The organism is Geobacillus sp. CAMR5420 (genome assembly GCF_000691465.1).
In the GTDB taxonomy this organism is placed as follows: Bacteria; Bacillota; Bacilli; order Bacillales; family Anoxybacillaceae; genus Geobacillus; species Geobacillus thermoleovorans.
The window spans coordinates 1-57,671 of sequence record NZ_JHUS01000022.1 but is presented as its reverse complement, the minus strand read 5'-3'; the positions used below and the strand labels follow the sequence as shown (position 1 = coordinate 57,671).

The following is a 57,671-nucleotide window of genomic DNA, read 5'->3' as shown; positions in this document are numbered from 1 at the left end:
TGCGCTTGTCTATACATTCGCTTCTCGTATTACATACACTTTTACCAATCGACAATGGATGCTAGGAGGAACTGATCTTGGCTTCGAAACGATCTCGCTTGTTGTTTGACATTTTAAGCCGTTACGACCTGACTGGAACTGAAGTCGATATCATGAAGGAACTGAAAGAAAAAAAAGTATGGCTTGTGCAAAACAAAAAAACGAGGGAACGGTACGTGCTGAAACGGCTGAGCGAAGACAAAACGAATTTTCCGATTTTGCTTCATTCCAAGCTGTACCAAGAAGGATTTCATGTCCCAAAAATCTTCCAAATGAAAACAGACCAATATTACATCCACCGAAAAGGCCATTACTACTATTTGATGGACTACATCGTCCCAAGCGGAACGAAGCCCTCTTTCCAACAACGGATCGAAGGGCTCGCCCGCTTTCATGCTCACAGTCTGTTTGCCGATTGGATCGGCCCCTGCCCTTCATCGTTTCCGGAGCCAAAAGACGTGCTGAGCGCACATCGGCAAAAAGCAGCACAGTTAGAGGAGCAGGCAAAGGCCATCGATCATGGTGACACTCTTTCTCATATAATGGAACAGATGGCCCGGATCGCGAATCAAAGTTATGCATGGCTTGAAAAAAGCAATCTAGCTGATTTTTGCCGCACAGCGAAAGAACGAAAGGCCATTTGCCATGGGGATTACAACAGCAACAACCTTTTATTGGCGGAAAACCGCGAAATTATGATGATTGACTTTGACCGTGCCTACTACGGCCTCCCGCTTGATGATTTTCGCTTTTTGCTTATTTCTTTGACGAAAAACCCGAAAAACGATGCGGTAAAACGAACGAAGCTGCTATTTGACCTTTATTTCTCCGTTTGTTCCCTGTATGCTCCATACAAAAGTGTCTATTTAGCTGATGCCATGTTTCCGCACGTGTTTTACAGCGAAACGGTCGGCCAAGAAAAGCAAAAGCGGGCGGTAAACAGCCCAGCGTCCTTGAACTTGCTCACCCGCCTCGCCGAACAGGAAACAAAAAAATTCGCATTCTTGTCCGATTTTTTCAAAAGCGAGGGATAGAGAAAAATGAAACAAACGATCGCCCACTTTCTTCATGAAAAAATGAAAATCAATCAACGTTTTATTTACAACCAAATGGTTCATTTAAAAAAATACCGCCCGATCATGATCGGGTCATTCGCCGATGACGGCAGCCATCCGTTTCCTCTCATCAACTATTATCACCTCAACGACATCGACGATTTCGGCCGCTTCGCCAAAGAACAAAATATTGTCGCCATTCACGCTCACCATGGAAAGCATGCCGTCGAAATTCTTCCGCTTTGCATCGCCCATCGCATTCCGCTTGTCGTCAGCATCCGCGGCCGCGATGGATCGGCGAAATATCAAAGCTTGCGGCGCAATCAAAAACGGTACAATTTGCTCAAACAGCACGGGGCGCTCTTTCTTCCTGTCTGCCGCTATCTTGCCAATGAACTGACCACACTAGGCTTTCCGCCGGAAAAAATCCAAGTTCTCTACGGCGGCATCGAGCTCGATTTATTTCCGTACCGAGAGCGGACGATTCCTGAGAACGGAGACATCATCATTCTCTCAATCGGCCGGCTCGTCGAGAAAAAAGGCTTTTTAACGCTCGTGCGCGCCTTTTGGCGCGTGCATGCGGTTCATCCGCGCTGCCGCCTCCGCATCATCGGCAGCGGCAAAGAGGAAGAAAACATCCGCCGGCTTGTCAGCGAGCTGAAGCTCGATCCGTTTGTCGACCTGCTGGGTGCCATGGATGCCACTTCAATCGCCCGCGAAATGGAACGCGCCCATCTATTTTGCCTGGCGAGCGAGACCGCTTCTGATGGAGACATCGAAGGCATCCCCAACGTGTTGAAAGAGGCGATGGCAAGCGGACTGCCGGTCGTCTCAACGAATCACGCCGGCATCCCCGAATTGATCGAACACAAACGCACCGGCTATCTCGCACCAGAAAGAGACGACCTCGAGCTGGCGAACGGCATTCGCTTTTTTCTGGAGCATCCGGAACGAATTCCATCCTTCACGAAAAAAGCGCGCAAAGTGATTGAACAGCGGTTTGATATCACGAAACAAATCAAGGTGCAGGAGCGGTTGTATGATGAGTTCATCAAAAGGGGCTGACCCAAAAGGCTGTCTGCCTTCAGGATAGACACAAAATATAGTGCGAAAGAAGCGGTCAGTACGTATATATAGAGACGAAAGAGGGTGTCCCGATCCTTTTGGGACACCCCCTTTGTTGCTTAATTCTTCCCCTTTCCAAACAGTAGAAAGGTTGTCCGCCGAAAATAGACCGCACCATTTCCAGCGTTTTAGGCGCTTGCCATGTAGCAAACCACGCTTGTCTGTTAATACGCTATAAAAGCCGGAGATTTCACGAAGGAGGCCTATTAGGATGAACATTTGCATCATTGGCGCTGGCTACGTCGGACTAACCACCGCTGCCGTCCTTGCTGAACTTGGGCATGAAGTGCATTGCATTGATCATGATGAACGGAAAATCCGCCTGCTCAATAACGGGGAAGTTCCGTTTTATGAGCCAGGGCTCGAAGAATTGATTGCCAAAAATGATCATTATTTGACGTTCAGCGGCCGCTGGGATGATATCAAACGGGCGGCCGTCGTTGTCATTTGTGTCGGCACCCCGCCGCGGCCCGACGGCGGCACCGACTTACGCTATATCGAAGCGGTGCTCGACCGCTTGGCAACGACGATCAAATCGTACAAAACGATCGTCACGAAAAGCACCGTCCCTCCGGGGACGAATGAATGGATGCGTGCCGAGCTCATCCGCAAAGGAGTGAAACCGCAGTTGTTCCGCATCGTATCCAACCCAGAGTTTTTGCGGGAAGGGTCGGCTGTCTACGATATGTTTCACCCAGACAAAATCGTCGTCGGACTCGAACCGGATGATGACCAATCGCTTGCCGTCATGCAGGCGGTGTATGCCGGCATCAATGCCCCTTACCTCACAACGAGCCTGACCGGCGCGGAACTGATCAAATACGCCGCCAACGCGTTTTTGGCGACCAAAATTTCCTTTATTAACGAAATGGCGCGCATCTGTGACGCGTTTGCCGTCGATGTCAATGACATCGCCCGCGGGATCGGCCTCGACCCGCGCATCGGCCCACACTTTTTGCGGGCCGGCCTCGGCTATGGTGGCTCCTGTTTTCCAAAGGACGTCAAAGCGCTCGAACATGCGGCGCGCTCGCGCCAAGTGGAGCCGCATTTGCTGAAGGCAGTGCAGACCGTCAACGCCACCCAGCTTGACGTTTGCTTCCAAAAACTCAATGAGCAACTTGCCCCATTGACGGACAAAAAGATCGCCGTGCTTGGCATCTCCTTCAAGCCGAATACAGACGATACGCGTTTTTCCCCCGCTGAAGCGCTCATCCGCCGATTGAGTGAAAACGGCTGTACGGTTGCCGCCTACGACCCGAAGGCAACGCTCTCGGAGCCGCTCGCCCGTGTCACACAAGTCCAGTCGGTGCACGAAGCGATCCAAGGGGCGGATGGCTTGGTCATCGCCACCGATTGGGACGAATTCCGCACGCTTGACTGGGGGCAAGTGAAAGCGGCGATGAATGGGACGCTCGTGTTTGACGGTCGAAACTGTTTGGATCGCCATGCAGTCGAACAAAGCGGTTTGCGCTACATGGGGGTGGGGCGCCCGTGAACATTCTCGTCACCGGTGCGGCTGGATTTATCGGCTCCCATTTATGCGAGAAACTGCTCGAAAACGACGAGCATCATGTGATTGGCGTCGACGGCTTTCTCGGACCGACGCCGGCGCCGCTAAAAGCGAAGAACATTGCCCATTTGCAGTCTCATCCACGGTTTACCTTTCTTGAGCTGGATTTGTTGACAGCCGATTTGCCGTCCTTGCTGCAAAACGTCGAAGCGGTCTACCACTTAGCCGGCATGCCCGGCGTGCGAACGAGCTGGGGGACGGAGTTTGCCGCCTATGCTGCACACAACATTTCCGCTACCCAGCGGTTGCTTGAGGCATGCAAAGACCGGCCGCTCAAACGGTTCATCTACGCTTCGACCTCATCCGTCTACGGCGAGCGGAGCGGCCCGTTGTCGGAAACGCTTGAACCGGCCCCGCTCTCCCCATATGGCATTACGAAGCTCACCGGCGAACATTTATGCCGCGTCTATTTTCGCGAGTTCGCCGTACCGATCGTCATTTTGCGCTATTTCACCGTCTACGGCCCGCGCCAGCGCCCGGACATGTCGTTTCACCGCTTCATCCGCCAGCTGCTCGCTGGACAACCGCTCATTGTGTTCGGCGACGGAACACAATCGCGCGATTTCACCTATATTTCTGACTGCGTTGATGGAACGATCGCCGCAATCGAGCGGGATGGCGTCATTGGAGAAACGATCAATATCGGCGGAAAAGAACGAACATCGGTCAATGAGGTGATCCGTCTGCTGGAAACGCTGACGAGAAAACAAGCGATCATTCAGTATACCCCCGCCGCCCGCGGAGAGCCGAAACAAACATGGGCCGACTTGACAAAAGCGGAGCGGCTGCTTGGGTACAAGCCGGTTGTAACGCTTGAGGACGGCCTACAAAAAGAGATCGAATACATCCGTTCGCTGTATGAGGGTGAGCATTCGTCAACTACCCCCACTTAACTAACGCTTGAAGTGGGGGCTTGCAACTCCCCAGAAGTGCGAGCGGACTTCGTCCTCCTTCCTTGACTTGGGGTTGCATCAGGGGCAGGTTGACGACTGCCCAACGACGCAGGTCATGCCTGCATCGTTACCGATTCTCTCGGTGTGTCTGTTGGCAGTACTTGGCTTCCACACACAACAGACAGACCTACGCTCGATGTTTTACGGTTGCAACGTTTCCTGCAACCAACTCCATCCATCGAGCAGCAGTTTATTGGAGTGTCTTTATTTAACGGTTTTCTCCATGCCTTTATTCTATCATACACAAAAGAAAGGGGGAACGCGCATTCCTCTCCCACTTACTCCCTTTGGTCGTTGAAGTGGGAGTCTCCTGCGCGAAATAGGATGAAAATCGCCTATGTCTGCACGGAAAAGCTGCCCGCCCCGGCAGTGCGAGGCGGGGCCATTCAAATGATGATCGATGGGATTGCTCCCTTGATCGCCCGACGCCACGAACTGACGATTTTTTCAATCGCTGATCCGCTTTTGCCGCCTGAAGAGACAGACGGAGACATCCACTACATCCGTTTTCCAAAAGCCACGTATGAAACGGATGTGGCACGTGCGTTGGCCGCGCACAAATTCGATGTCGTCCACGTCTTCAATCGTCCTGTTCCGCTCATCGATTACCAAGCGGCGGCTCCGCAAAGCGTCTTTGTGCTAAGCCTGCATAACGACATGTTTTCCCCGCTGAAAATTACAGCAGAACAGGCGAAGCGGGCGCTAGACGCCTGCACCTTGCTGACCGCCGTCAGTGAATACATCAAACGGACGGTGACAAACCGTTACCCAATCGATCCTCAGAAAGTAAAAGTCGTTTATTCTGGAGTCGATGCTTCCCAATACATCCCCGTCTGGACGGAAGAAGGCAGGCGCATCCGCCAAGCGGAACGCGAAGCGTACGGACTCACCGATAAAAAAGTCGTTCTCTTTCTCGGCCGACTCAGCAAAACAAAAGGACCGCATTTGCTGATTCAATGCTTGCCATCCCTTTTGGTCCGCCATCCCGAGGCAGCGCTTGTCATCGTCGGCGGAAAATGGTTCGGCGACACCGGACGAAGCGAATACATCGACTGGCTTCATGAACTCGCGGCGCCGATGGCCGATCGCGTTCTGTTTACGAATTACGTTCCGCACAGTCATATCCCCAAACTGCTCTTAATGGCCGATGTGTTTGTATGCAGCTCGCAATGGCACGAGCCGCTCGCCCGCGTTCATTACGAAGCGATGGCCGCCGGCATTCCGGTCGTGACAACCAACCGCGGCGGCAATGCCGAAATCGTCCGCCACGGCGAAACCGGCTTTGTCATCGATGACTACCAAAACCCGCACGCTTTTTTTGAAGCGATTGATTACATGCTTGTGAACAAACATGAAGCGGAAACCATGGCGAAAAAGGCAAGAAGGCTCGTTGAACAGCAATTTCAATTCCACCATGTGGCCAAGCGGTTTGAAACGGTTTATATCGAAGCATGTTCCTCCCTTTCCCCAAACCAATAAGGGCTGTCTAAAAGAAATTTTTTCGGGACAGCCTTTTTCTTGTTTCTCTGAAACCAACAATGCCACTTCTTTTTCATTGCATCCCTGTGGGGGTGCTTCCTCCGCAGCGAACGCCATCAGCTTCAGGATCATAGAGAAAGATCCTAATAAGTTAATGAGCTTACCCAGTCCAATTTCGTTCTCCATACATATCCTAGTAGCAATCACACATATTTCACTTCGTCCATTCCCAAATACCTGACAGGAGGGATAGCATGAAAGACATCGTTATTGAACCATGGCTCGTCGATGAAACGACCCATGAATTTTTTATCCCTGAGTATATCATCCAGCTGGCAGAGGAAGTGCTGAAAAACTACGATTTATCCGTTCAAAACATGCAAATCGTTACGACAAAACCGGACAAGGGAGGAGCGATTTGGAAGCTCGAAACGAAATCAGGCCCGAAAAGTTTGAAGCTGCTGCACCGGAGGCCGACAAGGAGCCTATTCAGCCTAGGAGCACAAGAATATTTAGTGGAAGTGCGCAAGGCAAGAGTGCCGCCAATTGTAAAAACAAAGGATGGAAAAAGTTATGTCGAGGCAGGAGGAAAACTATGGTTTGTGGCGGAATGGATTGAACCGTTGACGCCAGTTACAAAGGATTTGGAAGGAGCAAGAAAGCTTTGTTATGCCCTTGGTGAATTCCATCGGCTAAGCAAAGGGTATGTCCCCCCAAAACAGGCGGAAATGGCTTCGCGGCTGCACAAATGGCCAAAAAACTATGAAAAAATGATTACGAAAATGAGCTGGTTTCGGAACATTGCCAAATACTACCCTGAAATGCCGGCAAGCCCACCATTATTAGAGGTAGTTGACCGATTTGAAGAACAGGCGCGAAAAGGCATGGAACGATTCCTGCAATCCAGCTATGTTGAATTCGTCAAGCAAGGAACGGCTCATTGGGGGTTGGTTCACCAAGACTACGGTTGGTCCAACGGCCAAATGGGCGCGGACGGAATGTGGATTATTGATCTCGACGGAGTTGCCTTTGACCTTCCGATTCGTGATTTACGAAAACTCATTAGCGGCACAATGGCGGATTTATACAAATGGGATGCAACATGGGTGCGGGAAATGATTCTAGCGTACCACGAAGCAAATCCAATCACACCTGAATTATACGAGCTTTTGATGATTGACTTGGCCATGCCAAACGAATTTTATAAAAATATGAAAGAAGTCGTCTATGAACCGGAAATTTTTCTCAATGAACAAACAGCACAGTTAATTCAAACGATTGTCGAAACCGACCAGTCAAAGTGGCCTGTATTGGCAGAAATCGAAAATGACTGGAAAGGAGTGGGATAAATATGAGGATTTTGATGGTTTGTACAGAAAAACTCCCCGTTCCCCCTGTACTCGGCGGAGCCATTCAAACGTATATTTCCGGCATTCTTCCACATGTAAGCCAATTCCATGATATTACCGTTTTAGGCATCAGCGATTCGTCGCTTCCCGAGCAAGAAACGATCCATGGCGTTCGCTACGTGCGCGTACCGGGAAAAATATTTGAAATATACCGGGAAAACGTTGTTCGTTATGTGGAAGCGAACAAGTTCGATCTCATCCATATCTTTAACCGCCCCCGCCTTGTTCTGCCCATCCGGCAGGCAGCGCCCGACGCCAAAATGACGTTAAGTATGCACAATGATATGTTTCAACCGGAAAAAATCGATCCAGAAGAAGCAACGGCGGCCATCGCAGAAGTGGCCTACATCGTAACCGTGAGCGATTATATTGGCAATGTCATCCGCAGTCTATATCCGCAGGCATCGCCAAAATTGCGCACGATTTATTCTGGAGTAGACAGCGAACGATTTTTGCCGGGAAATCATCCAAAAATGCAGAAAATACGCAACGACATTCGGCGGGCACATGGGTTGGAAAACAAAACGGTCATTTTGTTCGCCGGAAGGCTGTCGCGCAATAAAGGGGTCGATAAACTCATTCTAGCATTGCCGGAGCTGGCAAAAAAATTTAAAAACTTAGCCCTGGTGATTGTCGGGAGCAACTGGTTTAGCGAAAATGACATTACTGATTATGTCGCCTATGTAAGAGCACTGGCGAAACGAATGCCTGTCCCCGTTGTCACGACAGGCTTTGTCCCACCGAATGAAATCCAAAATTGGTTTGCGGCGGCTGATTTGTTTGTATGCACCTCGCAATGGCAGGAACCGTTGGCGCGCGTCCACTACGAGGCCATGGCAGCAGGCCTTCCGATCGTAACGACCGCGAGAGGCGGCAATCCGGAAGTCATTTTCGCCAATGAAAACGGCCTTATCGTAGAAAATCCGGAGGACCCAAGTGATTTTGCCAACAAGATTGCCCAAATATTATCGGATCAATCATTGATGAGAAGAATGGGAGAAAAAGGCCGGCAGCTTGCGATTTCGATCTATCATTGGGAGCGAGTCGCTTCCGAGTTATTGGAAGTTTGGGAGCAGGCGGAGAAAACAGAACAAGCTGTAGTGAGTGAAGAACAAGCAGCCGGCATGACAATAGAACCGCTGAAAGAAGATGCAACAGAACAACTGAACCGGCCAACCCCTAAAGCGGATGCAAAAGAAAAAGTCCACTCGAAAAAGAACGCGGCAGCGTCATCCGACAAAACGAAAAAGGGAAAAACCAAAAAAGAGCGTGCCATATCAATGGAAGACCATCAACAAACAGCCAAACAAAAAGAAGCTGCGGCAGAGCGAACTGAACTCGCGAAAAGCGCCCCAGCTCCTAAACAGCCCCAAACCGGCCGCCACATAAAACCTTTTACCATTGCAAGCGGCAACCAACAAACGCTGGACGCGTCGCCTAAAACGCATTTGAACCGCAAATTGGCTCAAGCGAAACATGACACCAAACATTTTACGATTGCAAGCTCACACTAACACGAATCGAAAATCGCCAACGAAGAAAATGACGGACATCCAAAATAAAAATGAGAATACACTCCCACAGCAAATGAAGGAAACAAACCCTCATCATCCTTTCCTGGCGCCGCAACGCATTCAGGCAAAGATGCGTTTCAACGCAAGGAAATGCGTTACTGCACAAACCCGATCATCGTCACCGCGAGAAGCTGCGCGCGCCCGATGACCGTTTCGTTTCCCTGTTCATCGGCGATCGTCAACTCGGTCGCCGTGCACTTCTTTAATATGCCTTCATAGCTCTTATCCTTCATGACAAATTGGCATTTCAGCGGCGGCAAATGGCCGGGCAGCTCCGCCAAAAAGGCCAGCCGCTCGTCGAGCGCCATCGCTTGGAATTCTTTTTTGGCAAAAAATTCAGTCGGTTCCTCCTCGCCGCCTCGTTCATCGTTGGAATTTCCTTCCTCTTCCTGTTGCGTTCGGCTAGTCCACATAAACGTTTCTTGCATATGCGCCGCCGCCCGCATCGCTTTTGGCTGCACAATGTAAAGCAACGGCTCCGTCTCCACAACGTTTTGTTTCCGCACGTCGATCCCCCTTTTCCATGCTTGCCTTACCTTATATATGTATGCCCGTGATCTCAATAATTGCCCAAGTCAAGCAAAAAACAGCCGCTCCATCAACAGGAACGGCTGCTCGCACGTTTTTAATATCCTAAAATGTGGTATCCCGAGTCGACGTGAATAATTTCCCCGGTGATGCCGCGCGACAAGTCGCTGAACAAAAACAGCGCCGCATCGCCGACTTCTTCTTGGGTCGTCGTCCGGCGGAGCGGAGCGCGTTCTTCGATTTGCTTTAAAATCGAGTTGAAATCGCTCACCCCTTTGGCCGACAGTGTGCGAATCGGTCCAGCGGAAATGGCATTGACGCGGATGCCGTATTTGCCTAAATCGTTCGCCAAATATTTCACGCTCGCATCAAGCGACGCTTTCGCCACACCCATAATGTTGTAGTTTTGCACGACGCGCTCGCCGCCTAAGTACGTGAGGGTGACGATGCTGCCGCCTTCCGTCATCAGCTCTTTCGCCTCGCGCGCAACCGCGGTGAGCGAATATGCGCTGATATTGTGGGCGAGCAAAAAGCCTTCGCGGCTGACGTTCATATATTCCCCGCTCAAGTCTTCTTTATTGGCGTAGGCGATGCAATGAGCGACGCCGTGGATGACGCCGACTTGTTGTTTGATTTGCGCAAAACATTGAACGATGTCTTCATCTTTTGCCACATCGCATGGCAGCAGAAGCGAACGTTCGTCCCCAAGCGTATCCACAAGCGCCCGCACCTCTTTTTCAAACCGCTCTCCGGCATACGTAAACACCAACCGAGCGCCGGCAGCGTGAAGCGAACGAGCGATGCCCCAGGCGATGCTTCGTTTGTTCGCCACCCCCATCACGACATATGTACGTCCTTCCAACGATAAGACCATTCGTTCATCCTCCCAATTATCATTTATTCTTAGCACCAGGTGTTAATTCTATTATAGGCGATGCGGCGGGCGATGTAAATGCACGCTTCCCTTTTGCCTTCCGATTCCTTCATGCTGGCGGCGGTTTTTCCCACTTTGCAAAACCGGCGCGATTCGCTAATATGGTATATGGCACATTTGAATGGAGAGGATCGTTCCATGGATCATGATCGTTTTTCCAAATCGAAGCTGGATTACCATATGCTGTTCCTTTTATTCTTGATGGCGGTCGTCAGCGCCATCGCCATCCATAGCGCAGAACCGATGCTGCCGGAGAAACTGCAAAACGTCAACTTCGCTTCGAAACAGCTGCAATGGTACGCCATCGGCGCTGTCGTGATCGCCTTGACGATGATCATTGACTATGATCGGCTGTTTCAAATCGCTTGGTATTTGTATGGATTCGGGATGTTGCTGTTGCTTGGGCTGGAATTGAACGTCCCAGGATCAGTAACCATTAAGGGGGCGACGAGCTGGTATCATCTACCTGGAGGCAACTTTCAACCATCCGAGCTGATGAAAATTTTTATGATCATCGTCCTAAGTCGCATCATCGTCAACCATCGGGAAAAATATCCCGAACCGACGATCAGCGATGATTTTAAATTGCTTGGCAAAATCGCTTTGACCGTCTTGCCGCCGCTTATTTTGCTCGCCAAGCAGCCGGACATGGGCATGTCGATGGTGTTTATGGCCATCACCGCCACCTTGGTGCTCGTTTCCGGCATCCGCTGGCGCATCATTTTCGGCATTGTCCTTTCCGGTGTAACAATGGTGGCAGTCGTTGTGTTCATTTTCTTTTATTTTCCTGATTTCTTCCATAAGTACATTATTAAAGAAGATTACCAGTTGAACCGGTTTTACGGCTGGCTGGCTCCATATGAATATTCCAACGAACAAGGCTTCCAGCTCATCCGTTCGCTTATGGCCATTGGGTCAGGGGAACTGTATGGGAAAGGATTGGGCAACTTACAAGTCTATTTGCCGGAGGCGCACACAGACTTTGTGTTTGGCGTCATCTCAGAACAGTTCGGATTTGTCGGCTCAAGCATCGTCGTGTCTCTCTTTTTCCTGCTCATTTATCGCATGATCCATATTGCCTTGGAGAGCAACGATTTATATGGCAGCTATTTATGCGCCGGCGTCGCGGGCATGATTACGTTCCAAGTGTTCCAAAACATTGGCATGACGATTGGACTTTTGCCGATCACGGGGTTGCCGCTTCCGTTCATCAGCTATGGAGGAAGCTCGCTGGCGACTTATATGCTGGCGATCGGCCTCGTCTTAAACGTTCATTCGCGAACGCGGAAGTTTATGTTCGCAAGCGATGAATAAAGCCGCTTGCTGTGTCCGCAGGCGGCGTTTTTTGTCGCCATCAAGCTCAACTCCACTTCTTTGTTTCCTGGCCGCGGGCTCCGCCGTTTGGGCGTTGCCCCCGCAAAAGCCGCGATGAGACGGGCAAAACCGCCGCATCTTTTCTTTTCCTGACTGAACGGACATACTGGTAGTACAACCATTATGGCGAGAAAGGAGCACATTCGATGCAAGTGGACATCATCGGCGACATTCATGGCTGCTTCCGTGAATTCGCCGCATTGACGGAAACACTCGGCTACCATTGGGACGAAGGGGTGCCGATTCATCCCGACGGACGAAAGCTCGGCTTCGTCGGCGATTTGACCGACCGCGGTCCTGAATCGCTGAACATGATCGAGATCGTCTGCGCCCTTGTTGAGCGAAATTTGGCTTACTACGTGCCAGGCAACCATTGCAATAAGCTGTACCGCTTTTTTTTAGGACGAAACGTGCAAATCGCCCACGGGCTTGAGACGACCGTCTCCGAGTACCGCACCTTGCCTCCAAGCGAACAGGAGATGATCCGCCGCAAGTTCATCCGCCTGTATGAACAGGCGCCGCTGTATGCGGTGCTCGATGAGGGGCGCCTTGTCATCGCCCACGCCGGCATCCGTCACGACTATATCGGGCGGACGGACAAAAAAGTCAAGACGTTCGTCCTGTACGGGGACATCACCGGCGAAATGAACCAGGACGGGACGCCGGTGCGCCGCGACTGGGCGAAACGGTATCACGGCAGCGCATGGGTTGTATATGGCCACACGCCGGTCGAAAAACCGCGGTTTGTCGGGCGGACGGTCAACATCGACACCGGCTGCGTATTCGGCGGCGCGCTGACCGCCTTGCGCTATCCGGAAATGGAAACGGTCTCCGTTCCTTCCTCGATGCCGTTCGTTCCGGAAAAATTCCGCACGTTCTCCTAATCAGCGCACCGTCTGCGCGTTGCCTCGATGAGGAGCTCCATATCGTCAGGAAGCGGGGCGGAACATGTATACCAGCGCCCGGCAAACGGATGAAAAAACGACAGCTGCCGGCTATGAAGCGCCTGGCGGCCGATCATCTCCCGGCTCCCGCCGTACAGTTCATCGCCGGCGAGCGGGTGGCCGAGATAAGCCAAATGGACGCGGATTTGGTGCGTGCGCCCCGTCTCCAGCCGGAGCGAAACGTATGTATAGCCATAAAGCCGCTCAAGTACACGAAAATGAGTGACAGCCGGCTTCCCGTCTTCCCGCACTTCGCGAGCAATGATGCTGTCGCTTTGGCGGCCGATGGGGGCGTCAATCGTCCCTTCATCCTCGACGATGACGCCATGGCAAATGGCCTCATACGTGCGCACAACGTGCCCTTTTTGCTGCAATGCCGACAACAAATGATGAACGTGGCGGTGCTTGGCGACGAGCACGAGCCCGGACGTGTCGCGGTCAAGCCGGGTGACGATATGGACGGTCGAGTCGAGCTGCTGCTTTCGATAATGGTGAAGCAAGCCATTGGCGAGCGTCCCGCCCGGATGGTGGCGCGACGGAATCGTCGCCAATCCCGCTGGTTTGTTGACAACAAGGACGTAATCGTCTTCATACAGAATGTCAAGCGGCATCGCTTCTGCGTCCATCCAATCGCTTGTCCGCTCCGGCGGAAAGACAACCGACAGCGTCTCGCCGGCGCGCAGCACATGGCGGACGGTGACGGGCCGACCGTCAACCAACAGCGCCCCGCCATGGAATTTAATATCGGTAAGCGCCGTCCGCGAAATGCCGTTCTCTTGCAAAAACTGGCGCAGCAGCTTTCCGTCGTGCTGTTCATCGATGGAAAAGGTCATGGTAAACGGCGGCAATGTTCGTCACCTTTCTGATCAAAAATCTCCGTCTTGCTCATCGTGTTCCATCCACTTTCCTTTGGCGCCGCGAAAACGGAATCGGCATCCGCGCCAAAAGACCATCACCTCGCCGCAAACGGGAAGCGTTGCCTAACCAAGGAGGCGGGCTTTCCCTCAGTCAGCGATAAACGAGTCGCGCACCCGCCGCCAAAACGGAAACGGCCGAAAGCGGGCGAAACGCACCTTTTCATCGGCCACCCGGCATTGAATCGACTTCACTTCTTTATGCAACAGTGACAAATGGTCGATCGTAATTTGAAAATCGACGTGGTTGACCGGCTTGAGTAAACACGTATGGTGCGCCGGCAGCACGAGCGGCGAACCGATTGTCCGAAACACGCGGTTGTTGATCGACGCCATCTCGGTCACTTGAATCGCCTCAAGCGAAGGATGCAAAATCGCGCCACCGAGCGCTTTATTGTAAGCCGTGCTGCCGGTCGGCGTCGAAATGCACAACCCGTCGCCGCGGAACCGCTCAAACAAGTCGCCGCGAATCTCGACATCCATCACGAGCGTCCCGCTGACGCACTTGACTGTGCATTCATTGAGCGCTAAATACTTTGCCTCGCTTCCGCCGTTGAGATAGCGGATCGTCACCTCAAGGAGCGGGTATTCGACCACTTGGTACGGCGTCTTGGCGATGGCGATGACGAGCTTTTCGAGTTCCTCCGGCACCCAGTCCGCGTAAAAGCCGAGATGGCCAGTATGGACTCCGACAAACGCCGTCTTGTCCAACCGATGGCAATAGCGATGGAACGCATACAACAGCGTTCCATCACCGCCAACCGAAATGACGAGATCAGGTTCCTCTTCATCGTAACGCAAGTCAAAGTCAAGCAAATACGTTTTCATTTTTTGCGCCAGAGCGTTTGATATGTCGTCGCCTTTGGACGTGATGGCGAACACGAGCGGCGCGTCCGTCCGTTTCATTGCCCTTCTCCTTTTGCTTCTTGTTTTCGAGAAAAAGCAGCCTGCGCTTCTTGAATTTCAAAGCGGATTTTCGACATCTCCTCATCGAGGCGATAGGCCGCCTCCGCGGCGCGCTGCAACCGAACTTTGATATCTTCGGGGAAACGCCCGCTGTACTTATAGTTCAACGAATGCTCAATCGTCGCCCAAAAGTTCATCGCCAACGTTCGAATTTGAATCTCCGCCAAGATGTTTTTTTCACCGCGGATCGTCTGCACTGGATAGCGGATGACGACATGGTACGAGCGGTAGCCGCTCTCTTTTTTTTGCGTGATGTAATCGCGTTCTTCGACAATCGTAAAATCGTTGCGCTGGCGCAATAGCTCGACGACGGTCTTAATGTCATCGACAAACTGGCACATGATGCGCAGCCCCGCAATATCTTGCATCTCTTCCTCGAGACGGTCGAGCGGGATGTTTTTCTTTTGCGCCTTATCCAAAATGCTGGCAACTGGCTTCACCCGTCCGGTGACAAACTCAATCGGCGAGTGCGCTTCAATCATCTCGAATTGGGCGCGAATACCCCTTAGCTTCACTTTCAGCTCCTCAACCGCCTGCTTATACGGGGCTAAAAACAAATCCCAATGGTTGACCATCGTACCACCTGCCTACATGTTTTCGATCTCCCGCGGCTTACGTCAAGAGAGCGCAACCGCGCCTCTTTCTTGCTGCTCGATGCGAATTCACCGGGCCGCTCCCTGTTCGAACGCGCCGGAAAGGGAAAACCCCCGGCTTATTGCTCAAAAAACACGTCTTGCACCGCCTGTTCAAGCGCCTCGCCATAGTTGGCGTTGCCGCGAATATTTTCAAGCAAATAAGACAGTTCATCGTGAAACTGTTCAAGCTCAAGCGTCCTCTCTCCACATCGAAGCCAGACCGGCTCCTTGGCGTCAAGCGCCGCCTTTAGCTCAGGCCACCACGGCTTCGGAATCATGACATATAGAAAGCGGTCATCGGTTTCCAAAATGTACGCAAACGCCAACGCATCCGAATCGACAAGCATATGGCGTTTCGGCGTTACGCGGGCAAGCGGAACCGGAGCATCATTGACATACAGCCAAAGCCGGCCGCCTTCCCGCTCCGCCCGCTCGACGATCCATTTTTCGTTCATGTTTTCTCTCCTTCCGCATCAACCATCCGCCCTTTATTTTACCATATTCACCCTATACAGGCGAAATAATTGATATTCGCCGGAAAACAGCTGATAATAGAGGGAGACGACTATCCTGTCTGAAGGGGATTCACGATGCATCAAGAAATCGAAATCGAATTAAAAAACTTGTTAACAGCAGCGGAGTTTGCTGCCGTCCGCGCCGCCTTCCGCCTTGATGATGGCGCTTTCTTCCGCCAGGAAAACCATTACTTTGACACCCCGTCATTCGCCCTGAAAGAACGAGCGGCAGCGCTGCGCATCCGGGCGAAAGAGGGACGCCTGACCTTGACGCTGAAACAAATGCGGGCGGACGGGACCATTTTGGAAATCCATGAGCCGCTTTCGCTGTCTGAAGCGGAAGCGTTGCTTGCTGGTATAGCGGCGCCGCGCGGGGCGATCGCCGATTTGCTTGCAGAACTGGGCATCAACCCACACGAGGTGCGCTGCTTTGGCTCCCTTGTCACCGACCGAGCCGAATGGCCGCATGAAGGCGGCACGCTATGCCTTGACCATAACTGTTACTTGCAAAGCGAAGATTACGAACTTGAATATGAAGTGGATCACGTGGAAGCGGGTGAAAAGCGGTTTTTGCGCCTGCTTGAGGCGCTCGGCATCCCGCGCCGCCCGGCGCCAAACAAAATCGCCCGCTTTTACGCCCGCATGAAAGAAATGGAGGAAAGACGATGACCGTTTCGCCATTAAAGCTGCTCATCGAATGGCAGGCGCTCCATGCGTTCTCACCCGGACGCTCCAGCCTGTTGCCATCGCCGGTGCCATCCTTGTTTTCAAGCTTGCTTGCCGAATCTCTCAGCCGCGGTGAGGAATCTTCTGCCGAGGCGCCTCAAGCTGCCCTAAGCGGTCAGCCCCCGGCGCCCGCCGGCCATCGCAGCGCCCCGCTCGAACATGAAGCGGGTGCTGCAACCAACTCATCTTCTTCCATCGATGCTTTCATCGCGGCGGCAGCGGAAAAATACGATGTTGACCCGCAGCTCATCCGCGCCGTCATTCGCCATGAGTCAAATTTCCGTCCCGATGCGAAAAGCCCGGCTGGAGCGCTTGGACTCATGCAGCTCATGCCAAGCACGGCAAAAATGCTCGGCGTCCACAACCCGCTTGATCCGGCGCAAAACATCGACGGCGGCGTAAAATATTTGCGCCAGCTCCTTGACCGGTACAGCGGCAATATCACTCTCGCCTTAGCCGCCTACAACGCCGGGCCCGGGCACGTCGACCGCTATGGGGGCGTGCCCCCATTTGCCGAAACGCGGGCGTATGTCGAACGCGTGTTGAAAAGCTACCGCACATAAACGAGCGGCGCTCGAGTCACTTTGTTTGAGATCCATGCGTGCTGTTGATAAAATAGCAATCAAACGACAACGAATGATTTTCAAACAAAAGGAGCATCCGCGATGGGTGAACAATGGCAAACTCTTTATGAGGCGATCGGCGGAGAGGAGACGGTTGCGAAACTTGTCGAAGCATTTTACCGTCGCGTGGCCGCGCATCCGGACTTGCGGCCCATTTTCCCTGACGATTTGACGGAAACCGCCCGCAAGCAAAAACAGTTTTTAACACAATATTTAGGCGGCCCCCCTCTTTACACGGCAGAGCATGGACACCCCATGCTGAGGGCGCGCCATCTCCGCTTTGAAATCACGCCGAAGCGGGCGGAAGCGTGGCTTGCCTGCATGCGGGCAGCCATGGACGAAATCGGCTTGTCCGGGCCGGCGCGCGAACAGTTTTATCACCGGCTCGTACTCACCGCCCATCATATGGTCAATACCCCAGATCATCTGGACAGAAAGGAGCATACCCTTGAGTGAGAAGTTTGCTGGGAAGACGACATCAACTTGCTACCCTTCCCAGCCGCTAGGCAACACGAACAAACCGCTCGAGCTGTATTTGTTTATCGATCCTTTATGCCCGGAATGCTGGGGGCTTGAACCAGTCATCAAAAAACTGACGATCGAATACGGCCGTTTTTTTACCTTAAGGCACATATTGAGCGGAACATGGGCGACATGGAGCGCGCGCAAAGGAACGAAGCCGGAGGCAATGGCCAAAGCGTGGGAGTGGGCGGCGAACCGCACCGGCATGTCATGCGACGGCAGCGTTTGGCTCGAAAACCCGATTTCGAGCCCGTTCGCCCCATCGCTCGCCATTAAAGCGGCGGAAATGCAAGGAAAGCGGGCTGGCCTTCGCTTTTTGCGCAAGCTGCAAGAACAGCTCTTTCTCGAAAAACAAAATGTCGCCGATTTGTCGGTGCTCGCCGAATGCGCCGTCAAAGCGGGCTTGGATGTCGATGAATTTTTGCGCGACATGCACTCGCCGGGAGCGGCGAAAGCGTTCCAATGCGATTTAAAAATCACCTCGGAAATGGACGTTGACGAAATTCCGACGCTTGTGTTGTTTAATGAAAACATTGAAGACGAAGGCATTAAAATTTCCGGATGCTATCCGTACGACATCTACGTCGAATTGATCGCTGAAATGCTCGGCTTCCATCCTGAACCGTCCTCTCCTCCTCCGCTGGAATCATTTTTAAGCCATTTTAAATTCGTCGCCACAAAGGAAGTTGCCGTTGTGTACAACTGGACGATCCAAGAAGCGGAAACGGAAATGAAAAAGCTGCAGCTAAAGCAAAAAGTGGAGCGGGTGCCCGTCAAACACGGAACATTTTGGCGCTATATCGATGATTCCCGTCCCTAGCAGCAGGGATGGGCGCAAGAAAAAGCCCGGCTGACGCCGGGCTTTTTCTTGTTGCCAAGACAACAAAGGGGATGGGAGAAATTGTTCACGGTCAAACAAAGGGGTATCAGGTTTTGTCTTCCGTTCACGTTTTTATCTTACCAAACGTCCAACTAAATTGGCAACCCGTTTGCTCGTTTGTTCACATTATTGTCATAATTCGCCCTGCGTCATGATCAGGCAGACAAACAGCATATAATCAACTAGGCTCTTCACCAAAAGTTGTACTTGATTTTTTCTGAACATACCCTATTTACGCTTGTGAGGGAAAATCAACAAATCAGTGATTTTTGCACATCTTTGTGCAGGAAACCGTATTGCTTGTCAAATACATGTTGTGGTGAAGAGCCATCAACTAAAGCAAATGGGAAGAGGTGGCCATCGCCATGAAGCAGCGCATCGTCTTATCCCTTTGGGCGGCGGCATCCACTGCCGCCTTTATTCTGAACTTGTTGGGCCTCATGCAGCTCCTTCCGCTTTGGGCGACCATGCCGCTTTTGTTTCTCTCCTTGCTTGGATTGGCAGCGACATGGAACCGCCGCCATCAGTTTCGTGGATTTCCGTCCAAACGAATGCGGCTGTAGCGCCGCATTCGTTTCATTTCTCAAGCAGCCGTTCCATCTCATCAAGCTTCTCCGCAAACACTTGGCACGCTTGGCGGATCGGCTCGGCGCTCGTCATGTCGACGCCGGCTTTTTTCAACACTTCAATCGGGTAATCAGAGCTGCCGGCTTTCAAAAAGTCGATGTACCGTCTCACCGCCGGTTCGCCTTCTTCCAAAATTTGTTTACTGAGTGCAGTCGCCGCGCTGAAGCCGGTTGCGTATTGGTACACGTAGTAGTTGTAATAAAAATGCGGAATGCGCGCCCACTCGAGGCCGATTTCTTTGTCCACGACAATATCATCGCCAAAATACGTTTTATTTAAGTCGTAATAAAGGGCGCTCAACGTTTCGGCCGTCAACGCTTCGCCTTGTTGCGCCTTCAAATGGATCAAATGCTCAAACTCCGCGAACATCGTCTGGCGAAAAACCGTGCCGCGGAACCCCTCAAGATAATGGTTGAGCAAATAGAGCCGCTTTTTCTCATCATCGATCGTTCTCAGCAAGTAGTCGTTCAACAGCGCCTCATTGCACGTCGACGCCACTTCGGCGACGAAAATTGAATAATGCGCATATGGATACGGCTGCGTTTTGCGCGTATAGTAGCTGTGCACCGAATGGCCAAACTCATGCACAAGTGTAAACAAATTGTTCACATTGTCCTGCCAGTTGAGCAAAATGTACGGATGGGTGCCGTACGCTCCCGACGAATAGGCGCCGCTTCGCTTTCCTTTGTTTTCGCGCACATCGACCCAACGGTTGTCAAGACCTTCTTTCACGATCGCCACATATTCCTCGCCAAGCGGCGCGAGCCCTTCAAGCATATATTGCTTCGCTTCCTCGTAGGTCACTTCCATTTTCACTTCTTGCACAAGCGGCGTGTACAAATCGTACATATGCAGCTCATCAAGCCCAAGCACTCGTTTGCGCAGCCGCACGTACCGATGCAACAGCGGCAAATGTTCGTGAATCGCGGCGATTAGATTGTCATAGACGCTCTCCGGAATGTTGTTCGCATCCAACGCCGCTTCTCGCGCCGAACGGTAGCGGCGGATGCGGGCGAAAAAGTTGTCTTTTTTCACCGTGCCGGCAAGCATATTGGCGAACGTATTTTGAAACTTCTCATACGTATGGTATACGGCGTAAAACGCATCGCGGCGGACGCGGCGGTCCGTGCTTTCTAAAAAGCGGATGAACCGGCCGTGCGTGACTTCGACTTCCTCGCGGTTTTCATCGATGATCGTCGGAAACGTCAAATCAGCGTTGTTCAACGCGCTGAACGTGTCGGATGTCGCCTGCATCACCTCGGCTGCCTGCGCCAAGATCGCCTCCTCTTCTGCCGACAGCACGTGCGGGCGCTGGCGCGTAATTTCGTCTAACGCGTGCGCATACAAGCGAAGCGGCTCGTATTGTTCCAAAAACGAGCGCAGCACCGCTTCATCGATCGCCAAAATTTCCGGCACGATAAACGCCATCGCGCTCGATGCTTCGCTGTACAAGCTTTTCGCCCGGGCGTCGAGCCCTTGGTAAAACGAGTTGGTCGTATCTTGATCATAGCGCATATGGGCGTATGTATACAGCTTGCCGAGGCGCATCGATACGTCATCTTGGCATTGCAATGCTTCATACAGCACTTCCGGCGATTCGCCAAGCCGCCCTTTGTATTCGCCAAGCTTTGGAATCATTGCCTTCACTTGTTTGAATTCTTCTTCCCAGGCGTCATCGGTGGGAAAAATGTCCTCAAGCCGCCACGTTTCTTCCACAGGAATCTCGCTTCGCAGCGGCAGCGACTTTTTCGCTTTCTTTTCCTCCACCGTCATCATTCCTCCTTATACAAATAATCGATACACGAATTATTATTCACCATTCCGTTCATCTTTTCCTGTTTTCTGCTCATTTTTTCCACTCTCCCGAACTCAAGTGTTGACCAATAGCAGCTAAGCGCCGACGTTTGGTGAATTTGCTCAAGAAGCGCAGCATCTTGATGAATCATCTGATCGACGGTCGACGGAAACGACAGCGGCTTCACCAAATGAAGCTGGTCGCCCTCTTCGCGGCGGAGATAGCCGAGCAGGCTCAACCAATGCAAATACTCGCCGACGGCCTCACGATACGTATCCCGGCCGACAAGCGGCAGCCGGCGCGGAACGAGGCGGCCGGTGCGGATTTTGTCGTCGAGCCACTGAAATAAAGATACTGCCGTTGCCGGCCGTCCGGTCTTTCCAAGAAGAAACAAAAGGACATACGTTTGCCAAATGAACGGCGCCGTCTCCCATAAATACCCCCGCGGCACTGGCCAGCCTGCTTCGGTCGGAAACAGTGACGGAACGATGCCCGCCTGGTAAAAATCAGCACAAATGCGGCGCACGGTTTGGTTCGGATAAAGCGGAAACGTCCGCCGCCATTGTTTTTTTCGTTCGAGCCATCGCTCCCAAAACTCGGATGGAAGCGGCAGCGGGCAGGGGGCCATCCAATCGGGGAACGAAAACGACGAAAGCGGAATCGAATCGACCGCGGCCAATGTTCGCTGCACCGATAGCGGCAACGGGCGAAAAAGACGGATAAAGCGTTTCGTCTCTGGACTGTAGTACCATATATGTGGAACGACTGAATGTGGAGCGCGATGGGCAAACAACCATTGAAACCGGGAGAGCTGCACTTCCCCCGAATATTTTGGCGAACGCCGCAAATGATGGGCTCCTAACACCCACAACGGGCGGATGCCAAGGAGACGGTAGCCGTCATTGCGTTCGCGAAACAGCGATTCATCGATCGTGGAACATTGGTATTCGAGGGCATAAAGGTGTGGGCCATGGCGGAACAATACGTCAGGACGCTGCTTGATGGCGGGCAAATACGGCTCGAGCTTCGCCTCCATGCCTTGGCGAATGAGCCACGCGAACAAGTCTCGCTTCCCAGTTAAGTGACGCTCCGACTCCGGTTCGTGCTCGACCGGGCAGGCCGCCCCTTTTCGATGGGCGAAATGCGGCAAACGGTAGCGGCCCGACCGGAGCACCACTTCTTGACGGCACGCGGGACAAAAAAACGGTTCCTGTCGTTTCAGGCGCATCAGCCCCTCTCGTTCCCATCTTTCCGCCCCGGCAAGCGAAACCGTCCTGCCATCAGCGGCGAGAGCGACAAACAACATGATCACTTCCTTTCCAGTAAAAAATAGTTGTCCGTGAGCGGGAACAGCTGGAATTGTTCTCTGCTGCCCCCCTTCACCGTTCGGTTCTTCCCTTTTATTCGTTGACCATCGCCGGTTTTCCTGCCCAAAGCCAAACTGCGTCGAAAAAAGTCCGCCGATTCGGCGGACTGGCGTTTACAAGCGGTTGGTTACAACAGAGGCGACAACAGCCGGGAGACCGATTCAGCGATACGCACCCGGAACGGGCGCTGTTGAAACTGTTCGTAGTCGATCATGGAAGCGTGGCGAAAATCTTCCAAAAAGTCGCGGACGAGTTTATGAATGCTGTCGGTATAATACAAAAAGGCGTTCACTTCAAAGTTTAAATGGAAACTGCGCATATCCATGTTCGCCGTGCCGATCGAGGCGAGCTCGCCATCGACGACGATGACTTTGCTGTGCAAAAACCCTTTCTCATACTCGTAAATTTTCACCCCAGCCTCGAGCAGCTCGGGAAAATACGAGCGCGAAGCGTAAAAGACAATTTTTTTATCCGGACGCTTTGGCGCCAGCAGGCGAACATCGATGCCGCTTAACGCCGCCACTTTGAGCGCCGTCAAAATGTCTTCATCCGGCACAAAGTACGGCGAGGCAACCCAAATCGACCGTTTGGCCGACGTAATCATGGCAAAATACAGCTGTTTGATCACTTCCCACTTTTGGTCCGGACCGCCGGCAATGAGCTGCACCCCGCCTTGCCCTTCCTCGACGATGAGCGGCGGCGACAAATAGTCCGGCGTCAACAAGCGTTCTCCCGTCATGTAATACCAATCTTGCAAAAAAATGAGCTGGAGCGTCCGGACGGCTTCACCGCGGATCAATAAGTGCGTATCGCGCCAAAATCCGAAATATTTGTTTTTTCCTAAATACTCATCTCCGATGTTCAGCCCGCCGACAAAGCCGACGCCTCCATCGATGACAATGATCTTTCGGTGATTGCGGAAATTGATTTGGTTGCTTAAAAACGGGAGGCGCACTGGTGAAAACGGGATCATCTCGACTCCAGCCGCGCGCAGCTCCTCGATATAGGCGTTTGACAACTTCCAACTTCCAACGGCGTCGTACAAAAAACGGACGCGCACACCTTGACGCGCTTTTTCCATCAAGACGCGCTTCAACTGTTGGCCGATTTCATCATGACGGACAATATAATATTCTAAATGAATATGGTGTTCCGCTTTTTCCAGTTCAGCAAAAATAGAAGAAAATGTCTCCTCTCCGTTCGTCAACACCGCCGTCTGCGAAGCAAGTGAAACCGGATGCTGGCCGATGCGATAAGCAAGGCGCAAAAGCGGACGCTGATGGGGCGCCATCGGCAGCCGCTCGACGGCAATCGGCGACGGCTCTTGAAACTTGAGCAGCACCGCCTCATCAAAATCGGCTTTCTTTTTATAGCGCCGTTGTTGCCAATAGTTGCGTCCGAACAATAAATAAAACAAAAAGCCGACAATCGGAAAGCTCCCCAGCACCGCCAGCCAAGCGATCGTCTGCGCCGGCTTTCGATTCTCAAGAGAAATGACCAGCGCAATAAAGATGACGGAACAAGACATCAATACGCTGAAAAGACCAAGCAGCTTCCCTTCCCAAAACCCGTTCGTCAATGCCAGCAACGCGCCGACAATGACGACGAGAATCGCCACTCTCGATGTGTTTCGCAACAAAACCCCTCCACCCGGCTCTTCATGATGGCCGTTTTTCTTCCGCTAACGTAGAAAACGCCGATTTCTGGCGGCGAAATCGGCGGAATGGAAACATTATAAGGCTGGAAAATACGTTTTGATCGTTTCGAGTGCATTGTCGCCCATAATTTCAGTCCCGTATTCTTCAAGTCGATAAATCGTCAGCTGGGAATCGCTTCCGTATTCCAACAGAAGGCTGAGCATATTGTCCACTTCCTGCTCGGTGTAGCGCTCGTCAAACTCCACGAACAAGTAATAGCGGCCTTCAAATTGGAACAGGCGATTCGACAACCGAGAGAAGTCAGCGCGATGGGCCAAGGAAATGACATCCTCGATATCCTTGAACGAAAGGATGAATTGAAGGACATCTTGCTCTTCTCTCTCCTCGGCGTCCCCGTTTTGACCAAAGTGGAAATGGTGGCCGAACAGCGATTCCACCTTTTCACCAGCTGACAGCGAAAACTCGCGCCATTTCTCTTCTGGAAGCGGCAGCTCGAGCTTGCTTCCGTCTTTGGACAACTGCGCTTTCGTCACGACGACTTCAAGCCCTTTTTCGAGCGCCTGCACTTGGATCCAAAGCGGGCCATCGAGCGAAAAATCGCTTTCCCCGTGAACTTCATCCATCATTTCCCAAAATAATTCTTCGCTTCGTTCCCGATTGTACCAAATTTCCTCGCGGTCAAAGCCGCGCTCCTCTATATCAACATAGGAAATGTAGAACTTCACCGTATGTTCATTGATGCGTTCGATTTCCATTTCTCAACTCTCCCTTCTAAAACAGAGAAATAAAAAAGGAAGGGATTGTGCCCCTGAAACTATTTAAATCAAAACTTATGATCTTGTACTTTTATTTTATGATAAAAAGCGAAAGAAGGGAAATAAAAAAACGCATTTTTAAAAATTGGTTATGAAACCGGCCATGCCCTACTATAATGATGATGAACACGGACGGAATGAGGGACGCCTATGGTGGATGAATACATCGTTTCCATCTTGCTGATTATCGGCATTGATGTCATTCTTGGCGGGGACAATGCGGTTGTCATTGCGCTGGCAAGCCGCAACTTGCCGGAACAAAAGCGGAATGTGGCCATCATTGTCGGCACCGCGCTGGCGATCGCTGTTCGCATTGTCTTGACGGTGGCCGTCGTTTGGCTGTTGACGATTCCGTTCTTGCAGCTCGCTGGAGGCGTCGTCCTCTTTTGGATCGCCTTGAAACTGATCGGGCAAAAAGACGAAAAACCGACTATGATCAAAGCCGAACCGTCGCTTTGGAAAGCCATCCAGACGATCGTCGCCGCCGATGTCGCCATGGGTCTTGACAACGTCATCGCCATCGCTGGAGCGGCTCAAGGCCATATCGGACTTGTTGTGTTCGGTTTTCTCTGTTCCGTTCCTATCATCATTTTAGGCAGCAAAATCATCCTTTATGCCATGGAACGGTTCCCGATTCTCATTTATGCCGGCGGCGCCCTCTTGGCGTACACCGCTGGAAAGATGATCGCTGCCGAAGAGCGGTTGCGCCCGTTTTACCCCCCGAATGGGGAGGCGCTGTTTCCAATGGCGGCGGCCGTTCTTGCCGTTTTGCTCGGCTTGGCGGCCCACCGCCGGTCGCGCGCCGCATAAAGCAAATGATAAAAAACTTCTACATGGCAGACCATGTAGAAGTTTTTTTATTACCCGTTCACCAGCCGCTGCGCTTCACGAAGCTGATACGCCCGCACTTTGCGCGGCAGAAAGCGGCGGATTTCATCTTCGTTGTAGCCGACTTGAAGCCGCTTTTCATCAATGATGATCGGCCGGCGCAAAATGCCTGGGTTTTTTTGAATGAGTTCGTACAAATCTTGCAGCGGCAGAGCTTCCAAGTTAATGTTCAGCTTCTGGAATACTTTCGAACGGGTGGAAATGATCTCATCCGTCCCCGTTTCCGTCATCCGCAAAATCTCTTTAATCTCCTCGACCGTGAGCGGTTCGGAGAAAATATTGCGCTCGACATAAGGAATATTGTGCTTCTCGAGCCACGCCTTCGCCTTCCGGCATGACGTGCAGCTCGGTGATGTGTATAGCTTGACCACTTCGATCACTCCTTTTGACAAGGAATCCCTTGCTTCCCTCGTCCGTCAGACGACAGACGTGCACCGCTATGCGGGTTTGACGTCTGACAGCATAGCGACACGGCCTGGACGCCAGTCTGGCGATCAGCCGCTTTGCCAATCGTTTGCAAATTGAAATGACTTTAACATGATATATTATACAATACATCGGCCAAGAAAGATATAGTTTTTCGATGATAAATGCAATTTTCTTTCTTTCCTCTTCCAAAGTAAAGGCAAATCCTCTACAATCAAAGTAGAAAAGGAAAAGGGAGGAAGAACCGATGGCCGGCTATTTCATCGACTTTGCCATTGCTTCGGCATTGATCGTCGTCCTCACCGCATTGATGGGAAACATCAGCAACACGATCGGAGAGCGGATGTTCGGCCGAAACAAAAGTGGAAAGCATGTCGAGGCCTCTCGCCGCATCCAACAAGGATGGAAAGTCGTCGGGGGAAAAAAATAACGCGCCAAGACAGGCGCATAGGTGGGCGCCGCCTCTTTCACCGTTCGCATCATGCGGCGATGAAGGAGCGGCGCTCTTTTCTATTCTGCTAGGCATACATCGCCCGATACCGCTTATACTCTTCCTCCGAACAAAGCACAAAATGGCCAGGCGTAATTTCACGGAATTCAAGTTCCTCTCCATCTTTGTAGCCATGTTGCGCCGGGTCGTAAACGATCCGCTTGCGCGTCCGCTCCGTTTCCGGATCCGGAAGCGGAATGGCCGACAAGAGCGCCTTCGTGTATGGGTGGATCGGATTGCGGTACAGCTCTTCCGATTCAGCGAGCTCGACCATTTTCCCGAAATACATGACGCCGATCCGGTCGCTGATGTATTTGACCATCGACAAGTCATGGGCAATAAACAAGTACGTCAACCCTTTTTCACGCTGCAGGCGCTTCAATAAGTTCACGACTTGCGCCTGAATGGAAACGTCAAGCGCCGAAATCGGCTCATCGGCGATGATGAATTCCGGCTCGACGGCAAGCGCCCGGGCGATGCCGATCCGCTGGCGCTGACCGCCGGAAAACTCATGCGGGTAGCGGCTGGCATGCTCGCGGTTCAAGCCAACCGTCTCAAGCAATTCATACACGCGTTGCATCCGTTCTTCTTTCGTTTTCGCCAGCCCATGGATGTCGATGCCCTCAGCGATAATATCCGCGACCGTCATCCGCGGATTCAACGACGCATACGGATCTTGGAAAATCATCTGCATTTTCCGATTTAACTCTTTCAGCTCTTTTTTTGATTTTTTGCCGTGCACATTGACGCCGTTAAACAGCACTTCTCCTTCCGTCGCTTCGTACAGCCGGATGATCGTCCGCCCCGTTGTCGACTTGCCGCAGCCCGACTCGCCGACAAGGCCGAACGTTTCACCTTTATAAATGTCAAAGGTGACGCCGTCGACTGCTTTCACCACCTGACCGCGTCCAGCTGGGAAATACTGTTTCAAATTTTTGACCTCAAGCAGCTTTTGTCTAGCCACGCGGTTTTCCTCCTTTCCGGGCGACGATGTCAGCAAACCGTTTCATCCGTTCACGCACGATAGCCGGCGGTTCCACTTTCGGCGCCATTTCATGCAACAGCCATGTCGCCGCATAGTGCGTATCAGACACTTGGAACATCGGCGGCTCGAGCTCATAGTCAATTTTGAGCGCATACGGATTGCGCGGCGCAAACGCATCGCCTTTTGGCGGATTTAACAAATCCGGCGGCGAACCCGGAATCGAATACAGCTCCGTATCTTTATGATCAAGGCTCGGCATCGAGGCCAGCAATCCCCACGTGTACGGGTGTTTCGGATTGTAAAAAATTTCATCCACCGTGCCGATCTCCACGATTTTCCCGGCATACATCACGGCCACTCGGTCGGCCATGTTGGCGACGACCCCTAAATCATGGGTGATGAAAATAATCGACATGCCGAGCTTTTTCTGAATGTCTTTCATCAACTCCAAAATTTGCGCCTGAATCGTCACATCAAGCGCTGTCGTCGGTTCATCGGCGATCAAAATTTTCGGATTGCACGCCAAGGCGATGGCGATGACAACACGCTGGCGCATCCCGCCGGAAAATTGGTGCGGGTATTGCTTCATGCGCAGCTCGGCGTTTTTAATGCCGACCAGCTGCAATAGTTCAATCGCCCGTTTGCGCGCTTCATCTTTCGACAGCTTTTGATGCTTTAAAATCGCTTCCATAATTTGTTTCCCAATCGTCATCGTCGGATTGAGCGACGTCATCGGATTTTGGAAAATCATTGAAATTTCCGCACCGCGGATCGATTGCATTTCTTTCTCCGACAGCTTGGTCAAGTCTTTTCCTTCAAATAAAATTTCCCCTTGCTTAATCCGGCTCGGCGGTGTCGGCAACAGGCGCATCAACGCCTTGGATGTCACGGATTTCCCAGACCCCGACTCGCCGACGATCGCCAGCGTTTCTCCCTTATACAAGTCGAACGTGACGCCGCGAACCGCCTGCACTTCACCGGCGTGGATGTCAAAGGAAATATGCAAATCGTTCACCTGCAAAATTTTCTTCATCGGTTTCACCCCTTCCGTCGGCTATTTGCGCATTTTCGGGTCGAGCGCATCGCGAATTCCGTCTGCCACCAAGTTGAAGCTTAAAATGAGCAAGCTGATCACAACCGCTGGAATAATCATTAAATGCGGATACGTTTGAATCGATTTATACCCGTCATTGACAAGCGAGCCAAGCGACGCTTCCGGCGGACGGATGCCAAGGCCGATAAAGCTCAAAAACGCCTCAGTGAAGATGGCCGATGGAATCGTGAACATCGTCGTAATAATGATCGGGCCGATGACGTTCGGGATCAAATGTTTGAAAATGAGCCGTGATGTCGGCGCTCCGAGCGTCCTTGCCGCCAACACATATTCCATGTTCTTTAATTTCAACACTTGTCCGCGCACGATCCGCGCCATCGTCGTCCAACCGGTAATGACCATCGCCAACGTGATGGAAATGATTCCAGGCTCAAAAATCAAAATGAACAAAATGACCATAATTAAATACGGAATGCCGTTTAAAATTTCGATGATCCGCTGCATCACATTGTCGACGCGGCCGCCATAGTAGCCGGAAATGCCGCCGTACGCAATCCCGATCAATAAGTCGATCAACGCCGCCAGCAAACCAATGTAAAGTGAGATGCGCGTGCCATACCACGTTCTCACCCACAAGTCGCGTCCTAAGTCATCCGTGCCAAACCAATAGTACTCTTTCACGCCGCGCTGTTTATATACATCAACGCCGTTCGCATCCCGGCCGTCAAACGGAAGCCAATGAACATGCTCGAGCACCGGGATTTTCGGCGGAAGTTTCGCATGCCGCAAGTTTTGATCTTTATACGTCCGGTCGCTCGCCATCGGGGCGATGATCGCCATGAGCGTCAAAATGATAATCATCACGAGCCCCACGATCGCTGCCTTGTTTTCCCGAAGGCGAAGCCAAGCATCCTGCCAAAACGTCAAGCTCGGACGGCTGATTTTTTCCTGCTCACCGACGTTCGGCGGGGCGGGCTGAAACCATTCCGGTGAAAGTTGTTCGTATTGTTGTTTCGCCATCATTTTTTCCCTCCCGCTAAACGAATGCGTGGGTCGACAATCCCATAGAGAATATCAACGATAAAAATGACAAAAATCAATAACGCCGAATAAAACAACGTAGTGCCCATAATGACAGGGTAGTCGTTCAGCTCGATCGAACGGACAAACTGCTCGCCGAGACCGGGAACGGCAAAAATTTTCTCGATGACGAGCGTTCCCGTCATTAAGTTGACCGCCATCGGTCCGAGAATTGTGATAACTGGAATGAGCGAGTTGCGGATCGCATGCTTGATGATGACCCCCGCATTGCTAATCCCTTTCGCCCGAGCCGTCAAAATGTAGTCAGAGCTTAACACTTCAAGCATTTCCGTGCGCATAAAGCGGGCGATGCTGGCGATGACCCCGACAGACAGCGCCAATGTCGGGAGAATCGTATATTTGAAGCCTTCCCAAAAGGCGACCGGAAGCCATTGCAGTTTCACAGCGATAAAATATTGCAAAAACCCCCCTAACACAAACGACGGGATCGAGGCGCCCAACACCGCAATGACCGTAGCTGTGTAATCTTCCCAATGATTATGTCGAATCGCCGCGACAATTCCGAGAATCAACCCAACGATCGTCCCAAAAACAATCGCCTGAAACCCGAGCTGGGCCGACGGGCCGATTCGATCGCTGATGAGCTCTGTCACTGGGCGGTTGTCATATTGGAACGATACCCCCAAGTCTCCTTTCAACAAATTCCCTAAATATTGAATGTATTGAACAGGCACGGGCTTATCCAATCCGTACTCTTTTAAAATAAGCGCCTTCTGTTCCGGCGTTAATTTCTCTTGGTTTTGCAGCGGCGAACCAGGCAACAGCTTCATTAAAAAGAACGTCAACGTCGCAATGATAAATAACGTGATAATCATATAAACGAACCGCTGAAGCGTATACCGCGCCATGACCGCACCTCCTCTGCTTTTCTATAATCTTCGTTGTTTTTCGACATTTTTCGCCTTGGCAGGCAAAAGGAGAGTATATGCCTAGGCATATACTCTCCTCCGCATTTTCAAGAGAACAACGGATTACTCGACATACGCCCATTTCAAGCTGTAGTCGGCGCCGAATGTATGCGTGACGAAGTCTTTGACATACTCGCGTTGCAAATAGGCAGCGCCGCGTTGGTACAGCGGAGCGATCGGCATTCCTTCAAAGACGATTTTTTCTGCTTTCAGCATCGCATCCCAACGAGCTTGTTGATCGTTGGCAAGCGTCGTTTGCGCGTCTTTGATCAGCTTGTCGTACTCAGGATTCGACCAGCCTGTTTCGTTGTGCGGGCTTGTCGACGTCCAAAGCTGCAGGAACGTCATTGGGTCTTGATAGTCCGGACCCCAGCCGGAGAACGACAAATCATATTGCATGTTGCTTTCGAGCTTCAGTTTTTGTGCAAACGGTTGTTGCTTAATGTTGATCGTCAAGCCCGGCAAGTTTTGTTCAAGCTGCGCTTTCACATACTCGCCGATTTTCTTCGCGCTGTCGGTGTCATAGTTCAGCAATTCAAGCGTAAATTTGTCTTTGCCCAGCTCTTTTTTCGCTTGCTCCCACAGTTTTTTCGCTTCATCCGGATTGTAATTGACCAAATCGCCATTCACATCGCGGAAGTCTTTGCCATCCGGACCGGTGACGAAGTCTTTCGGAACGGTGAACTTCGCCGGAATCGAACCGTTGTTCAAGAGCGTATCGACCATCGCTTGCGTGTCGATGGCCATCGCAATCGCTTTGCGGGCGTTGACGTTGTTCAACGGTTCTTTTTTCGTGTTCATGCGCAGCCAGTAGAGCGACGGATCCAATTTCGTATGGAAGTTTTTGTCGTTTTTGTACTTATCCACGAACTCCGCCGTCAAGCCGACGCGGTCCGCTTGTTTTGTTTCATACAAGTTGACGGCTGTCGCCGTGTCTTTCACGACTTTCACATTGACTTTTTCCAGCTTGACGTTGTCTTTGTCCCAGTAGTTCGGGTTTTTCGTATATACCCAACCTTGTTCGTGCTTCCACTCGCTCAACACGAACGGGCCGTTGTACAATGTTGTATTCGCTTCCAATCCATATTTGTCGCCTTGAGCTTTGACAAATTTTTCGTTTTGCGGCATAAACGTGCCAAACGCTGTCAAGCCGACGAAATACGGAACTGGGTTTTTCAGCTCGACTTTAAGGGTGTAGTCATCAAGGGCTTTGACGCCGACTTGGTCAAGCGGCACCTTGCCTGTGTTGGCTTCTTCCGCGTTTTTAATGTCGTACATGATGTACGCATATTCCGATTTCGTCTTCGGATCAAGCACGCGCTTCCAAGCGAATTCGAAATCGTGCGCCGTCACCGGATCGCCGTTGGACCATTTCGCATCTTTGCGAAGCTTGAATGTATACGTTTTGCCGTCTTGGCTCACTTCATAGCTTTCCGCGATCCCTGGCACCGGCTTGTTGTCTTTGCCTAAACGGTACAGACCTTCCATGACGTTGTTCAACACGATAAACGATACTTGGTCGGTGGCGAGCGCCGAATCAAGCGACGGGATCTCTTGGCTTTCAAGCAAGTTCAGCACCTGCTCCTTCTTCTCCGCCGGCTTTTCGCCGCCCTGGCCGCCTTGAGCGTTGTTGTTGTCCTTGCCTCCGCCGCACGCCGCTAAAAACGTCGACAGCGCGAGAAGCAGGACGAGGAAGAAAGAGAATCGCTTCTTCACTAAAAAACCCCCCTTAAAATTTATGTAGCGTATTACAAATCTTCTGAACCATTTGATTTCAGAAGATTGTACTTACATCGCTTATTATATCCTGTGTTAGTATATTTGAAAAGGATTTTTTTATTTTCTTAAATAAAAAAATTTCAAACTACTTACAAACGGGATGAGGATCGGATTGCATTTACACCTGCATTGTAACGACTTTTGCCACAATTGTAAACAAAAAATTTCTGCCTACAGAAAAAAGAAAACGCTTACAATATAATTTTTTTGCCCTTCCTTTCAGCTTCGAAGCAAATCTCTCCTGAACTTCCAGGTTTCTTCTATATTTTTCAATATAATTTTGTTAATAATTTTGACAATCTTCCCGCCCACATGATTTATGATAAAATAAGCAGTGAGAAGGGAAAGGCGGGAACAGACGATATGAAACAAACGGCTGTGCGGACTGGATGGCTCGTCGCCGCGATGCTGGCGGCAAGCGCACTCATCGTAATAGGGCAAGGAGCATGGAGTACGGTGGCCTTTATTAACGTTTCGTTTTTGCTCTCCCTTTTGCCTCTGTCGCTTGGCGGGCTTTTGTTTGTTTATGAACGCGGGTTTTTCAGCGGATTCGCATACGGGTTTCGCCGATTGCGCAGGAATCGAACGAAGGTGGAGCGGTATCTTGAGGAAGCGGCAGCAGAACATGAATCGGATGAGCTGCTCGGTCCGCGGCGTTTCGCCATCACGTATCCGCTTCTCTTTTCTGGTCTGCTTCTGTTTCTGGCGATGATTGCCGCCGGATATGCCGTGCAATAAGGTTGCAACAGCTGAATGTTTTCCGTATAATATAAGGCAAATCTAGGATCAACCGAGCGATGAGAAAGAAGAGTACATATTGGCGATGCCTTCAGAGAGCTTGTGGACGGTGCGAACAAGCGGCTAGCCATATGGAATGGGCTTTCGAGCTTCCCGCCGAACCGGCGACGCAGTAGGCGAGGACGTTTCCCCGCGTTACAGGGGGCCATGCGCTAAGCATGGGCTGAGCGATTGCGCTTGTCGGCGCAATAAGTAGGGTGGCACCGCGGTCCTACCGTCCCTATCAGAGGGCTGGCAGGGCCTTTTTTATTTTTTGCTTGAGGGAGTGAAGATCGATGAAAACCATTTTTTCCGGCATTCAGCCAAGCGGCGTCATCACCCTTGGCAACTACATCGGGGCGCTGCGGCAGTTTGTCGAGCTGCAGCATGAATACAACTGCTATTTTTGCATCGTTGACCAACACGCCATTACCGTTTGGCAAGACCCACGCGAACTGCGGCAAAACATCCGCCGCCTCGCCGCTTTGTATTTAGCAGTCGGCATCGACCCGACGCAAGCGACGTTGTTCATCCAGTCAGAAGTGCCGGCGCACGCTCAAGCCGCTTGGATGCTGCAGTGCATCGTTTATATCGGCGAACTTGAGCGGATGACGCAATTTAAAGAAAAATCGGCCGGCAAAGAGGCGGTCAGCGCCGGGCTGCTCACGTACCCGCCGCTGATGGCCGCTGACATTTTGCTTTATAACACCGACATCGTCCCGGTCGGCGAAGACCAAAAGCAGCATATCGAATTGACGCGGGATCTGGCCGAGCGCTTCAACAAACGGTATGGCGAGCTGTTCACGATCCCTGAGGCGCGCATTCCGAAAGTCGGCGCCCGCATCATGTCGCTTGTCGACCCGACGAAAAAAATGAGCAAATCCGACCCCAACCCGAAAGCGTACATCACACTGCTTGACGATGCGAAAACGATCGAGAAGAAGATCAAAAGCGCGGTCACCGACTCGGAAGGAACGATTCGCTACGACAAAGAAGCGAAGCCAGGCATTTCGAACTTGCTCAATATTTATTCGACGCTATCCGGTCAATCGATCGAGGAGTTGGAGCGGCAATACGAAGGAAAAGGATACGGCGTCTTCAAAGCAGACCTCGCTCAAGTCGTCATCGAAACGCTTCGACCGATTCAAGAGCGGTATCACCATTGGATGGAAAGCGAGGAGCTTGACCGCGTGTTGGATGAAGGGGCGGAAAAAGCAAATCGGGTTGCATCGGAAATGGTGCGCAAAATGGAGCAAGCCATGGGGCTCGGGCGGCGGCGGTAAATAGCCGCATCCAGCGAAGCCATACAAAAACGGGCAGGCGCCTATCGCCTTGGCCCGTTTTTTAATTGACTTTTGGTTCTTGCTCCATTTCCCACAGTTTTTCGAAAAATGGCTGCCCTTTGATCAAGTTTTCGCACAGCTGCTCATGCCGTTCGGACCACCCGTATTTCGTCTCGTTATACAATTGTTCCCACGCTTCATCAAAAGACATTTTTTGAATAGCGGCGTATTTTTCCGGCGCCCATTCCGTATACCAATAGCGCATCTGGGCAGTATTTTTTGTCGAATAAAGCTGGTCAAGCGCCATAAACAACAGCTGTTTCAACTGCCGCTCTTTGCGCGTGAGTCCGCACATCAGTTCCGGAGCCGGCGATAAAATGTGGTATTCTTTTTCATACCTCGGCAGCGGATAGTCCCGTTCCTCCGCTTCGGCCGCCATTTCGTAGACGAGTTGTTCCTGACGCGGAATGAGACGGCTTTTGCGAATCGGGATTTGATAACCGATTGTATCGACAGCCAAAACGCCGGCGCCGTCCGTGACAACGAAACAATAGTCCAGCTGAATGCGTTCATGGTTTTTGCGGACATACGCCTTCTGATGTACATCGTCTAGCAGCGGTTTTGGAAGATCGGACAAGCTGTTTTCAATGTAATGAAACAGGGCCGGGGATACTTTTAACAGCGGCACTTGGTCGAGCAGCTCGATTTGATCGTCCTTGCGCCATTCATGGAAATGGCAGACGTTGTATCCGTTCTCTTCTCCTTCAAACCAGTTGACCCAAATGTCGTGCAGATAAAGCATGCGAGACCCCTCACTTCCAGACGTGTTTGTCCATCAGTATAGGCAGAGGGGGAGAATTTTATTCCATTTCGTCCTCTTTTCCCCTCTAGGGGCTGCGGCTTGGAAACGTCAAGCTCCCCCACATCAAAAGAAGGCCAATAGGGAATAAATAACATTCCACCCTTGTCGAAATATAAGATAAGTATTCGCTAAAACCGCGCTCTGGAGTGATGATGTTCAAATAGGCGATCACCATCATGCCGCCGACGACTGAAAAACCGAAACCGACCAAATAAAAAAACAGGCGGACCACCGGGCTTTCCCTTCCTTCTTGTCCACGTCCTTGTTCTACATATATGTCGGCGCCATGGACAACATGCCTGTTTGCGCCCGATGCCCCTAAGATTCTTGTGATAACCGGACAGCGGCGGTCGCCATGCGGTTTCGAGCTAAGACGCTCCTTGCTGTTTGCCTGAAAAGCCCGCCAACTCCGCGATGTCTTTCGCTTCCATCTTCATCAATTGGGCGAGCGAATAGCCTCTTTCTAGGCAACGACGGATGATGGCATACCCAACGGCATAGCCCCCCATTTTCGGATGCCATCCAAGCCCGTACAAAATGCGGGAAGTATGCGGATGCGAAACGGGCAAATGTTGGTTCGGGACAATATAACGCCGCCAAAACCGTTCCATCTCCCGATCGGTGTAATACTTCGTCCATCCCGCACACTGCTTGACGCCGACTGTCTCGGCGACGGCATGCTCCGCCAATCCTTCCATAACGACTGCATCCAGCAACGTCGCATCTTCGCCTTCGTTCGGCAACTGCTTGAGACGGCATACATGGTTGTATTCATGCGCCACCAACGCGGCGATCTCCTCGTCGCCATGATCCGGCAGCAAGAAGAAAAACAATTTATCAGCAAACGCCACCCCGCCTTTTCCTTGGAATTCGCGCACAAGCTTCCGGTTTTCGTCATCGGCCGGCAGCAAAAATACCGGAACGTCCGGTCCCTTCCATATCCCCCGTTGCCGTTCATACAAACGGCCAAGACGTTCCCAAAGACGGCGCTCTTTCATCTCCGGCAAAAGCCGCTCGGCCTGCCGAGTGCTTCGGTACATGCCATACAGCCGTAAATAGCTGTAAATCTCACGCGCCGGCATCTTGCCAAAAAGCGGCGCCAACCGTGCGCACAACCGGAGCGGATCGCCTTCATCCTCTTCAAGCCATCGATCGGTCGGAAGCAATCCCATCGCTTTTCCCTCCTTTTCTCTTACGTTATGTCGGCAGGGAAAAGACGGTGAAACAAAACAAAAAAGAGAGCCTGACGCTGAACCGAACCCGCCGTTAGTCACGCGTTTTCAGCTCTGCTCAACCAAGGCTCTCCTTTTCATCCATTACACATATTTTTTAAAAATCAATGTCGCATTATGGCCGCCAAATCCAAATGAGTTGCTTAAGACCACACGCACGTCTTGCTTGCGCGCTTCATTCGGCACATAGTCGAGGTCGCATTCCGGATCCGGTGTTTCGTAGTTGATCGTCGGCGGAATGATGCCGTCGCGGATCGCCAGCACGGAGAAAATCGCTTCCACCGCGCCGGTCGCCCCGAGCAAATGCCCAGTCATCGACTTCGTCGAGCTGACGGCGAGCTTATAGGCATGATCGCCGAATACTTCTTTGATCGCCGCCGTCTCATACTTATCATTGTAATCGGTGCTCGTGCCGTGGGCGTTGATGTAATCGATCTCCTCCGGCTTCAGGCCAGCGTCATGAAGCGCTTGGCGCATCGCCCGCACGCCGCCTTCGCCGCCCGGCGCCGGTGCGGTGATATGATACGCATCGGCGGTCGCACCGTAACCGACAATTTCGGCGTAAATCTTCGCGCCGCGGCGCAACGCGTGCTCCAATTCCTCAAGAACAACGATGCCTGCTCCCTCACCCATGACGAAACCGTCGCGGTTTTTGTCAAATGGGCGGCTCGCCGTTTTTGGATCTGGATTGGTTGAAAGAGCCGTACTGGCGCAAAAACCGGCGAACGACATTTTCGTAATCGGCGCTTCCGTCCCGCCGGTGATCATGACATCGGCGTCGCCGCGCTGAATGACTTTAAACGCATCACCGATCGAGTTCGCCCCGGTCGCGCAAGCGGTCACCGTGCACGAATTGATCCCTTTCGCTCCGAGGATGATCGATACTTGCCCAGCGGCCATATCCGGGATCATCATTGGCACGAAAAACGGGCTCACTCGGCGATAACCGCGCTGCTGGAAAATCTCAAACTGCTGTTCAAACGTCTCCATGCCGCCGATGCCAGAACCAATCCAAACACCGACCCGTTCAGCGTTGCTTTCATTAATGTCGAGATTGGCATCTTTGACCGCCATGAGCGCCGCAGCGACGGCGAATTGGGTAAATCGGTCCATCTTCCGCGCCTCGCGGCGGTCGATAAACAGCGACGGATCGAAGTCTTTCACTTCCGCCGCCACTTTCGCCGGAAAGTCGTCCGGATTGACGCGAGTGACAATGTCGATGCCGGACTGGCCGGCGATAATGTTTTTCCACGTCGTTTCTGCGTCATTCCCAAGCGGGGTGACGGCGCCTATGCCTGTCACGACGACTCGTCTTTTTTCCATCGTTTCCGTCTCTCCTTTTATTTCGATAATATACGTGCCGTTAACGGCCCCAGCGCAAAGCGATCGCGCCCCACGTCAGCCCGCCGCCGAATCCGACCATAATGATGAGATCATCGTCATGGATTTTGCCCGCTTCCAACTCTTCTACAAGCGAAATCGGAATGGATGCGGCCGACGTGTTGCCATATCGACGGATGGTTGTCGATATTTTCTCTTCTGGCAGCTCGAGCCGCTGTCTGGCCGCTTCGACGATGCGAATGTTCGCTTGATGCGGAATGAGAAAGTCGACATCGTCTTTCGTGAGCCCGGCTTTTTCAAGCACACGCACGCTTAATTCTCCCATTTGCCGGACGGCGAACTTGAATACTTCACGGCCGTTCATGACGATATATTCGTCTTTGTATAAATGTTTTCCTCCTGTTCCGTCAGCTCCCAACTCGAAAGATAAAATCCCGCGCCCGGGCGACACCGGACCCATGACGACCGCTCCGGCGCCGTCGCCGAACAGCACCGCCGTGTTGCGGTCGGTCCAATCGGTGATTTTCGATAGTTTGTCTGCCCCCACTACTAATATATACTTGTAGGCGCCTGTGTCAATAAATTGGGCGGCCGTGACCATCCCGTACATAAACCCCGCACAGGCAGCGCTGATATCAAGCGCAGCGGCGTTGACGGCGCCAAGCCGCTCTTGCAGCATGCAAGCGACCGACGGAAACGGACGGTCCGGAGTGACGGTGGCAACTAAAATGAGATCAATATCCTTCGCCTCCATGCCAGCGTCTTGAAGCGCCCTTTCTGCGGCAAAATACGCCATATGGGACGTATCGATGTCATCCGGAGCGATGCGGCGCTCCTCGATCCCGGTGCGCGTCCGGATCCATTCATCCGATGTATCCATCATTTTTTCCAAATCAAAGTTGGTCAACACTTTTTCCGGCACATAGCGGCCGACCCCGATAATTCCTGCTCCCATATCATTCATCTCCTCTTTCTTTCCCAAAATGGCAAAAAAACGCTCACGCTGACAACCAAACTTGAATGTACAATCAGTCTACATCACCAATTATTATTACTTGGTACTAATTTTAGCCGAAAGAGCGTGGATGCGCAATAGAAAACGAAAGTTGAACCAGCGCTTTCCGTACCCCTAAGGCATTTGTCCAAACCGCTTTTTCCCTTCTGCCATACAATACAAATACGAGCAACCATCGCATGAAAGGGAGGATCGCCCATGGCCAACGGCGAAGCACAAGAACAACATCGCGAACGGCAAGACCGTTTTTCCCGCCTAATGTTCGGATCTTTTCCTTCTCGCGCAACCGGCGAGCGCGAAGATCAAGGGAGCGGGGCAGAACCGCCTTTACTGCCGAACATCGATTTCATGAAGCTGTTTGAAAACGTCAATACGCTAGCCGACTCATTGCAACAATTAAAACCGCTCGTGAAAAAGATCACCTCGCTCGTCGACTTATTGAAAAAATAGCAGACGCACCGGTCGATGCGTCTGCCCTTGTCGTTTACGGGAGTTCATTGTATTGGCAGAAAAATTGCCCGATTTGTCGAGCCAGTTGGCGCCGTTTCTCCGGCAGCTCGTAAACGACGCGCACCCGGTTGTTTGTCGTTTTCATCCATTGTTCATATTTACGGCTATGCAAGGCGGATGGATACGGGCTCACTCCGGCCAGCTGCCAAATCGTCACCGGAACGTCATGAGGACTGAGAAAGAGGGACGGAACAGCCTCGGGCACCTCCTCTTCTTTCAAGCCATAGGCAGTCGCGATTTCCCTCACCATCCGCCGGTACACGAATGGATGTTCCTGTTCATAGTCAAGCTGGGCGCGAACATCAAGGCAAGGGTTGATCATGGCGACGGCGCGGATTTGACTTGGCATGGCGCCAAGCAGTTGCAAGGCAACGAGCGCGCCCATTCCTTCGGCAACGATATAGATGCGCTGGTTCACAATTTCGCTTTTCAACACCGAGTAAATGAGTTGGCGCGCCAGCCGGACCGCTTTCGGACTTCCCCAATGCCGGCCGTACAAATGGGACGAAAAGACCGTATACCCACGTTCCAACCAATCTTCCAGCCATTGGCGCCGCCCCGGATGCTCGAGCCAAAAACTCGTCTGTTCGTTCACAAAATGGTCGCCGTCGCCCATTAAAAAAAGGGCAAACCCATTTGGGCGCTCCGGCACGTGAACGATGCACCATTGCTCATCGAGTTGAAAAAACCGCCGTTGTCCTGCCATCGTTTCCATTCACCCTTGTTTGGCAATGCATAATGGTACAGTATACGATATGCGCGGCCAAAAAAAACGTCCGGGTATATGCCTACGTGACAAATTGTGATAAGATAAGAAAAGGAATGACGAGAAGATGGGAGGAACAAAGATGCGCTTGTTTTGGACGTTTTTTTGGACGTTTTTGCTCGTGCAAATGGCAACGTACGTCATGGGCTCGATGCAAGGGATCGGCTATGATTTCGCAACCGGCGCCTTGCTCGGCGTGATCGTGACCGTTTTAGTCCTTGTCGTCGCCGCTTTGATTCCGGACGAGCCGGCTGGGGATCACCATCATTGATCATTCGCTTCATAAGACAACGCCTTGGGGTGAAAGTCCCAAGGCGTTGTTTTTTGTCATCTTTAACCGAGAATCCTCCCACTTCAACACCTATATAGGGTAAGTGGAGGAGCATTCCATCCATATTGATCTGGGCTTGTGTTTTCCGCCCATGCTCAAACAATGCGACCAACCCCGGCAGACAAGAAGCACGTCTCTCCGCGTCGTCGGCGCCCCCTTCAGCTCGTTTACGCCGACGGACGAATGGCGATCTGCCCGTTGTCAACATCGACCGTGACGGTGCTGTAATCTTTCACCCGCCCAGCGATCAGCTCTTTCGCAAGCGGCGTTTCGATTTGCTTTTGCATAAACCGTTTGAGCGGGCGGGCGCCGTATACTGGGTCGAAGCCCGCTTCGGCGATGTATTGCTTCGCCGCTTCGGTCAGCACGAGTTCGATATGCCGATCGGCCAAACGGGCCGACAGCTCGCGGGCGAACTTTTCGATGATGCCTTTCACCTCATTCATCGACAATGGCTTAAATAAGACGATATCGTCGATCCGGTTTAAAAATTCTGGGCGGAAATGGGCGCGCAATTGGTCAAACACTTGGCTGCGCGTCTGTTCATCGATGTCGCCGTCTTTGTGTTCCAATAACAGCGGCGAGCCGATGTTCGATGTCATAATGACGACTGTGTTTTTAAAATCGACCGTCCGCCCGTGCGAGTCGGTGAGCCGTCCGTCATCGAGCAGCTGCAGCAGGATGTTGAACACGTCCGGATGAGCTTTTTCGATTTCATCGAACAATAGAACGGAATACGGCTTGCGCCGCACTGCCTCGGTCAGCTGGCCGCCTTCCTCATAGCCGACATAGCCGGGCGGCGCCCCGATCAAACGGGAGACAGCATGTTTTTCCATGTATTCGGACATATCGAGGCGAATGAGCTGCTCCTCGCTGTCAAACAGCGCCTCGGCCAGCGCTTTGGCCAGCTCCGTTTTGCCGACGCCGGTCGGTCCAAGGAACAAAAACGAGCCGATCGGACGGTTCGGGTCTTTCATCCCGGCCCGCGCCCGCAAGATGGCGTCGGCGACGAGCTCCACCGCTTCGTCTTGGCCGATGACTCGCTTATGGAGCCATTCATGAAGCCGCAGCAGCTTTTCCCGCTCCCCTTCGACAAGGCGGGTGAGCGGAATGCCAGTCCAGCGTGACACGATTTCGGCAATCTCTTCTTCCGTCACTTCCTCGCGCAGCAATTTCCCTTCACTTTGCTCACTGATTTCTTGCTCGAGCTGTTTGAGTTGCTTTTCCAACTGCGGAATGCGGCCATGGCGAAGCTCCGCCGCCTTGTTTAAATCATACTCGTTTTCCGCCTCTTCCAGTTCGCGTTTTGCCCGCTCGAGCGCCTCGCGCAAACGGCGGACGCGGTCAAGCGCCTCTTTTTCTTTTTGCCATTGCGCTTTCATGGCGTTCGCCTTTTCACGCAAATCGGCAAGTTCTTTTTGCAATGCCGCAAGCCGCTCGCGGCTCGCTTCATCCGTTTCTTTGCTTAAGGCCGCCTCTTCAATTTCAAGCTGCATGACGCGGCGCATCACTTCGTCCAGCTCCGACGGCATCGATTCCATTTCCGTCCGGATCGTCGCGCACGCTTCATCGACCAAATCGATCGCTTTGTCAGGCAAAAAGCGGTCAGAGATGTAACGGTCGGACAAAACGGCGGCCGCGACGAGCGCGCGATCGTGGATTTTCACTCCATGGTGCACTTCATACCGTTCTTTCAATCCGCGCAAAATCGAAATCGTGTCCTCGACACTCGGCTCTTGGACAAGCACTTGTTGGAAGCGGCGCTCGAGCGCCGGGTCTTTTTCGATGTATTGCCGGTACTCATCAAGCGTCGTCGCCCCGATGCAGCGCAACTCGCCGCGGGCAAGCATCGGCTTGAGCATATTGCCGGCGTCAATCGCCCCTTCCGCTCTGCCGGCGCCGACGATCGTATGCAGCTCGTCAATGAACAATATGATGCGGCCGTCGCTTTTTTTGATTTCGTTTAACACCGCTTTCAGCCGTTCTTCAAATTCACCGCGAAACTTTGCTCCGGCGACGAGCGCGCTCATATCAAGAGCGAAAATCGTTTTGTCTTTCAGCCCTTCCGGGACATCTTTGCGCACGATGCGTTGAGCGAGCCCTTCGACAATAGCGGTCTTCCCGACGCCCGGCTCGCCGATCAACACCGGGTTGTTTTTCGTCTTCCGCGACAAAATGCGGATGATGCGGCGAATTTCACTGTCGCGGCCGATGACCGGGTCGATTTTTCCCGCTTTCGCTTCCGCGACAAGGTCGCGCCCGTATTTTGCCAACGCTTCATAGGTTGCTTCCGGATGTGGACTCGTCACGCGTTGATTCCCCCTTACGTTTCTCACTGCCGCTAATAGTGCTTCCTTCGTCAGTCCAAACGACGCCAGCTGCCGAGCGACCGGCTCGGCGCCATGAGGCAACGCGAGCAGCACATGTTCGACCGATATGTACTCGTCTTGCATTCGCTTCGCTTCGTTTTCCGCCTCCTCAAGCAGCCGCGCTAAGGCGGGCGCAACATACAGCTGCCCGTCCGCCCCATGCACTTCAGGCTTTTGGCGAAGCTGGCTGCGAAGCCAGTCAGCGGCCTTTTCCTTGTCGGCGCCGGAAAGCTCCACGAGCCGCGGCGCCAGGCCGCCTTCTTGTTCGAGCAGCGCAATCAGGAGATGCTCGACATCAAGCTGTTGATGATGTCGTTCTTTGGCGAGCGACTGCGCCGCCATCAGCGCCTCTTGCAGTTTTTCCGTCAAACGGCTTGCGTCCATGCCGTTCCCTCCATTTGACCTTCTTTGACCATAAATCATTATAGCCGATCGCGAAGCACACGGCAAATCAAAAGCCACTCCATACTTGGAATGGCTTTTGTTGTGCTTCACGGTTTGCGCAAATACGTCCAATGCCGATTATGGTTCGACGTTTCCGGGAACGTATCGCCGGCTTTCAGTTTCAGCTTTTTCGGGTGTTTTACATTGTCGCCCGTTTCGCCGATTTCAATGTACACGCCGTTGTTCGGCGCTTTATCCCCTGGTTTGAAATGGCGCGGTTGGCCCATTTGTTTCATCCCCCTTGCTTCGATTGCATTTGTTAGCATTCCCGGTTTCGCCGCTGTTCATAAGAAGGGAAATGATGGGGCCGCCGCACACGGAGCGTCAAGCCTTCACAATAAAAACGTTTTTTCTCATGAAAATCCTTTTCCTTGCAAAGAACGAAAAAGGAACTCCCGAAACGGGAATTCCTTTTTCCTATAGGATCGACACTAAAATCGCTTTTTGGGCATGAAGCCGGTTGCCGGCCTGCTCAAATACGACCGAGTTCGGGCCGTCCATGACGCCGGCCGTCACTTCTTCGCCGCGATGGGCCGGCAGGCAATGCAAAAAGAGGTAATCGGGTTTGGCCGCTTTGGCGAGCTCTTCATTCACTTGGTACGGCTGGAACACTTGAAGCCGCTCGGCGCTTTCGCTTTCTTGGCCCATGCTCGTCCATACGTCCGTATAAATCGCATCCGCTCCGGCCACTGCCTCAAGCGGGTCGTGCGTCACCACAACGGTTGCTCCGGTTTTCTCGCCGATCTGGCGCGCTGCCTCGACGTATTCCTCCTTCGGCTCATAGCCTGGCGGACAGGCAATGAAAATATCCATTCCCACTTTTGCTGCGGCCGCAAGCAAGGCGTTGGCGACGTTGTTGCCGTCGCCGACATAGGCGAGTTTGACGCCTTGGAACGTTTTCTTCGCTTCGTAAATCGTCAGCAAATCCGCCAGCGCCTGGCACGGATGATCGTCGTCCGTCAAGCCGTTGATGACCGGAACGGACGCATATTCGGCCAACTCCTCGACTTTTTGATGGGCAAATGTGCGAATCATAATGACATCGACGTATTGCGACAAGACGCGGGCCGTATCGGCGATCGTTTCGCCGCGGCCAAGCTGCAAATCGTTGCCGTTTAAATACATCACCTGGCCGCCAAGCTGGATCATGCCGACTTCAAACGACACGCGCGTGCGCGTTGAGGGCTTTTCAAAAATCATCGCCATTGTTTTGCCGGAAAGCGGCGCATACGGCACGCCGGCTTTTTGTTTCGCTTTTAAATCGGCTGCTAGCGCCAACAAGTCCATAATTTCGTCTGTTGAAAAATCGAGCAGCGTTAAAAAATCTCTCCCTTTTAATGACATCACTGCATTCATGCGATCACCGCCTGTTCTGCCTGTTTTTTCTTTTCCAACCAGCCGTGGATCGGCTGCACATCAAGATGATCCACATCGAGCGCCTGCAAGAAGAGCTTCAATGTCTCACGTTCCGTGAAGACGAGCAATTGTCGGGACAACGCAGTCATTCGTTTGTTTGCCTCGTCTTCCTCTTTGCCCAAGTTGATCACCGCGAGCGCCGTGTCGCGCTTCACCCAATCGGCAAACGGGACATCTGACACGATCACAAGCTGTTTCGCTTCGATTTCCGCGGCCAGCGTCTCATCGATGCCGCCAATCACATACATTTCATTGGCGTTTGCTTTCTTTCGCAAGTACGCGTAAAACGCTTTGTACGCCGCTTCTTCCTTCGTCGCGGCGATGCTGATGCCTTCACCGGTCGATTTCATCTCCGGTCCAACCATCGGGTCAACCCCCGGCAGCTTATGGGTCGAAAAGACCGGATACTTTAACACGGCGTACGGCATGACCTCCAATCCGCGAGCTTTTTCGTCAACGATGTCGACGAGTGATTTCCCAAGCAATAACTTTGTCGCAATTTGCGCCAATGGCACGCCGGTCGTTTTGCTGACGATCGGCACCGTCCGGCTGGCGCGCGGATTCACTTCCAGGACGTATACATTGCCGTCCGCAATGACGTATTGAATGTTCATGATTCCTTTAAAGCCAAGTTTTTTCGCAATCCGACCCGCATAGTCGATGATTTTCGCTTTTTCTTCGTCTGTGAGCGTCTGCGCCGGCAGCCAAGCATAGCTGTCGCCGGAGTGGACGCCGGCTTTTTCGACATGTTCGATAATCGTCGGCAGTAAAATGTCCGTCCCATCCGTGGCGATGTCGGCCTCCGCCTCTTTCCCGTCCAAATACGCATCGATCAAAATCGGATATGTCAACTCGCCTTGCTCAATCAAAGCGGCGAGCTGCGCCTCGCTATGGACGATAAACATGCCGCGGCCGCCGATGACATACGACGGGCGAAGCAGCACCGGGCAGCCGATCTCGGCCGCTTTGGCGGCGAGCTCCTCGGCGTTGTTCGCCATCAAGCCCGGTACGTGCGGGATGTCAAGCTCCTCAAGCAACTGGTAAAAACGATCGCGATCCTCAAGCTGGTCAATCATATCGTACGTGACGCCAAGCAGCGGCACACCTGCTTCTTCGAGTCCTTTGACCAAATTGATTGCCGTCTGTCCGCCAAACTGAACGATGACATGCTTGATTTGTTCCGCTTCAATGACATCCAAGACGCTCTCTAAGGTAAGTGGCTCAAAGTAAAGGCGGTCGGCGACGGCAAAGTCCGTGCTGACGGTTTCCGGATTGTTGTTGATCATCACCGTTTCATAGCCTTCTTTTTGCAAGGCGAACACGCTATGAACGGAGCTGTAGTCAAACTCAATGCCTTGGCCGATGCGAATGGGTCCAGCTCCAATGATCAGCACTTTCTCCTTGCCGCTCGCTTTCTTCCGCTCGTCTTCGCCGAAATAGGTTGAGTAGTAATAATCCGTTTCCGAATGAAATTCGGCCGCGCACGTGTCGACCATTTTGTATGACGGCACGATGCCAAGTTCCTTCCGCTTGTTGCGCACATCAAGCTCCGTCACGCCCCACGTTTCGGCCAAAAAGGCGTCGCTTGCCCCTTTTTCTTTCAAGAAGCGCAACGTCGGCTCATCGATCGTATCGATCGTGGTGGCTGCCGCCTGTTTTTCGAGCGCCACGAGCCGTTCGAACGAAGCAAGGAAAAAGCGGTCGATTTTCGTCCATTCGTGAATGGCTTCGACCGCCACCCCGCGGCGGAGCAGTTCCAACATGGCGAAAAAGCGGCGGTCGTCTTTGTCGACAAGCAGCTGTTTCAGCTCGTCATTCGTTTTCGTCGAAAGCTCCGGCAAAAACAGTCCGTTGTTTTTTCCTTCGAGCGACTGCACCGCTTTTTGGAACGCCCGCTCCATATTGCGATCGATCGCCATCACTTCTCCGGTCGCTTTCATTTGCGTACCGAGCTTCCGGTCCGCGTGCGGGAACTTGTCAAACGGCAAGCGCGGAAACTTGACGACGACGTAGTCCAAGGACGGCTCGAAGCTGGCGTACGTCGTTTTCGTCACCGGATTGACGAGTTCCGCGAGCGTATAGCCAACCGCCAGCTTCGCCGCAATGCGGGCGATTGGGTAGCCGGTCGCTTTCGAGGCGAGCGCTGACGAGCGGCTGACGCGCGGGTTGACTTCGATTAAGTAATATTGTTTGCTGTTCGGGTCAAGGGCGAACTGAATGTTGCAGCCGCCGATGATCCCTAATGCGGAAATGATCTTCACCGCCGACGAACGGAGCATTTGGTACTCCTCATCGGTCAACGTCTGCGACGGTGCGACGACGATCGAATCGCCCGTGTGGATGCCGACTGGATCGACGTTTTCCATATTGCAAACCGTGATGCACGTATTCGACTGGTCGCGCATCACTTCGTATTCAATTTCTTTAAACCCGGCGACGCTCCGTTCGATCAAACATTGGCGGATCGGGCTTTCGGCCAGCCCTTTTTCCACGAGCGCGAGAAACTGCTCCATGTTTTCGGCAATGCCGCCGCCCGTCCCGCCGAGCGTATACGCGGGACGAATAATGATCGGAAAACCGATTTGTTCGGCAAACGCGACCGCTTCCTCAACGCTTGTGACAATTTCGCTCTCCGGCACCGGTTCGCCAAGCTCATGCATTAACGCGCGGAACGCTTCGCGGTCTTCCCCGCGCTTGATCGCTTCAATCGGTGTTCCGAGCAGTCTCACCCCATACTTTTCAAGCACGCCGGCTTCATGCAGCTGAAACGCCAAGTTGAGCCCTGTCTGGCCGCCGAACGTGGCGAGCAGCCCGTCCGGGCGTTCTTTGGCAATAATCGCTTCGACCGCATCGACGGTGAGCGGTTCAAAATACACGGCATCGGCATGAACTTCATCGGTCATGATCGTCGCCGGATTGTTGTTCACTAAAATGACGCGATATCCTTCTTCCTTTAAGGCGATGCACGCTTGTGTGCCGGAATAATCAAACTCGGCGGCCTGGCCGATGACAATCGGCCCCGACCCGATCAGGAGAATCGACTGAAGCGAAGAATCTTTAGGCATACACGTTCTCTCCCTTGAACACGGTTTGCAAAAATTCGTCGAAAATATAGCCGGTATCTTGCGGCCCCGGATGCGCCTCCGGATGGTATTGCACCGACAAAATCGGTTTATGGCGATGGACGATGCCTTCGACCGAGCCGTCGTTGACGTTGATGAAGCGGATGTCAAACGGCTTGCCCGCCAAGCTTTCCTCTTTGACGACGTAACTATGATTTTGCGATGTCATCATCACTTTTTGCTTCCCGGCGTCCCACACCGGCTGATTGGCGCCGCGGTGCCCGAAGCGGAGTTTTTCCGTATCCGCCCCGTACGCTAAGGCGACAAGCTGATGGCCAAGGCAAATCGCAAGCGTCGGATACCGGTCGATCAGCTGACGGATAGCGGGAAGCTGATGGCTTAACTGTTTCGGATCGCCCGGGCCGTTCGAGAGGACAAGCCCGTCCGGTTTCAGCGCGTCAATCGCTTCCGGCGCCGTATCATGCGGCACGACCGTCACCCGGCAGCCGCGTGCAAGGAGCGACTGCAAAATCGACTTTTTATAGCCGAAATCGATGAGCACCAAATGCGGCCCGGCTTCGCCGTATGTTTCGATCGTTTTCGTTGACACCGCGCGCACTGGAAACGCCGCTTCCTCATCAGCAACTGCTGGAATCGGCGACAAACTTAATTCCGCCATCATCGTCCCAGCGGTGCGGATTTCTTTCACAAGGGCGCGCGTGTCCACGTGCGTGAGAAGCGGAATGTTCCAATGCTGCAAGTATTCTGCCAAGCTGTATTTCGCCCCGTAATGAAATCCTGTGCCGCTCGCTTCGTAGACGACGACCGCTTCGACGTGCGGCCGCTTGCTTTCAAAATCGTCTTCATTAATGCCATAATTGCCGATCAGCGGGTACGTAAAAACGATGATTTGGTTTTTATACGACGGGTCGGTCAACACTTCTTGATAACCGGTCATGCCGGTGAAAAAAACGATCTCCCCGCTCACCTTTTCTTCAAGCGGAGCGGCGAGCTCGCCGCTGAACGTTTTTCCGCTCGCCACATGCAAGTACGCTTTCATTGGCGCCACCTCATCGTTTGAGTTTTTATAACCGTTCAAGAATTTTTATGCATGAACAGGAATAAAAATTAAGCCATCGGCCGTCCGTTTACAAGACAGCTGAGGCGTTGGCGTTGTTCAACACGTTTGTTAAAATGTCCACCGCTTCATCGATTTCCGCTTTCGTCACCACAAGCGGCGGCAGCAGGCGGATCACCTTCGGCCCCGCCGAGAGGACAAGCAAGCCGTTTTCATGAATCAATGGCAACAGCGGCGCGACGTCCGTTTGGCACTCGACCCCGACAAGCAGCCCGAGCCCGCGCACGTCCTTGACGATGTCAAGCGGGGCGAGCGCGTCATGGAGGCGCTCAAGCAAATAGCGGCCTTTCTCCTGCACTTCTTGCAAAAATACCGGATCGAACACCACTTCTAACGTCGCCTTGGCAGCGGCCATCGCGATCGGGTTGCCGCCAAACGTCGACCCGTGCACGCCAGGCCCAAACGACTCTTTCAAAAACGCTTTGCCGATCATCGCACCAACCGGAATGCCGCTTCCAAGTCCTTTCGCCACGGTGATGATGTCGGGCTCCACGCCGAAATGCTGGTAAGCAAACGGCTTTCCGGTCCGGCCGATGCCGGTTTGCACTTCGTCGATGATCAGAAGCGCCCCGTGCTGTTGACACAGCTCCGACGCTATTTGCAAAAACGCCGGATCCACCGGGCGGACGCCGCCTTCCCCTTGGACGACCTCAAGCATCACCGCGGCCACTTCTTCGTTCATTGCCTGCTTGAGAGCGTCGACATCATTCAGCGGCAAGTGAATGAATTCCGGAAGCAGCGGACCAAAACCGCTATGCACTTTCTCCTGCCCGGTCGCGGCCATGGTCGCGAACGTCCGGCCGTGAAACGACTGGTGGAACGTAATGACTTTGTGTCTCCCAGTATGTTTGCGCGCCAGCTTCAGCGCCGCTTCGTTCGCCTCGGCTCCGCTATTGCAGAAAAAGACGCAGTCGCCGGCGCTGTGGGCGACAAGCAAGGACGCGACCTCTTCTTGAATGGGAATCGTAAACAAGTTCGATACGTGCCAATATTGATTCAGCTGCTTTTCAATCGCCTTTTGGACGTGCGGATGGCGATGGCCGAGATTGCAGACGGCAATGCCGGAGACAAAGTCGAGATATTGTTTTCCGTTTACATCGGTCACAACCGTCCCTTCCGCGGCTTGGACGGCGATCTTCCAACGGTTGTATGTCGGAAACAGCGCGCTCATAAATATACCCCCACTTCTTTGCGAATCGTTGTGCCGTGCCATGTTCCGTTCTGGTAAAACGTCGTTTTGCCGCTGACGATCATCACCTCGGGCAGCGCATCGGACAGGGCGGAGAGCGCCGCTTTCACTTTCGGAATCATCCCGCCCGTGATGACGCCGTCTTCGATCAGTCGTTCAATCGTTTCCGCCGTCGCCTCGGCCACGAGCGCGCCGTCTCGCAAAATGCCGGGCACGTTCGTCACAAACGCGAGCTGGCTGGCGCCGATAGCGGCCGCGACCGCCCCAGCCGCCGTGTCGGCGTTAATGTTGTATGTTTGCCCGTTTTGATCGATGCCAAGCGGCGAAACGACCGGAATGTAGCCCGCCTCAAGCAGCGTGCGCAAAAGACGGGAGCGAACCGTTTTCACACGGCCGACATAGCCAAGTTTAGCAAAGTCAATCGGTTCAGCTTCGAGCAGCCCCCCGTCCACACCGGAAACGCCGACCGCCGGCAAGCCGTTCTGCCTGAGCATCGCCACAAGCTGTTTGTTCACTTTGCCGGAGAGCACCATTTCCACAACGGCAAGCACCTCTTTCGTCGTTTTCCGCAAGCCGTTGACAAACTCGCTCGGCACCGCCAGTTTTTTCAACATTTGCCCGATTTCCGGCCCGCCGCCGTGGACGATGACGACATCCATCCCTTGTTCCCGCATCGTTCTGACGCTGGCAAAAAAGGCGGGAGACAGCTCATCGAGCACGCTGCCGCCGCATTTGATGACGACCGTTTTCCCCATCTTTCTCTCTCCTTACGTCCGATAGCTGGCGTTGATTTTCACATAATCGTACGTCAAGTCGCAGCCCCACGCGACGCCGAAGCCATCGCCCAAGTGCAAATCCACCTCAATGACGACCGTCTCTTGTTGCAAATACGCCGTCGCTTCTTCTTCCGAGAACGGCTGCGGCTCGCTTCCTTTCAGCATCACAATCGGCCCGATCGCGACATCAACATTGTCCGGATCAACGTCAGCGTCCGCATAGCCGATCGCGCCGATGATCCGCCCCCAGTTGGCATCCGCGCCGTAAACGGCCGTTTTCACTAAGTTGGAGCCAACGATTTGCTTCGCGACTTTTTTCGCCTCATCGTCCGTTTTCGCGCCGCGCACGCGCACTTCAATGAGCTTCGTCGCCCCCTCGCCGTCTCTGGCGATTTGCTTCGCCAAGTCTTCGCACGTTTTCCGCAGCGCCTCGTAAAAGTGTTCCCAATCCGGATGATTCGGCGTCAGCTCGTCATTTCCGGCAAGACCGCTTGCCATCACCACAACCATGTCATTCGTCGACGTATCGCCATCGACGGTAATTTGATTGAACGATACATCGGTAATCGACCGGAGCGCATCATGCAGCACCGCCGAAGAAATGTTGGCATCGGTCGTAATGAACGCGAGCATCGTCGCCATGTTCGGATGGATCATCCCCGATCCTTTCGCCGCCCCGCCGACGGTGACCGTTTTCCCATCGACGGTCGTTTGGTAACAGGCGCGCTTCATCACCGTATCCGTCGTTAAAATCGCCGTTTGAAACGCCTCAGCATCCGCCATCGTCGCCCCTGGAACAAGCTTTTCGATGCCCGCGCGAATTTTTTCCATCGGCAAATATTCCCCGATCACGCCCGTTGAAGCGACGGCCACATGGTGCAGCGCCAGGCCAAACTGTTTCGCGCACAGCTCGCGCATTTCATAGGCGTCCTTGAGCCCCTGCTCGCCGGTGCAGGCGTTCGCGCATGCACTGTTGACGATGACCGCCTGCAATTTTTGTTCTACAGCGAGGCTCGCCTGCGTCACTTTGAGCGGCGCCGCCTGGAAATGGCTTTGGGTATACACAGCGGCGGCTGAAGCTGGCACGTCGCATAGAATAACCCCTAAATCTTTTTTCGAATAGCGCAGCCCGGCGTGCACCCCAGCCGCTTGAAATCCTTTCGGCGTGACGACCGTTCCATCGGCGACCGCCGTTACTTGCGCCGTTTGTTTCGTCGCTGTCATTGTTCGTTCCCCTTCCCTCACGGATAGATCGGCAAGGATTGGAGGCCCTCGGCCTCATCCCACCCCATCATCAAATTGAAGTTTTGCACCGCCTGCCCGGCAGCGCCTTTCATTAAGTTGTCGATCACCGACACGACCGTCACCCGTCCCGTCCGTTCATCGTAGGCGAGGCCGATGTCGCAATAATTTGAGCCGTACACTTCTTTCGTCGCCGGAAATTGCCCGACCTTGCGAACGCGGATAAACGGCGAACCTTCATAACTTGTTTTATATAAATCTACCAAGTCGTTTGGCGAAATCGGTTGTTTCGCCTTCGCATAGATCGTCGCCATAATGCCCCGTGTCATCGGAATCAAATGGGTGCTGAACGTAATCGGCTCCATCGCTTCATTCCACGTTTGCAGCGTTTGCTCAATTTCCGGAATGTGCTGATGGACGTTCACTTTATAAATTTTCACGTTTTCGTTCACTTCGGAAAAATGCGTCCCAAGCCCTGCTTTCCGCCCCGCGCCCGATACGCCGGACTTGGCGTCAACGATGATCGAATCTTCCTGAATCAATCCTTCTTTGACAAGCGGCGCCAAGCCAAGCAGCGTCGCCGTCGGATAACAGCCCGGGTTGGATAGGAGCACGGCCTCGCGCACCGCCTCCCGATTCCACTCGGTCAGCCCGTACACCGCCTTTTGCAAATATTCCGCTGGCGCCGCCTCGCGTCCGTACCATTGTTCGTACACCGCTCCGTCTTTCAAACGGAAATCCCCGGATAAATCGATCACTTTCACTCCCCGATCCACGAGCGCCGGCGCCCACTCCCCGGACACCCCGGGCGGCGTGGCGAAAAAGACCGCATCGTAACGGGAAAGCGCCTCGATTTCAAGTTTATGCAACACCGCACCATCGACCGAACCGACGTGCGGGAAACTTTCCGATACATGAACCCCGTCCTGCGACGACGAGAAAACGTCGCAGCGGCTCACATGCGGATGCCCGTGCAACAAGCGGAACAACTCCGCGCCGCTGTACCCCGTCGCCCCGATAATGGCTACGTTCATCATGTTCCCCCTCACCCGTATGCCTCATGTAGTTCTCATTATAATACTGTATAAAAATAAAATCAAATGTATATTTAATAATTTTCGAGGATTTTTTCTTGCCCCTCCCTAAGTCTATGGGAAACGAATACCGATTTGTCCCGGCAGCCAAGGTGCATCCTTGACTCCATCACCCTCATGTCCTCGGGATGCAAAGACTTTCACAAACGATTCCATCGATGTTCAACAAGTTTTCAATCTTTCCACTATCCTTATATTGACTTCCCTCTTTTTTCCTGTACACTTTTATATAGCGATACATTTTACGTAAGGTTGTGATCGAATGAACGAGATTGAATCTCGTGAATGGCAGAAGTGGCTTACACCGCTTGGGCGCGATCTTCACCTTGAGAAGGGAACGTACTTGTTTCAAGAAGGGGAAAAAGCAGACGACATTTACTATATCCAATCGGGGAAAATCCAAATCAGCAAAATGGACATGGACGGACGGGAGCTCGCGCTGCGCATTTGCAGCGAGGGCGATTTGATCGGCGAGCTGACGCTGTTTTGCCCTGGCGCCCGCTACATGCTGACGGCGAAAGTGCTGGAAGACGGCGTCGTTTCCGCCATTAAGCGCGAGACGCTCGAACAAGAACTTGCCAACAATCCGACGCTGGCGATCGAGTGGATGAAATGGATGAGCCTCCATTTCCGCAAAACGCAGACGAAATTCCGCGACTTGATTTTACACGGCAAAAAAGGAGCGCTCTATTCGACGCTCATCCGTTTGTGCAACAGCTACGGCGTCATGAAAGAAGACGGCATTTTGATCGACGTGCCGCTGACGAACCAAGAGCTCGCCAACTTTTGCGGCACCGCCCGCGAAGTCGTCAACCGCATGCTCGGCGATTTGCGGAAAAAAGGCGTCATCTCCGTGCAAAAAGGAAAAATTCGCGTCCACAACTTGCAATACTTGCGCGACGAAATCTCCTGCGAAGGCTGCCCGCCCGAGCTGTGCCGCATTGACTGACGGGCAAGTGCGGCAAATAAAAGGGAAGGCCGTTCTCGGCGCTCAGGGGCGGCCTTTGCTTTTTTGAAGCAAACACTCCCCTGCTGTTGAAAGCTACACTGCCTATCAACGATGCACCTGCAACCATCGCCACGGCTTTCCAACCACCTTTTTTTAAAGGCTTGGCATCCACCATACGCCGCAACCCCCGCGTTGACGGCAAACCAGAAGAAATGCCCATCCGGATCTATCAACATCACTAGATTGTTATTTGCGTACGTGTATCCATTGTGCGTCAAGATATCGTCCGCATCCCCCGGATCCGGATCTAGGGATAGGAACACGCCATGCGTTGGATGATAGTACCAGGCGATCAGATAATACAGACCTGTTTCGTTGTTATATTGATACCCCGCATATCGGTATGAGTTTTCCTCCGCCAAGGCGCCGGATTGGGAAAGAATTTTGCCCCATGTGTCGTACTGGTAGCGAACCACCACGTTTCCTTGCACATCTGTCAGGGAGATAACATCGCCGTTCGTGCTTGCCCTTCCTTGAATGGTCACGAAAAAAGAACCTTGAAAGGCTTGTTGCCAATCAAGGATCCTTATTGTTCTGTCCTAGCGTTCAAGGCGAGGCTTCTTTACTTAGCTTCGTTAGAATAATGCAAGAAAAGAGAATCGACAACCTCTTGCGGAAGCTGTTGATTGGCAAAATTAAGCGCCACCCATGATAGAACCGTTTGATCCATTGGACGCCAAGTTTTTACAATCGGCCATGCATCCACACGATGGTTCGCATCTCGAAGTCCTAAAATACAAATGCCGTAATTTCTATCCCCCCATATAGCCCATTTCATGGAAGAAGGCAACCAAATAACTGTATACGAATTGTATAACATTGCATCAGCTGGACTTTCCTTAGGCCCCAATTCCAGGACATTTACATATTGATCAGATGTTAAATGAACAGGGGGTTTCACCCAATTATAGTAACCAAATTCTTCATAAAAGTATTCTACAGGATGAGGATCTAGTACAGCAGTAAGAATATACTCATCTTTCATTTTTTCGACAATTGCTGAATTACGGTCCAAAAATCCCCATCCATTGTCCAGTCGAATTCTTCAAACCAAAAATAACGAAATGGTTCACGAAATACCTGTTTGGGCAATCGATTTTCTAAGAAAAACACATCGTTCACCGTGCGGTATAACTGATAAAATTCTCTTTTTTCTCTCACAAACAATGTTTCTAAATTCACGAAGATCACCTATTGTTTTAAACCTGATTTTTAAAGTCATTTTTTACTTCCCTTTGGATAATAGTCAGCGGTTGGCCCACCTGTAGATTTCGCTTCATCACGAAGAACGTATTCAGCTCCGTGAACCGCAATGTTTCCTTGTTGCTCATTTAGAGTGTGAATCGTCTATTTCTTTCGTTTCAATTTCTTTATTGTGATGTTGATATCGTCTAACAGTGCGCTTTCACTTAGCCATTTCCAAAATTTCCCCTTTGTTAAATACTTTTTTTCCTCAACAATTCTTTCAAGTCTTGATGCATCATCAATATTTCCATATCTACCTATTGCAAGTATGGCATGATTCTTTAGTGTTGTATTAAAATCACCCGTTAAAATGTCAAAGAACTTATTTACTACATCCCTAGTAACTTTGTCCTTAGGAAATTTTTCCGCGAAAGCAAGTAGAGTAACGGCACTAAAAACACGCTCAAATTCCTCACTAAAGAGATCTTCTATTATAACTTTTGATGCTTCTGGATGATCAAATGAATGATAAATAGCCTCTGCTAATGCTTTATGAGAATAACGGGAATCTGGTTTTCTGTACTCCTTAATTATTTCTTCTAGTCCACATATTATTTGTAATTTTGCTACCTTGATTTGTTCCAGCACCTCTTTGTTATCCGTATTGATTTTGTCTAATTCTCTTATAGCATTGTAATCGCCAATTGTTCCTATCATAGCTATATCTGCGATTAAATCCGTGCCACTTTTTTTAGATAAATTGCGAATTTTTCTTTTTAATTGAGTTTCTTTCCCCTCTAAAAAATCCAATACACTTTCTGCATAAGCTTTAACAAAAAAGGGTCTTCACCATTTTCTGTGATTTCCACTCAACCCCAGAAATATGTTAGCTGGATGAAATCGGTTCATCAGTCAGGATCCTTCTTCCGCATACAGACCACGAAGTTGGTAGAATGGAAACAGTCAAGTGCTTTCCTTGACGGGTTCCATTCTACCAACTATCATACCGATAGCGGAAGAAGGGAGCGCTTAAGCAGCCTGACTACCTGTAGTGTTCCCTGTACACTCCAGAAATACACGCAAACGAAACCGTTCTCGATTTCGATAGCCATATGCCCGGCGTTTGATGTTTTTGATCTTGTGATTCGTCCCCTCGATTCGGGCATTGGTATATGGGCACAAAAAGTAGGAAAGAATCGGCTCCTTCCACCTTTCAAGCGTGTTGGCTGCTTCCTGAAAAGAAGCAAAAGGGCTCTGTTTGGCTAACTGAATCCATTCTTCCAAGCGTTCCTTTGCTTCGTTATATCCATCGGTTCGGTAAAAATCCCGAAACAACTCTTTCAGATAATAAGCAATGGAAAGTACCGGATACTCCTCCAAGATATCGTCCAATCGAAGCCGTTGGTCCTTACGAAGCTTTTCACAGCCTTTTAAGAGAAGATATCGAGCCTTTTTCAATGGAGGAAATTCCTTTCTTGCTTGATCCAAGGCTTGTGTCACTTTTTGAATCACATGGTACTTATCGATGACAATCGAAGCAGATGGAAACAGGGCGCGAACCGCCTTATGATAAGGTTCCCACATGTCAAGAATCACCGTTTGGACCCTTTCTTTCGACAGGACATTTTGGCTCAACAAGTGGAGGGCGGAGTCACATTGGCGATCGGCATGCATTCCCATGACCGATCCGGCTTTGGCATCCATCAATACGGTTTCATACTGATGTCCCTTTTTTACCGCGATTTCATCTAAGCTAAGCACCATCTCTTCTTGAGAAGATGCTTCTATCGCTGTTTGACGCTCTTTTGCTTTTTTCGATGCAATGAAGTAATAGATGCGCTCCAATGTTGTATATGGGATGCGGTGCTTTCGGCTAACCTCTTGAATGGTGGAGCCTTCGCAAAGTTCATACAAGTACTCACAAAATCGATTGGTGTAGTGTTGATTGGGTGGAATCGATTCCAAAGAGGCG

Annotated in this window: 55 protein-coding genes, 1 pseudogene and 1 other annotated feature; of the genes and pseudogenes, 21 read left to right on the top strand and 35 right to left on the bottom strand. The window is 52.1% G+C overall.

Annotation, left to right across the window (positions count from 1 at the left end; genetic code table 11):
• The first annotated feature begins 77 nt into the window (after positions 1 to 77).
• The 7 genes from DI44_RS11990 to DI44_RS12020 all read left to right on the top strand — a co-directional run bounded on the left by DI44_RS11990 (position 78) and on the right by DI44_RS12020 (position 9,144).
• On the top strand, positions 78 to 1,073 hold the full coding sequence (locus DI44_RS11990) for an aminoglycoside phosphotransferase family protein (protein WP_033024907.1): 996 nt from the start codon (positions 78 to 80) through the stop codon (positions 1,071 to 1,073).
• Between the two features lie 6 nt (positions 1,074 to 1,079).
• The gene (locus DI44_RS11995; RefSeq protein WP_033024906.1) at positions 1,080 to 2,159 is read left to right on the top strand and encodes a glycosyltransferase; all 1,080 of its coding nucleotides are present in this window, start codon (positions 1,080 to 1,082) and stop codon (positions 2,157 to 2,159) included.
• 271 nt (positions 2,160 to 2,430) lie between these two features.
• A complete protein-coding gene (locus DI44_RS12000) occupies positions 2,431 to 3,714 on the top strand; it encodes a UDP-glucose/GDP-mannose dehydrogenase family protein (RefSeq protein ID WP_013523184.1) in 1,284 nt (427 codons plus the stop codon).
• On the top strand, positions 3,711 to 4,682 hold the full coding sequence (locus tag DI44_RS12005; protein WP_033024904.1) for an NAD-dependent epimerase/dehydratase family protein: 972 nt from the start codon (positions 3,711 to 3,713) through the stop codon (positions 4,680 to 4,682). The genes DI44_RS12000 and DI44_RS12005 overlap by 4 nt, the downstream gene beginning before the upstream one ends.
• A gap of 384 nt (positions 4,683 to 5,066) precedes the next feature.
• On the top strand, positions 5,067 to 6,221 hold the full coding sequence (locus tag DI44_RS12010) for a glycosyltransferase family 4 protein (protein WP_033024902.1): 1,155 nt from the start codon (positions 5,067 to 5,069) through the stop codon (positions 6,219 to 6,221).
• Positions 6,222 to 6,475: 254 nt separating this feature from the next.
• A complete protein-coding gene (locus tag DI44_RS12015; RefSeq protein WP_014195186.1) occupies positions 6,476 to 7,570 on the top strand; it encodes a CotS family spore coat protein in 1,095 nt (364 codons plus the stop codon).
• A gap of 2 nt (positions 7,571 to 7,572) precedes the next feature.
• The gene (locus DI44_RS12020) at positions 7,573 to 9,144 is read left to right on the top strand and encodes a glycosyltransferase family 4 protein (protein ID WP_033024901.1); all 1,572 of its coding nucleotides are present in this window, start codon (positions 7,573 to 7,575) and stop codon (positions 9,142 to 9,144) included.
• A gap of 155 nt (positions 9,145 to 9,299) precedes the next feature.
• Here DI44_RS12020 and DI44_RS12025 read toward each other — a convergent pair whose 3' ends face one another.
• Positions 9,300 to 9,710 (bottom strand): CotO family spore coat protein, encoded by a 411-nt coding sequence (locus DI44_RS12025; protein ID WP_011230336.1) that lies wholly within the window; start codon positions 9,708 to 9,710, stop codon positions 9,300 to 9,302.
• 119 nt (positions 9,711 to 9,829) lie between these two features.
• Positions 9,830 to 10,606, bottom strand: coding sequence for an enoyl-ACP reductase FabI (gene fabI, locus DI44_RS12030; protein ID WP_015374168.1), 777 nt, complete (start codon positions 10,604 to 10,606; stop codon positions 9,830 to 9,832).
• Positions 10,607 to 10,804: 198 nt separating this feature from the next.
• Between fabI and DI44_RS12035 the strand changes: the two genes are divergently transcribed.
• Positions 10,805 to 11,980, top strand: a complete 1,176-nt coding sequence (locus DI44_RS12035; RefSeq protein WP_011230334.1) for an FtsW/RodA/SpoVE family cell cycle protein — start codon at positions 10,805 to 10,807, stop codon at positions 11,978 to 11,980.
• Positions 11,981 to 12,186: 206 nt separating this feature from the next.
• Complete coding sequence (prpE, locus tag DI44_RS12040; protein WP_033024900.1) at positions 12,187 to 12,924, top strand: bis(5'-nucleosyl)-tetraphosphatase PrpE; 738 nt, start codon at positions 12,187 to 12,189, stop codon at positions 12,922 to 12,924.
• On the opposite strand, the gene DI44_RS12045 is transcribed toward prpE, so the two are convergent.
• The 4 genes from DI44_RS12045 to DI44_RS12060 form a co-directional block, all read right to left on the bottom strand.
• On the bottom strand, positions 12,921 to 13,832 hold the full coding sequence (locus DI44_RS12045; protein WP_011230332.1) for an RluA family pseudouridine synthase: 912 nt from the start codon (positions 13,830 to 13,832) through the stop codon (positions 12,921 to 12,923). The two genes, prpE and DI44_RS12045, sit on opposite strands and share 4 nt — an antisense overlap.
• Before the next feature lie 156 nt (positions 13,833 to 13,988).
• Positions 13,989 to 14,804 (bottom strand): NAD kinase, encoded by an 816-nt coding sequence (locus tag DI44_RS12050; RefSeq protein WP_011230331.1) that lies wholly within the window; start codon positions 14,802 to 14,804, stop codon positions 13,989 to 13,991.
• Entirely contained in the window at positions 14,801 to 15,439 is a 639-nt protein-coding gene (locus tag DI44_RS12055; RefSeq protein WP_011230330.1) for a GTP pyrophosphokinase family protein, read from the bottom strand. Before DI44_RS12055 ends, DI44_RS12050 begins: the two co-directional genes overlap by 4 nt.
• A gap of 137 nt (positions 15,440 to 15,576) precedes the next feature.
• Positions 15,577 to 15,954 carry a hypothetical protein gene (locus tag DI44_RS12060; RefSeq protein WP_020278707.1) on the bottom strand — a complete coding sequence of 126 codons (378 nt, stop codon included), beginning with the start codon at positions 15,952 to 15,954 and terminating at the stop codon, positions 15,577 to 15,579.
• A 135-nt stretch (positions 15,955 to 16,089) separates the two neighbouring features.
• Here DI44_RS12060 and DI44_RS12065 point away from each other — a divergent pair, with 135 nt between their 5' ends.
• The 5 genes from DI44_RS12065 (at position 16,090) to DI44_RS12085 (ending at position 19,328) form a co-directional block, all read left to right on the top strand.
• On the top strand, positions 16,090 to 16,683 hold the full coding sequence (locus tag DI44_RS12065) for a CYTH domain-containing protein (RefSeq protein ID WP_033024899.1): 594 nt from the start codon (positions 16,090 to 16,092) through the stop codon (positions 16,681 to 16,683).
• On the top strand, positions 16,680 to 17,303 hold the full coding sequence (locus tag DI44_RS12070; protein WP_033024898.1) for a lytic transglycosylase domain-containing protein: 624 nt from the start codon (positions 16,680 to 16,682) through the stop codon (positions 17,301 to 17,303). Before DI44_RS12065 ends, DI44_RS12070 begins: the two co-directional genes overlap by 4 nt.
• A 102-nt stretch (positions 17,304 to 17,405) precedes the next feature.
• Entirely contained in the window at positions 17,406 to 17,819 is a 414-nt protein-coding gene (locus tag DI44_RS12075) for a hypothetical protein (protein WP_011230326.1), read from the top strand.
• Positions 17,812 to 18,705: a ClpXP adapter protein SpxH gene (spxH, locus tag DI44_RS12080; protein ID WP_011230325.1), complete on the top strand. Its 894-nt coding sequence runs from the start codon at positions 17,812 to 17,814 to the stop codon at positions 18,703 to 18,705. The genes DI44_RS12075 and spxH overlap by 8 nt, the downstream gene beginning before the upstream one ends.
• Before the next feature lie 425 nt (positions 18,706 to 19,130).
• Positions 19,131 to 19,328: a hypothetical protein gene (locus DI44_RS12085; RefSeq protein WP_011230324.1), complete on the top strand. Its 198-nt coding sequence runs from the start codon at positions 19,131 to 19,133 to the stop codon at positions 19,326 to 19,328.
• 13 nt (positions 19,329 to 19,341) lie between these two features.
• On the opposite strand, the gene pepF is transcribed toward DI44_RS12085, so the two are convergent.
• The 4 genes from pepF to mecA all read right to left on the bottom strand — a co-directional run bounded on the left by pepF (position 19,342) and on the right by mecA (position 24,967).
• Positions 19,342 to 21,165, bottom strand: coding sequence for an oligoendopeptidase F (pepF, locus tag DI44_RS12090; protein WP_021321880.1), 1,824 nt, complete (start codon positions 21,163 to 21,165; stop codon positions 19,342 to 19,344).
• Positions 21,165 to 22,493, bottom strand: a complete 1,329-nt coding sequence (locus DI44_RS12095; protein ID WP_011230322.1) for a competence protein CoiA family protein — start codon at positions 22,491 to 22,493, stop codon at positions 21,165 to 21,167. Before DI44_RS12095 ends, pepF begins: the two co-directional genes overlap by 1 nt.
• A 188-nt stretch (positions 22,494 to 22,681) precedes the next feature.
• A complete protein-coding gene (cls, locus tag DI44_RS12100; RefSeq protein WP_011230321.1) occupies positions 22,682 to 24,190 on the bottom strand; it encodes a cardiolipin synthase in 1,509 nt (502 codons plus the stop codon).
• 96 nt (positions 24,191 to 24,286) lie between these two features.
• Positions 24,287 to 24,967, bottom strand: a complete 681-nt coding sequence (gene mecA / locus DI44_RS12105) for an adaptor protein MecA (RefSeq protein WP_011230320.1) — start codon at positions 24,965 to 24,967, stop codon at positions 24,287 to 24,289.
• A 210-nt stretch (positions 24,968 to 25,177) separates the two neighbouring features.
• On the opposite strand from mecA, the gene DI44_RS12110 reads away from it, so the two are divergent.
• Positions 25,178 to 25,837, top strand: a complete 660-nt coding sequence (locus tag DI44_RS12110; RefSeq protein WP_014195176.1) for a TerC family protein — start codon at positions 25,178 to 25,180, stop codon at positions 25,835 to 25,837.
• A 50-nt stretch (positions 25,838 to 25,887) separates the two neighbouring features.
• Here the strand turns inward: DI44_RS12110 and spxA are convergent, their stop codons facing one another.
• Positions 25,888 to 26,286, bottom strand: a complete 399-nt coding sequence (spxA, locus tag DI44_RS12115) for a transcriptional regulator SpxA (protein WP_011230318.1) — start codon at positions 26,284 to 26,286, stop codon at positions 25,888 to 25,890.
• A gap of 302 nt (positions 26,287 to 26,588) precedes the next feature.
• On the opposite strand from spxA, the gene DI44_RS12120 reads away from it, so the two are divergent.
• Entirely contained in the window at positions 26,589 to 26,771 is a 183-nt protein-coding gene (locus DI44_RS12120; protein ID WP_011230317.1) for a hypothetical protein, read from the top strand.
• 88 nt (positions 26,772 to 26,859) lie between these two features.
• On the opposite strand, the gene DI44_RS12125 is transcribed toward DI44_RS12120, so the two are convergent.
• The 5 genes from DI44_RS12125 to DI44_RS12145 form a co-directional block, all read right to left on the bottom strand.
• A complete protein-coding gene (locus tag DI44_RS12125) occupies positions 26,860 to 27,795 on the bottom strand; it encodes an ATP-binding cassette domain-containing protein (RefSeq protein ID WP_020278701.1) in 936 nt (311 codons plus the stop codon).
• Positions 27,788 to 28,849: an ABC transporter ATP-binding protein gene (locus tag DI44_RS12130; protein WP_033024896.1), complete on the bottom strand. Its 1,062-nt coding sequence runs from the start codon at positions 28,847 to 28,849 to the stop codon at positions 27,788 to 27,790. The genes DI44_RS12125 and DI44_RS12130 overlap by 8 nt, the downstream gene beginning before the upstream one ends.
• A 21-nt stretch (positions 28,850 to 28,870) precedes the next feature.
• Positions 28,871 to 29,893 (bottom strand): oligopeptide ABC transporter permease, encoded by a 1,023-nt coding sequence (gene opp3C / locus DI44_RS12135; protein WP_033024895.1) that lies wholly within the window; start codon positions 29,891 to 29,893, stop codon positions 28,871 to 28,873.
• Complete coding sequence (gene opp3b, locus DI44_RS12140) at positions 29,890 to 30,819, bottom strand: oligopeptide ABC transporter permease (protein WP_033024893.1); 930 nt, start codon at positions 30,817 to 30,819, stop codon at positions 29,890 to 29,892. The genes opp3C and opp3b overlap by 4 nt, the downstream gene beginning before the upstream one ends.
• Before the next feature lie 123 nt (positions 30,820 to 30,942).
• Positions 30,943 to 32,595: a peptide ABC transporter substrate-binding protein gene (locus DI44_RS12145; protein WP_021321877.1), complete on the bottom strand. Its 1,653-nt coding sequence runs from the start codon at positions 32,593 to 32,595 to the stop codon at positions 30,943 to 30,945.
• A 426-nt stretch (positions 32,596 to 33,021) separates the two neighbouring features.
• Here DI44_RS12145 and DI44_RS12150 point away from each other — a divergent pair, with 426 nt between their 5' ends.
• Positions 33,022 to 33,396: a DUF3899 domain-containing protein gene (locus DI44_RS12150; RefSeq protein WP_011230311.1), complete on the top strand. Its 375-nt coding sequence runs from the start codon at positions 33,022 to 33,024 to the stop codon at positions 33,394 to 33,396.
• 50 nt (positions 33,397 to 33,446) lie between these two features.
• Positions 33,447 to 33,681: a binding site (T-box leader), on the top strand.
• Between the two features lie 50 nt (positions 33,682 to 33,731).
• Positions 33,732 to 34,718, top strand: coding sequence for a tryptophan--tRNA ligase (trpS, locus tag DI44_RS12155; RefSeq protein WP_011230310.1), 987 nt, complete (start codon positions 33,732 to 33,734; stop codon positions 34,716 to 34,718).
• 61 nt (positions 34,719 to 34,779) lie between these two features.
• Here trpS and DI44_RS12160 read toward each other — a convergent pair whose 3' ends face one another.
• From DI44_RS12160 to DI44_RS12180, 5 genes are all read right to left on the bottom strand, one after another.
• A complete protein-coding gene (locus DI44_RS12160; protein WP_011230309.1) occupies positions 34,780 to 35,520 on the bottom strand; it encodes a YjbA family protein in 741 nt (246 codons plus the stop codon).
• Positions 35,521 to 35,605: 85 nt separating this feature from the next.
• On the bottom strand, positions 35,606 to 35,812 hold the full coding sequence (locus DI44_RS12165) for a hypothetical protein (protein WP_011230308.1): 207 nt from the start codon (positions 35,810 to 35,812) through the stop codon (positions 35,606 to 35,608).
• 136 nt (positions 35,813 to 35,948) lie between these two features.
• Positions 35,949 to 36,752, bottom strand: coding sequence for a DUF2268 domain-containing protein (locus DI44_RS12170; protein WP_011230307.1), 804 nt, complete (start codon positions 36,750 to 36,752; stop codon positions 35,949 to 35,951).
• A gap of 144 nt (positions 36,753 to 36,896) precedes the next feature.
• Positions 36,897 to 38,135, bottom strand: a complete 1,239-nt coding sequence (gene fabF, locus DI44_RS12175) for a beta-ketoacyl-ACP synthase II (RefSeq protein ID WP_033024892.1) — start codon at positions 38,133 to 38,135, stop codon at positions 36,897 to 36,899.
• 40 nt (positions 38,136 to 38,175) lie between these two features.
• A complete protein-coding gene (locus DI44_RS12180) occupies positions 38,176 to 39,108 on the bottom strand; it encodes a beta-ketoacyl-ACP synthase III (RefSeq protein WP_033024890.1) in 933 nt (310 codons plus the stop codon).
• A 258-nt stretch (positions 39,109 to 39,366) separates the two neighbouring features.
• On the opposite strand from DI44_RS12180, the gene DI44_RS12185 reads away from it, so the two are divergent.
• Entirely contained in the window at positions 39,367 to 39,618 is a 252-nt protein-coding gene (locus tag DI44_RS12185; protein ID WP_014195166.1) for a hypothetical protein, read from the top strand.
• Between the two features lie 34 nt (positions 39,619 to 39,652).
• Here the strand turns inward: DI44_RS12185 and DI44_RS12190 are convergent, their stop codons facing one another.
• Positions 39,653 to 40,393 carry an alpha/beta hydrolase gene (locus DI44_RS12190; RefSeq protein WP_014195165.1) on the bottom strand — a complete coding sequence of 247 codons (741 nt, stop codon included), beginning with the start codon at positions 40,391 to 40,393 and terminating at the stop codon, positions 39,653 to 39,655.
• A 133-nt stretch (positions 40,394 to 40,526) separates the two neighbouring features.
• On the opposite strand from DI44_RS12190, the gene DI44_RS12195 reads away from it, so the two are divergent.
• A complete protein-coding gene (locus tag DI44_RS12195; protein ID WP_033024910.1) occupies positions 40,527 to 40,715 on the top strand; it encodes a YjzD family protein in 189 nt (62 codons plus the stop codon).
• A gap of 227 nt (positions 40,716 to 40,942) precedes the next feature.
• On the opposite strand, the gene clpB is transcribed toward DI44_RS12195, so the two are convergent.
• The 9 genes from clpB to argC all read right to left on the bottom strand — a co-directional run bounded on the left by clpB (position 40,943) and on the right by argC (position 53,445).
• The gene (gene clpB, locus DI44_RS12200; protein ID WP_033024889.1) at positions 40,943 to 43,528 is read right to left on the bottom strand and encodes an ATP-dependent chaperone ClpB; all 2,586 of its coding nucleotides are present in this window, start codon (positions 43,526 to 43,528) and stop codon (positions 40,943 to 40,945) included.
• Positions 43,529 to 43,635: 107 nt separating this feature from the next.
• The gene (locus DI44_RS12205; protein WP_011230299.1) at positions 43,636 to 43,815 is read right to left on the bottom strand and encodes a YjzC family protein; all 180 of its coding nucleotides are present in this window, start codon (positions 43,813 to 43,815) and stop codon (positions 43,636 to 43,638) included.
• Between the two features lie 190 nt (positions 43,816 to 44,005).
• Positions 44,006 to 44,944 carry an ornithine carbamoyltransferase gene (gene argF / locus DI44_RS12210; RefSeq protein WP_033024888.1) on the bottom strand — a complete coding sequence of 313 codons (939 nt, stop codon included), beginning with the start codon at positions 44,942 to 44,944 and terminating at the stop codon, positions 44,006 to 44,008.
• Entirely contained in the window at positions 44,941 to 48,069 is a 3,129-nt protein-coding gene (locus DI44_RS12215; RefSeq protein ID WP_033024887.1) for a carbamoyl phosphate synthase large subunit, read from the bottom strand. The genes argF and DI44_RS12215 overlap by 4 nt, the downstream gene beginning before the upstream one ends.
• The gene (locus DI44_RS12220; protein ID WP_014195160.1) at positions 48,062 to 49,126 is read right to left on the bottom strand and encodes a carbamoyl phosphate synthase small subunit; all 1,065 of its coding nucleotides are present in this window, start codon (positions 49,124 to 49,126) and stop codon (positions 48,062 to 48,064) included. The genes DI44_RS12215 and DI44_RS12220 overlap by 8 nt, the downstream gene beginning before the upstream one ends.
• 88 nt (positions 49,127 to 49,214) lie before the next feature.
• A complete protein-coding gene (locus DI44_RS12225; protein ID WP_033024884.1) occupies positions 49,215 to 50,375 on the bottom strand; it encodes an acetylornithine transaminase in 1,161 nt (386 codons plus the stop codon).
• Positions 50,372 to 51,148: an acetylglutamate kinase gene (gene argB / locus DI44_RS12230; protein WP_011230293.1), complete on the bottom strand. Its 777-nt coding sequence runs from the start codon at positions 51,146 to 51,148 to the stop codon at positions 50,372 to 50,374. The genes DI44_RS12225 and argB overlap by 4 nt, the downstream gene beginning before the upstream one ends.
• A 12-nt stretch (positions 51,149 to 51,160) precedes the next feature.
• The gene (gene argJ, locus DI44_RS12235) at positions 51,161 to 52,393 is read right to left on the bottom strand and encodes a bifunctional ornithine acetyltransferase/N-acetylglutamate synthase (RefSeq protein WP_013146088.1); all 1,233 of its coding nucleotides are present in this window, start codon (positions 52,391 to 52,393) and stop codon (positions 51,161 to 51,163) included.
• Positions 52,394 to 52,410: 17 nt separating this feature from the next.
• Positions 52,411 to 53,445, bottom strand: coding sequence for an N-acetyl-gamma-glutamyl-phosphate reductase (gene argC, locus DI44_RS12240; RefSeq protein ID WP_011230291.1), 1,035 nt, complete (start codon positions 53,443 to 53,445; stop codon positions 52,411 to 52,413).
• Between the two features lie 322 nt (positions 53,446 to 53,767).
• Between argC and DI44_RS12245 the strand changes: the two genes are divergently transcribed.
• Entirely contained in the window at positions 53,768 to 54,454 is a 687-nt protein-coding gene (locus tag DI44_RS12245; RefSeq protein WP_021321866.1) for a Crp/Fnr family transcriptional regulator, read from the top strand.
• Here DI44_RS12245 and DI44_RS17810 read toward each other — a convergent pair.
• The 4 genes and pseudogenes from DI44_RS17810 to DI44_RS12255 form a co-directional block, all read right to left on the bottom strand.
• Positions 54,351 to 54,978, bottom strand: a pseudogene (locus tag DI44_RS17810) (RHS repeat-associated core domain-containing protein); the annotation flags it as partial. The gene DI44_RS12245 and the pseudogene DI44_RS17810 sit on opposite strands and share 104 nt — an antisense overlap.
• 98 nt (positions 54,979 to 55,076) lie before the next feature.
• Positions 55,077 to 55,529 (bottom strand): hypothetical protein, encoded by a 453-nt coding sequence (locus DI44_RS0116970; protein WP_223812638.1) that lies wholly within the window; start codon positions 55,527 to 55,529, stop codon positions 55,077 to 55,079.
• A gap of 332 nt (positions 55,530 to 55,861) precedes the next feature.
• Positions 55,862 to 56,509 carry a hypothetical protein gene (locus DI44_RS12250; protein WP_033024880.1) on the bottom strand — a complete coding sequence of 216 codons (648 nt, stop codon included), beginning with the start codon at positions 56,507 to 56,509 and terminating at the stop codon, positions 55,862 to 55,864.
• Between the two features lie 219 nt (positions 56,510 to 56,728).
• Positions 56,729 to 57,671, bottom strand: a 943-nt coding sequence (locus DI44_RS12255) for an ISL3 family transposase (RefSeq protein ID WP_033024879.1), incomplete at its 5' end; no start/stop codon positions are given.

Coding starts and splice junctions, on each gene's coding strand:
- DI44_RS12190 (WP_014195165.1), bottom strand. CDS start 40,393: ATGGAAACGATGGCAGGACAACGGCGGTTTTTTCAACTCGATGAGCAA.
- DI44_RS12160 (WP_011230309.1), bottom strand. CDS start 35,520: ATGCTTTATCTGCACGACATTTGGGTCAACTGGTTTGAAGGAGAAGAG.
- DI44_RS12070 (WP_033024898.1), top strand. CDS start 16,680: ATGACCGTTTCGCCATTAAAGCTGCTCATCGAATGGCAGGCGCTCCAT.
- trpS (WP_011230310.1), top strand. CDS start 33,732: ATGAAAACCATTTTTTCCGGCATTCAGCCAAGCGGCGTCATCACCCTT.
- DI44_RS11995 (WP_033024906.1), top strand. CDS start 1,080: ATGAAACAAACGATCGCCCACTTTCTTCATGAAAAAATGAAAATCAAT.
- fabF (WP_033024892.1), bottom strand. CDS start 38,135: ATGGAAAAAAGACGAGTCGTCGTGACAGGCATAGGCGCCGTCACCCCG.
- DI44_RS12015 (WP_014195186.1), top strand. CDS start 6,476: ATGAAAGACATCGTTATTGAACCATGGCTCGTCGATGAAACGACCCAT.
- DI44_RS12195 (WP_033024910.1), top strand. CDS start 40,527: ATGCGCTTGTTTTGGACGTTTTTTTGGACGTTTTTGCTCGTGCAAATG.
- DI44_RS12110 (WP_014195176.1), top strand. CDS start 25,178: ATGGTGGATGAATACATCGTTTCCATCTTGCTGATTATCGGCATTGAT.
- DI44_RS12170 (WP_011230307.1), bottom strand. CDS start 36,752: ATGGGATTGCTTCCGACCGATCGATGGCTTGAAGAGGATGAAGGCGAT.
- DI44_RS12130 (WP_033024896.1), bottom strand. CDS start 28,849: ATGAAGAAAATTTTGCAGGTGAACGATTTGCATATTTCCTTTGACATC.
- DI44_RS12055 (WP_011230330.1), bottom strand. CDS start 15,439: ATGGTCAACCATTGGGATTTGTTTTTAGCCCCGTATAAGCAGGCGGTT.
- DI44_RS12000 (WP_013523184.1), top strand. CDS start 2,431: ATGAACATTTGCATCATTGGCGCTGGCTACGTCGGACTAACCACCGCT.
- DI44_RS12180 (WP_033024890.1), bottom strand. CDS start 39,108: ATGGGAGCAGGAATTATCGGGGTCGGCCGCTATGTGCCGGAAAAAGTG.
- pepF (WP_021321880.1), bottom strand. CDS start 21,165: ATGACGGTGGAGGAAAAGAAAGCGAAAAAGTCGCTGCCGCTGCGAAGC.
- DI44_RS12220 (WP_014195160.1), bottom strand. CDS start 49,126: ATGAAAGCGTACTTGCATGTGGCGAGCGGAAAAACGTTCAGCGGCGAG.
- DI44_RS12035 (WP_011230334.1), top strand. CDS start 10,805: ATGGATCATGATCGTTTTTCCAAATCGAAGCTGGATTACCATATGCTG.
- DI44_RS12085 (WP_011230324.1), top strand. CDS start 19,131: ATGAAGCAGCGCATCGTCTTATCCCTTTGGGCGGCGGCATCCACTGCC.
- DI44_RS12120 (WP_011230317.1), top strand. CDS start 26,589: ATGGCCGGCTATTTCATCGACTTTGCCATTGCTTCGGCATTGATCGTC.
- DI44_RS12075 (WP_011230326.1), top strand. CDS start 17,406: ATGGGTGAACAATGGCAAACTCTTTATGAGGCGATCGGCGGAGAGGAG.
- DI44_RS12150 (WP_011230311.1), top strand. CDS start 33,022: ATGAAACAAACGGCTGTGCGGACTGGATGGCTCGTCGCCGCGATGCTG.
- DI44_RS12185 (WP_014195166.1), top strand. CDS start 39,367: ATGGCCAACGGCGAAGCACAAGAACAACATCGCGAACGGCAAGACCGT.
- argB (WP_011230293.1), bottom strand. CDS start 51,148: ATGGGGAAAACGGTCGTCATCAAATGCGGCGGCAGCGTGCTCGATGAG.
- DI44_RS12010 (WP_033024902.1), top strand. CDS start 5,067: ATGAAAATCGCCTATGTCTGCACGGAAAAGCTGCCCGCCCCGGCAGTG.
- argF (WP_033024888.1), bottom strand. CDS start 44,944: ATGAATGCAGTGATGTCATTAAAAGGGAGAGATTTTTTAACGCTGCTC.
- DI44_RS12065 (WP_033024899.1), top strand. CDS start 16,090: ATGCATCAAGAAATCGAAATCGAATTAAAAAACTTGTTAACAGCAGCG.
- DI44_RS12245 (WP_021321866.1), top strand. CDS start 53,768: ATGAACGAGATTGAATCTCGTGAATGGCAGAAGTGGCTTACACCGCTT.
- mecA (WP_011230320.1), bottom strand. CDS start 24,967: ATGGAAATCGAACGCATCAATGAACATACGGTGAAGTTCTACATTTCC.
- opp3b (WP_033024893.1), bottom strand. CDS start 30,819: ATGGCGCGGTATACGCTTCAGCGGTTCGTTTATATGATTATCACGTTA.
- opp3C (WP_033024895.1), bottom strand. CDS start 29,893: ATGATGGCGAAACAACAATACGAACAACTTTCACCGGAATGGTTTCAG.
- DI44_RS12215 (WP_033024887.1), bottom strand. CDS start 48,069: ATGCCTAAAGATTCTTCGCTTCAGTCGATTCTCCTGATCGGGTCGGGG.
- fabI (WP_015374168.1), bottom strand. CDS start 10,606: ATGGTCTTATCGTTGGAAGGACGTACATATGTCGTGATGGGGGTGGCG.
- DI44_RS12060 (WP_020278707.1), bottom strand. CDS start 15,954: ATGAACGAAAAATGGATCGTCGAGCGGGCGGAGCGGGAAGGCGGCCGG.
- DI44_RS12050 (WP_011230331.1), bottom strand. CDS start 14,804: ATGAAACGGACGGACGCGCCGCTCGTGTTCGCCATCACGTCCAAAGGC.
- DI44_RS12205 (WP_011230299.1), bottom strand. CDS start 43,815: ATGGGCCAACCGCGCCATTTCAAACCAGGGGATAAAGCGCCGAACAAC.
- argC (WP_011230291.1), bottom strand. CDS start 53,445: ATGAACGTAGCCATTATCGGGGCGACGGGGTACAGCGGCGCGGAGTTG.
- DI44_RS12095 (WP_011230322.1), bottom strand. CDS start 22,493: ATGTTGTTTGTCGCTCTCGCCGCTGATGGCAGGACGGTTTCGCTTGCC.
- clpB (WP_033024889.1), bottom strand. CDS start 43,528: ATGGACGCAAGCCGTTTGACGGAAAAACTGCAAGAGGCGCTGATGGCG.
- prpE (WP_033024900.1), top strand. CDS start 12,187: ATGCAAGTGGACATCATCGGCGACATTCATGGCTGCTTCCGTGAATTC.
- DI44_RS12225 (WP_033024884.1), bottom strand. CDS start 50,375: ATGAGCGCGCTGTTTCCGACATACAACCGTTGGAAGATCGCCGTCCAA.
- argJ (WP_013146088.1), bottom strand. CDS start 52,393: ATGACAGCGACGAAACAAACGGCGCAAGTAACGGCGGTCGCCGATGGA.
- DI44_RS12020 (WP_033024901.1), top strand. CDS start 7,573: ATGAGGATTTTGATGGTTTGTACAGAAAAACTCCCCGTTCCCCCTGTA.